Annotated in this window: 41 protein-coding genes and 1 other RNA gene; 10 read left to right on the plus strand and 32 right to left on the minus strand. The window is 54.9% G+C overall.

Going from position 1 to position 50,479, the window contains the following annotated elements; all coding sequences use genetic code 11:
* Positions 1 to 141: 141 nt before the first annotated feature.
* The 6 genes from G544_RS20825 to prfB form a co-directional block, all read right to left on the minus strand.
* Positions 142 to 429 carry a hypothetical protein gene (locus G544_RS20825; RefSeq protein WP_051155801.1) on the minus strand — a complete coding sequence of 96 codons (288 nt, stop codon included), beginning with the start codon at positions 427 to 429 and terminating at the stop codon, positions 142 to 144.
* A gap of 271 nt (positions 430 to 700) precedes the next feature.
* Complete coding sequence (locus tag G544_RS0116130; protein ID WP_027275554.1) at positions 701 to 1,357, minus strand: DUF799 domain-containing protein; 657 nt, start codon at positions 1,355 to 1,357, stop codon at positions 701 to 703.
* Positions 1,354 to 1,710 carry a DUF4810 domain-containing protein gene (locus G544_RS0116135; RefSeq protein WP_027275555.1) on the minus strand — a complete coding sequence of 119 codons (357 nt, stop codon included), beginning with the start codon at positions 1,708 to 1,710 and terminating at the stop codon, positions 1,354 to 1,356. The genes G544_RS0116130 and G544_RS0116135 overlap by 4 nt, the downstream gene beginning before the upstream one ends.
* A 36-nt stretch (positions 1,711 to 1,746) precedes the next feature.
* A complete protein-coding gene (locus G544_RS0116140; RefSeq protein WP_027275556.1) occupies positions 1,747 to 2,418 on the minus strand; it encodes a CsgG/HfaB family protein in 672 nt (223 codons plus the stop codon).
* Between the two features lie 233 nt (positions 2,419 to 2,651).
* The gene (gene lysS / locus G544_RS0116145; RefSeq protein WP_027275557.1) at positions 2,652 to 4,175 is read right to left on the minus strand and encodes a lysine--tRNA ligase; all 1,524 of its coding nucleotides are present in this window, start codon (positions 4,173 to 4,175) and stop codon (positions 2,652 to 2,654) included.
* A gap of 18 nt (positions 4,176 to 4,193) precedes the next feature.
* Positions 4,194 to 5,292, minus strand: a protein-coding gene (gene prfB, locus G544_RS0116150; RefSeq protein ID WP_134388962.1) for a peptide chain release factor 2 whose coding sequence is annotated in 2 segments (ribosomal slippage) — positions 4,194 to 5,216 and positions 5,218 to 5,292 — 1,098 coding nt in all. Because the reading frame shifts where the segments join, the coding sequence is not laid out codon by codon here.
* A gap of 570 nt (positions 5,293 to 5,862) precedes the next feature.
* On the opposite strand from prfB, the gene G544_RS0116155 reads away from it, so the two are divergent.
* Positions 5,863 to 12,396 (plus strand): autotransporter outer membrane beta-barrel domain-containing protein, encoded by a 6,534-nt coding sequence (locus tag G544_RS0116155; RefSeq protein WP_161624127.1) that lies wholly within the window; start codon positions 5,863 to 5,865, stop codon positions 12,394 to 12,396.
* Between the two features lie 40 nt (positions 12,397 to 12,436).
* Here G544_RS0116155 and recJ read toward each other — a convergent pair whose 3' ends face one another.
* From recJ to xerD, 3 genes are all read right to left on the minus strand, one after another.
* On the minus strand, positions 12,437 to 14,170 hold the full coding sequence (gene recJ / locus G544_RS0116160) for a single-stranded-DNA-specific exonuclease RecJ (protein WP_027275560.1): 1,734 nt from the start codon (positions 14,168 to 14,170) through the stop codon (positions 12,437 to 12,439).
* Between the two features lie 93 nt (positions 14,171 to 14,263).
* Positions 14,264 to 15,001, minus strand: coding sequence for a bifunctional protein-disulfide isomerase/oxidoreductase DsbC (gene dsbC / locus G544_RS0116165; RefSeq protein ID WP_027275561.1), 738 nt, complete (start codon positions 14,999 to 15,001; stop codon positions 14,264 to 14,266).
* 40 nt (positions 15,002 to 15,041) lie between these two features.
* Positions 15,042 to 15,923, minus strand: a complete 882-nt coding sequence (xerD, locus tag G544_RS0116170) for a site-specific tyrosine recombinase XerD (RefSeq protein WP_134389250.1) — start codon at positions 15,921 to 15,923, stop codon at positions 15,042 to 15,044.
* A 315-nt stretch (positions 15,924 to 16,238) separates the two neighbouring features.
* Between xerD and fldB the strand changes: the two genes are divergently transcribed.
* Entirely contained in the window at positions 16,239 to 16,757 is a 519-nt protein-coding gene (gene fldB, locus G544_RS0116175; RefSeq protein ID WP_027275563.1) for a flavodoxin FldB, read from the plus strand.
* A 70-nt stretch (positions 16,758 to 16,827) separates the two neighbouring features.
* Here fldB and creD read toward each other — a convergent pair whose 3' ends face one another.
* The 5 genes from creD to sdhE form a co-directional block, all read right to left on the minus strand.
* Positions 16,828 to 18,348, minus strand: coding sequence for a cell envelope integrity protein CreD (creD, locus tag G544_RS0116180; RefSeq protein ID WP_036024356.1), 1,521 nt, complete (start codon positions 18,346 to 18,348; stop codon positions 16,828 to 16,830).
* 98 nt (positions 18,349 to 18,446) lie between these two features.
* Positions 18,447 to 19,877 (minus strand): two-component system sensor histidine kinase CreC, encoded by a 1,431-nt coding sequence (gene creC / locus G544_RS0116185; protein WP_027275565.1) that lies wholly within the window; start codon positions 19,875 to 19,877, stop codon positions 18,447 to 18,449.
* Positions 19,874 to 20,554: a two-component system response regulator CreB gene (creB, locus tag G544_RS0116190; protein WP_036024358.1), complete on the minus strand. Its 681-nt coding sequence runs from the start codon at positions 20,552 to 20,554 to the stop codon at positions 19,874 to 19,876. The genes creC and creB overlap by 4 nt, the downstream gene beginning before the upstream one ends.
* 53 nt (positions 20,555 to 20,607) lie before the next feature.
* A complete protein-coding gene (locus G544_RS0116195; protein ID WP_027275567.1) occupies positions 20,608 to 21,039 on the minus strand; it encodes a protein YgfX in 432 nt (143 codons plus the stop codon).
* On the minus strand, positions 21,011 to 21,277 hold the full coding sequence (gene sdhE, locus G544_RS0116200; protein ID WP_027275568.1) for an FAD assembly factor SdhE: 267 nt from the start codon (positions 21,275 to 21,277) through the stop codon (positions 21,011 to 21,013). Before sdhE ends, G544_RS0116195 begins: the two co-directional genes overlap by 29 nt.
* 281 nt (positions 21,278 to 21,558) lie before the next feature.
* Between sdhE and ygfZ the strand changes: the two genes are divergently transcribed.
* Positions 21,559 to 22,554, plus strand: coding sequence for a tRNA-modifying protein YgfZ (ygfZ, locus tag G544_RS0116205; RefSeq protein WP_027275569.1), 996 nt, complete (start codon positions 21,559 to 21,561; stop codon positions 22,552 to 22,554).
* A gap of 61 nt (positions 22,555 to 22,615) precedes the next feature.
* Here the strand turns inward: ygfZ and trhA are convergent, their stop codons facing one another.
* The 9 genes from trhA to G544_RS0116250 all read right to left on the minus strand — a co-directional run bounded on the left by trhA (position 22,616) and on the right by G544_RS0116250 (position 34,519).
* Positions 22,616 to 23,263 (minus strand): PAQR family membrane homeostasis protein TrhA, encoded by a 648-nt coding sequence (trhA, locus tag G544_RS0116210; RefSeq protein WP_027275570.1) that lies wholly within the window; start codon positions 23,261 to 23,263, stop codon positions 22,616 to 22,618.
* Between the two features lie 208 nt (positions 23,264 to 23,471).
* Complete coding sequence (locus tag G544_RS0116215) at positions 23,472 to 24,890, minus strand: alanine/glycine:cation symporter family protein (RefSeq protein ID WP_027275571.1); 1,419 nt, start codon at positions 24,888 to 24,890, stop codon at positions 23,472 to 23,474.
* A 459-nt stretch (positions 24,891 to 25,349) separates the two neighbouring features.
* A complete protein-coding gene (gcvP, locus tag G544_RS0116220; protein ID WP_027275572.1) occupies positions 25,350 to 28,226 on the minus strand; it encodes an aminomethyl-transferring glycine dehydrogenase in 2,877 nt (958 codons plus the stop codon).
* A 26-nt stretch (positions 28,227 to 28,252) separates the two neighbouring features.
* The gene (gcvH, locus tag G544_RS0116225) at positions 28,253 to 28,642 is read right to left on the minus strand and encodes a glycine cleavage system protein GcvH (RefSeq protein WP_027275573.1); all 390 of its coding nucleotides are present in this window, start codon (positions 28,640 to 28,642) and stop codon (positions 28,253 to 28,255) included.
* Positions 28,643 to 28,718: 76 nt separating this feature from the next.
* Positions 28,719 to 29,813 carry a glycine cleavage system aminomethyltransferase GcvT gene (gene gcvT / locus G544_RS0116230; protein ID WP_027275574.1) on the minus strand — a complete coding sequence of 365 codons (1,095 nt, stop codon included), beginning with the start codon at positions 29,811 to 29,813 and terminating at the stop codon, positions 28,719 to 28,721.
* Positions 29,814 to 30,192: 379 nt separating this feature from the next.
* Positions 30,193 to 31,401 (minus strand): FAD-dependent 2-octaprenylphenol hydroxylase, encoded by a 1,209-nt coding sequence (ubiI, locus tag G544_RS0116235; RefSeq protein ID WP_027275575.1) that lies wholly within the window; start codon positions 31,399 to 31,401, stop codon positions 30,193 to 30,195.
* 11 nt (positions 31,402 to 31,412) lie between these two features.
* Positions 31,413 to 32,594: a 2-octaprenyl-6-methoxyphenyl hydroxylase gene (gene ubiH / locus G544_RS0116240; protein ID WP_027275576.1), complete on the minus strand. Its 1,182-nt coding sequence runs from the start codon at positions 32,592 to 32,594 to the stop codon at positions 31,413 to 31,415.
* Complete coding sequence (pepP, locus tag G544_RS0116245; protein ID WP_027275577.1) at positions 32,591 to 33,907, minus strand: Xaa-Pro aminopeptidase; 1,317 nt, start codon at positions 33,905 to 33,907, stop codon at positions 32,591 to 32,593. The genes ubiH and pepP overlap by 4 nt, the downstream gene beginning before the upstream one ends.
* 36 nt (positions 33,908 to 33,943) lie before the next feature.
* The gene (locus G544_RS0116250) at positions 33,944 to 34,519 is read right to left on the minus strand and encodes a YecA/YgfB family protein (protein WP_027275578.1); all 576 of its coding nucleotides are present in this window, start codon (positions 34,517 to 34,519) and stop codon (positions 33,944 to 33,946) included.
* A gap of 334 nt (positions 34,520 to 34,853) precedes the next feature.
* On the opposite strand from G544_RS0116250, the gene zapA reads away from it, so the two are divergent.
* The 3 genes from zapA (at position 34,854) to G544_RS0116260 (ending at position 36,088) form a co-directional block, all read left to right on the plus strand.
* On the plus strand, positions 34,854 to 35,183 hold the full coding sequence (zapA, locus tag G544_RS0116255) for a cell division protein ZapA (protein ID WP_027275579.1): 330 nt from the start codon (positions 34,854 to 34,856) through the stop codon (positions 35,181 to 35,183).
* A 92-nt stretch (positions 35,184 to 35,275) separates the two neighbouring features.
* Positions 35,276 to 35,458: non-coding RNA, 6S RNA (gene ssrS, locus G544_RS21835), on the plus strand.
* Between the two features lie 39 nt (positions 35,459 to 35,497).
* Positions 35,498 to 36,088 (plus strand): 5-formyltetrahydrofolate cyclo-ligase, encoded by a 591-nt coding sequence (locus G544_RS0116260; protein WP_027275580.1) that lies wholly within the window; start codon positions 35,498 to 35,500, stop codon positions 36,086 to 36,088.
* Here G544_RS0116260 and G544_RS0116265 read toward each other — a convergent pair.
* The 3 genes from G544_RS0116265 to rpiA all read right to left on the minus strand — a co-directional run bounded on the left by G544_RS0116265 (position 36,083) and on the right by rpiA (position 39,000).
* Positions 36,083 to 36,751 (minus strand): hypothetical protein, encoded by a 669-nt coding sequence (locus G544_RS0116265; protein WP_036024361.1) that lies wholly within the window; start codon positions 36,749 to 36,751, stop codon positions 36,083 to 36,085. The genes G544_RS0116260 and G544_RS0116265 overlap by 6 nt on opposite strands.
* Positions 36,752 to 36,811: 60 nt before the next feature.
* Entirely contained in the window at positions 36,812 to 38,044 is a 1,233-nt protein-coding gene (serA, locus tag G544_RS0116270; protein ID WP_027275582.1) for a phosphoglycerate dehydrogenase, read from the minus strand.
* 296 nt (positions 38,045 to 38,340) lie between these two features.
* Positions 38,341 to 39,000, minus strand: coding sequence for a ribose-5-phosphate isomerase RpiA (rpiA, locus tag G544_RS0116275; protein ID WP_027275583.1), 660 nt, complete (start codon positions 38,998 to 39,000; stop codon positions 38,341 to 38,343).
* Between the two features lie 295 nt (positions 39,001 to 39,295).
* On the opposite strand from rpiA, the gene G544_RS0116280 reads away from it, so the two are divergent.
* Positions 39,296 to 40,189 carry a LysR family transcriptional regulator ArgP gene (locus G544_RS0116280; protein ID WP_027275584.1) on the plus strand — a complete coding sequence of 298 codons (894 nt, stop codon included), beginning with the start codon at positions 39,296 to 39,298 and terminating at the stop codon, positions 40,187 to 40,189.
* Between the two features lie 9 nt (positions 40,190 to 40,198).
* Here the strand turns inward: G544_RS0116280 and G544_RS0116285 are convergent, their stop codons facing one another.
* The 3 genes from G544_RS0116285 to mscS all read right to left on the minus strand — a co-directional run bounded on the left by G544_RS0116285 (position 40,199) and on the right by mscS (position 42,668).
* Entirely contained in the window at positions 40,199 to 40,942 is a 744-nt protein-coding gene (locus G544_RS0116285; RefSeq protein WP_027275585.1) for an oxidative stress defense protein, read from the minus strand.
* Between the two features lie 100 nt (positions 40,943 to 41,042).
* Positions 41,043 to 41,666 carry an arginine exporter ArgO gene (gene argO, locus G544_RS0116290; RefSeq protein ID WP_027275586.1) on the minus strand — a complete coding sequence of 208 codons (624 nt, stop codon included), beginning with the start codon at positions 41,664 to 41,666 and terminating at the stop codon, positions 41,043 to 41,045.
* Between the two features lie 147 nt (positions 41,667 to 41,813).
* On the minus strand, positions 41,814 to 42,668 hold the full coding sequence (gene mscS / locus G544_RS0116295; protein ID WP_027275587.1) for a small-conductance mechanosensitive channel MscS: 855 nt from the start codon (positions 42,666 to 42,668) through the stop codon (positions 41,814 to 41,816).
* A 397-nt stretch (positions 42,669 to 43,065) separates the two neighbouring features.
* On the opposite strand from mscS, the gene G544_RS0116300 reads away from it, so the two are divergent.
* From G544_RS0116300 to G544_RS0116310, 3 genes are read left to right on the plus strand one after another with little or no spacing between them, the layout of a single operon-like run.
* A complete protein-coding gene (locus tag G544_RS0116300; protein ID WP_027275588.1) occupies positions 43,066 to 44,292 on the plus strand; it encodes a hypothetical protein in 1,227 nt (408 codons plus the stop codon).
* Positions 44,293 to 44,295: 3 nt separating this feature from the next.
* On the plus strand, positions 44,296 to 45,552 hold the full coding sequence (locus G544_RS0116305; protein WP_027275589.1) for a Zn-dependent hydrolase: 1,257 nt from the start codon (positions 44,296 to 44,298) through the stop codon (positions 45,550 to 45,552).
* Complete coding sequence (locus tag G544_RS0116310; protein WP_027275590.1) at positions 45,545 to 46,729, plus strand: M20 family metallopeptidase; 1,185 nt, start codon at positions 45,545 to 45,547, stop codon at positions 46,727 to 46,729. The genes G544_RS0116305 and G544_RS0116310 overlap by 8 nt, the downstream gene beginning before the upstream one ends.
* 76 nt (positions 46,730 to 46,805) lie before the next feature.
* On the opposite strand, the gene fbaA is transcribed toward G544_RS0116310, so the two are convergent.
* The 3 genes from fbaA to G544_RS0116325 all read right to left on the minus strand — a co-directional run.
* Complete coding sequence (fbaA, locus tag G544_RS0116315; RefSeq protein WP_027275591.1) at positions 46,806 to 47,882, minus strand: class II fructose-bisphosphate aldolase; 1,077 nt, start codon at positions 47,880 to 47,882, stop codon at positions 46,806 to 46,808.
* Positions 47,883 to 48,053: 171 nt separating this feature from the next.
* Positions 48,054 to 49,217, minus strand: coding sequence for a phosphoglycerate kinase (gene pgk / locus G544_RS0116320; RefSeq protein WP_027275592.1), 1,164 nt, complete (start codon positions 49,215 to 49,217; stop codon positions 48,054 to 48,056).
* A 491-nt stretch (positions 49,218 to 49,708) separates the two neighbouring features.
* A partial coding sequence (locus G544_RS0116325) for a transketolase-like TK C-terminal-containing protein (RefSeq protein WP_027275593.1) occupies positions 49,709 to 50,479 on the minus strand: 771 nt, incomplete at its 5' end.

The following is a 50,479-nucleotide window of genomic DNA, read 5'->3' on the forward strand; positions in this document are numbered from 1 at the left end:
TTTTAACAAATCAAAAGGGGTTTATATAACTGATTTAAAGCTGAAAGCTTTCCAGAACCCCCAGCCTAGCTGGGGGTTTTCTATATACAATAAAGGCCGCAGAAAGTGAGACATTCTACGGCCATATATGCAATCTTCTATTTAGAATAGATACATAATATCCAAAATAACGCCCTTCGCATTAATTGGCTTGTGTATCGTCATTTTAACCAGATGTACCGGTGATTCCGGGGTCACTATAGTCTGCTTACAGATGAACATATAATTCATTCCGGCGACGACCTGAGAACCGCAGAACATCAGAGGCTCATATCGAGCGCCAAGCAGGCTGCCTAAAGTCTCAGAGAAGATAGCGTCTACGTCTTTAGGCAGCTTACAGGGAGCGAGCTCGGGATTAATATTCCAACCACCTGGGATAGCCTTAGTCATACGAACTCCTTATTAATCCATTAAGGAAAAAGAAATATTGCATTAAAGAAAATACATATTTACTACGAAATTAAGTATTGTTCTGACTAAGAAAGGTCGCTGTGATGTATGTCATAGTATTATAGATAGGCCAGATTAACTGAACTAAAATACAGTTAATAATAAGAAACAAATCTCTAAAATAATATATTAGCAGCCCCGTTCTTAGGCTAATAAAAAACCCTACCAAAATCAGCAGGGTTTATATAACGTTAGACGAGAGAGAAAAATATTACTCCAGGTCTTTACCATATTTTGGCGAACGGGGGCCATATAAAATCCCACCAGGCCTTCCCGCTGAAAGCAGACGAGCATCCGCAATTCCTGCCATATCGTAGCTTTTATCCATTAGCGTATTGCCAATCTGATTGATGGCAGCGCTTATCAACATACCAAATATATTTCCGCCGCCAGAATTATTCTCATTAGTTGAAGCCGTCGCGCTTCCACTCCACAGCTGTTGACCGTTTCGAATATCAATCAGTCGGCCAGATACCGTTACTCGGGTATCGCTGGCAATCACCATATAAGATGAACCATAGTCGGTCACGTTCATGTAAAGTACGGCGTCCGCACCGAAAATCTCACGCAGCTTTTGCGGGCTGACAGCGTGCATTTCAGCAGCGTTACTCACTCCGTTTTGCTTGAACGTATTCTCCACCAGAGCAACAGGAAAAACGTAATAACCTGCTTCGGCCAGCGGCAGCGTAACCTGAGACAAAACGCCGTACCCGGCATTAACCTCGGGCGATTCATTCGTCGGCAGCAAAACCAGAATACTTTTAGGCTGGCTTTGCCGAAATGCCGTATAGTCGTACGTTTTTTTCTGCACACAGCCACTCAACAACAGTGCGGCAATCACGCCACACAGCGCGTAAAACTTTCTCATTTCGCGCCTCCTTGCATTTTCTTCAACAGAAAGTCCATAAACGGAGCGGATTCAGGAAATTGCGCCTTTTCTTCACTAAACTCAGTCCTTGCCAGCTCAGGACGCCCTGAATTGACGTACAGCATTCCTAAATGCGCGTGTAGCCCCGGAGGTACGGGTAGCCCCTTCGCTTTGGCCTTTTCGATGTCTTCCTTTAGCGCTGCGATTTGCTCTTCAACGCCGATGTCCATCTTATAATATTCGTAAACCGTCGCCTGATAGTTGTCCCAACTATAAATAGGCTTTGGGCTGTTCATACACCCGCTTAAAGCGCCAACGGCCAGCAGTATGCCAGCGTAGTGAGCTATCTTCATTTTCATATCCATGTGTATAGTAACTATCTACCGTGATTATTTCTCTGGCGTCCAGGCGCCGCTTTCAATACCTGAAACAAGATTATTCACCGCTTCACGAATGGCCAAATCCAGCACTTTCCCGTTTAGCGTCGAGTCATAGCTCGCCGTTCCGCCGAAGCCGACTACTTCGCGATTAGACAGCTCATACTCCCCTGCGCCCTGTGAAGAAAACACCACTTCGGACGTTTGAACATTGACCACGTTTAAATTCACTTTGGCATAGGCAATCTGGCTTTTTCCCCTGCCCAAAATGCCAAACAGCTGGCGATCGCCAACCTCTTTACGGCCAAACTCGGTCACGTCGCCCGTGATGACATAGTTAGCGCCTTTCAGGCTCTGCTTTTTGTTATTAATGTTGGCTTCGTTTTTAATCTCATCCATATTGGCGCGATCGAGCACGTTAAAACGCCCCGTTTGCTGCAGATGAGTAATCAAAATAGTTTTTGACTGATTGCCTAAGCGATCTACCCCATCGGAGAAAATGCCGTTCATATAGTTGGAGCGGTTATCAAACTTTCCTACTGAAACAGGGCTTTTGACTCCCTGATAGGCGGTGTTGTAAGAGGCAACTTTTGCAACTTCAACAGTTCGAGAAGACTCAGTGGCACAGCCAGTCAAAAGAATTGCACTGCTGAGCACTGTCGTTACGGCCAGTTTTTTGAACATTCCTTTGATTCCTTTACTTTATTAACTATGACAAAAACACGTTTAACCTATATTTACTATTTATAACTTAAATAGTAATAAATTGAAAATAAATAAATAATTATGAATTTAGACTGACAATCATCACTTTGATAATGAATGGGTTAAGAAAGTATAGAAATAGAGGATTAACAAGAAAAACAGGGGATAAAAAAAGAGAGCCTAAGCTCTCTTTTTTTATCAGCCGCAGAGGCTTACTTCAACGGACGCATGGCGGGGAACAGGATGACGTCGCGAATAGTATGGCTGTCGGTCAACAACATCACCAGGCGGTCGATGCCGATGCCCAAGCCCGCCGTTGGCGGCAGGCCGTGCTCCAGCGCAACGACGTAGTCCTCATCGTAGAACATCGCTTCGTCGTCGCCTGCATCTTTCTGGCTGACTTGGTCGGCAAAGCGCTGTGCCTGATCTTGTGCATCATTAAGCTCCGAGAAGCCGTTACCGATTTCACGGCCGCCGATGAAGAACTCAAAGCGGTCGGTGATAAACGGATTATCGTCATTGCGGCGAGCCAGCGGCGACACTTCAGCCGGATATTCGGTAATAAACGTCGGCTGGATAAGGTGGCTCTCGGCCACCTCTTCAAAGATCTCGCACTGTACGCGCCCCAGGCCCCAGCCCTTCTCAACCTTGATGTTCAGAGACTGTGCGATGGCCGTCGCTTTCGCCATATCGTCCAAATCGGCGACGTTGGTTTCCGGGCGATAGTGGCAAATAGCCTCTTTCATCGTCATCTTGGTAAACGGCTTGCCGAAATCAAACGTCTGGTCGCCGTATTCAACGGTCGTGGTACCCAGTACGTCCTGCGTCAGAGAGCGGAACAGGTCTTCTGTCAGCGCAATCAGGTCCTTATAGTCCGCGTAGGCCATATAGAGTTCAATCATGGTGAACTCAGGGTTGTGGCGCGGAGAAACGCCTTCGTTGCGGAAGTTGCGGTTGATTTCAAACACGCGCTCAAAGCCGCCGACCACCAGACGCTTAAGGTACAGCTCCGGCGCGATGCGCAGGTACATATCGATATCCAGCGCGTTGTGGTGGGTGATAAACGGACGCGCGGTTGCGCCGCCGGGGATCACCTGCATCATCGGCGTCTCTACTTCCATAAAGTCGCGCTGCACCATAAAGCTGCGGATCGCGGCCATTATTTTGGAGCGGATCACGAACGTACGACGAGAGTGCTCGTTGGTGATCAGATCGAGGTAGCGCTGGCGGTAACGGGTTTCCTGGTCGGCCAGTCCGTGGAACTTGTCCGGCAGCGGGCGAAGCGCTTTGGTCAGCAGACGCACTTCATGGCAATGAACGGACAGCTCGCCGGTCTTGGTTTTAAAAAGCTTGCCGCGCGCGCTGATGATGTCGCCCAAATCCCATTTTTTAAACTGCTCGTTATATACGCCCTCGGGCAAGTCATCGCGAGAAACGTAAATCTGGATCTGACCGCCAACGTCCTGCAGCGTGGCAAAAGAGGCCTTGCCCATAATGCGACGGGTCATCATACGGCCGGCGATAGCCACTTCCAGACCTAACGCTTCCAGCTCTTCATTGGTCTTTTCATCGTGCTCAGCATGCAGCTGACCGGAGATCGCGTCGCGGCGAAAATCGTTCGGGAACGGATTACCCTGTTCACGAAGCTGCGCCAGCTTCTCGCGGCGAGTTTGAAGTTCGTTATTTAACTCGGCGGCGGATTGCGCAACGTCGTGCGCTTGAGGTTGTTCAGACATTTTTAACGTTACCCTTTCTTATAGTCCAGCCTTGAGGCTGGCTTCGATAAACCGGTCCAGGTCGCCATCTAATACGGCCTGAGTATTGCGAGTTTCAACGCCGGTGCGCAGATCTTTAATGCGAGAATCGTCCAGTACGTAAGAACGAATCTGGCTGCCCCAGCCGATGTCCGACTTGTTCTCTTCCATCTGCTGCTTGTCGGCGTTCTTTTTCTGCATCTCAAACTCATACAGCTTGGCCTTTAGCTGACGCATTGCCTGATCTTTGTTCTTATGCTGAGATCGATCGTTTTGGCACTGCACCACGATATTGGTTGGCATATGGGTGATGCGCACGGCGGATTCGGTTTTGTTAACGTGCTGACCGCCGGCGCCCGAGGCGCGGTAAACGTCAATACGCAAATCCGCAGGGTTTATCTCGATGTCGATATCATCATCGACTTCCGGATAAACAAAGGCAGAGCTAAACGAGGTGTGGCGGCGGCCGCCTGAGTCAAACGGGCTCTTGCGCACCAGGCGATGGACGCCGGTTTCCGTACGCAGCCAGCCGTAGGCGTAGTCGCCCATCACTTTGATGGTCGCCGACTTGGTCCCGGCGACGTCGCCGTCGGACTCTTCAATCATTTCGGTTTTAAAGCCCTTGGCCTCGGCCCAGCGCAAATACATCCGCACCAGCATGCTGGCCCAGTCCTGCGCTTCCGTACCGCCGGATCCCGCCTGAATGTCGATATAGCAATCGGCGCTGTCGTACTCGCCGGAGAACATGCGTCGAAACTCCAACTGCCCCAGACGATTTTCTAGCTGTTCAACTTCCTGCACCGTTTCGTTAAACGTATCTTCGTCGTTTTCCTCAACGGCCAACTCCAGCAAGCCGGAAACGTCTTCCAGGCCCTGTTCGATCTGTTCGATCGTTTCGACAATGGCCTCAAGCGAGGAACGCTCTTTACCCAGCGCCTGAGCTCGCTCGGGTTCGTTCCAAACGTCAGGCTGCTCTAGCTCTGCGTTAACCTCTTCCAGGCGCTCTTTCTTGCCATCGTAGTCAAAGATACCCCCTAAGAACGGCCGTTCGTTCAGACAGGTCCTGTATCTGGTTTTTTACCGGATTAATTTCAAACATGATTTGTCGCTACCGTTAATCGCTGCGTTGACTGGATTTTCTACAAACGTGTAATTCTAGCGGATCTGGCCTGGGGAATATAGCCGTTTTCCCAGATTTTTACGGCCTTCCTTCCAAACGCCGCGCCCTTTTCGCCGGATAAACGAAAGAAAAAATACGGGCTCTGCCGCTGCCTATACAAACCGCCCCAGCGGGAAGCGGCGTATAGCGAAAGGTTAATACCTAAACGTCGAATATTATAAACAATCAGCCGGATTGATTTTAAAAATAAATAAATTAAAACTTAATTAATTAGAAATTTTAGCCTATAAGAAATAAAACAAGGGGAGAATAAAATAAATAGGAAACCATCTCACTTTCCATTTAATAATTAAACCGCTAACATCCCTTTCAATATACTTTCAATAAAACACACACGGCCTTGCCGTACGGGCCACAGCAGTTTAATTTCATAAAAAGCATACTTTCTAAATTATTAATCATCGTTATTAAATTTCATCAAAACGCCTATAAATAACACGAATCCAATATTTATAACCAAATTAACTTTATTTTAGGATGGACCCTATTATGGCGCACCTCCATTTAAAAAAAGCGTTAACCATCGCTATAGCCGGCAGTCTATTTCCGCTAAAAGCCATTGCCGAAGAGTGTATTCCCGCAATATCGTCGACAGGCGTCTGTGCAGACGCGGCACAAATACAAAATCAAATGGAGACGGCCCCTCACGCGGCGCCATACGGCAATTCGCTCTTAGACCTGTTAAAAACGGACATCAATCTTGGTTTTATCACCATTAGAAATGTTTACCTGCTCGACGCTAATGAGGAAAACAGAAGCCCGGTTTTCCATCCCGTAACCAGTATTTTTAGCCACGCAGCGGGCGGCGTCAGCCTTACCGGCAAAGCGACCGCCACGAACTATAGCAGCGCCAACCTCGACGGCCCCTTGAGCAGCGGCGCCAGTGCTATTGCCCTTTTGGGCGATGCCGTAGCCAAAAACGAGGGCAGCGTCTCCACCGGTGTACTGAATATCTTCGGCCACGGCGCCAGCGCTATCAGCATCATGGCCAACGCCAGCGCTGAAAACAGCGGCACCACCAGCCTCAACGGCCCCCTGAGCAGCGGCGCAAGCGCGATTTCCATTTTGGGCAGCGCCGAGGCTAAAAACAGCGGCAGCGTCTCCACCGGCGTCCTGAATATCTTCGGCCACGGCGCCAGCGCTATCAGCATTATGACCAACGCCAGCGCTGAAAACAGCGGTACCGCCAGCCTCAATGGCCCCCTGAGCAGCGGCGCAAGCGCGATTTCCATTCTGGGCAGCGCCGAGGCTAAAAACAGCGGCAGCGTCTCCACCGGCGTACTGAATATCTTCGGCCACGGCGCCAGCGCTATCAGCATTATGGCCAACGCCAGCGCTGAAAACAGCGGCACCGCCAGCCTCAACGGCTCCCTGAGCAGCGGCGCAAGTGCCATTTCTATTTTAGGCAGCGCTGAGGCCAAAAACAGCGGCAAGGTTTCTACCGGCATATTAAACGTTCTCGGCCACGGCGCCAGCGCGATTAGCATCATGGGAAACGCGAAAGCCGTTAATGAACAGGGTTCTGAAACGAACCTCAATGGCCCCCTTAGCCATGGAGCCAGCGCCATCAGTATTGCGGGAAACGCCACGGCAGAAAACCACGGTAACGTTAGCACGGGCGTACTCGACGTTTTAGGCCACGGGGTTAGCGCCTTCAGCGCACTGGGGCGTGCAAACGCCACGAATGGGGAGACGGGAACTATTTCCGTCAACGGCCCGCTGGGCCATGGGCTAAGCGCCGTTAGCCTGCTCGGAGAAGCAACAGCGACCAATCAGGGAACCATAACCACCGGCCTGCTTAACGTTTTAGGGCACGGCGCTTCGGCCTTTAGCCTACTGGGCAACGCCTCGGCCTCCAATGTCGAAGGCGGTAAAATTTCGGTTAACGGCCCGCTCGGCCACGGCCTGAGCGCCGTCAGCCTGACGGGTTCCGCTACCGCACAAAACGTCGGTGAGATCGCAACCGGAACGCTAAGCGTGCTGGGGCACGGCGTTTCGACCTTTAGCCTGCTGGGCAACGCCTCGGCCTCTAACGTCGAGGGCGGTAAAATTTCGGTTAACGGTCCGCTCGGCCACGGCCTGAGCGCCGTTAGCTTGATAGGTTCTGCTACTGCGCAAAACGCCGGTGAAATTTCAACCGGACCGCTAAGCGTTTTAGGGCACGGCGCCAGCGCCTTTAGCCTGACGGGGAGCGCAACGGCCACTAACGCCGCTACGGGCCGTATTTCTACCGCCAGCCTGATGGCCCACGGACTAAGCGCCATTAGCCTTATCAACAGCGCAACGGCCGCCAATCAGGGCAATATCAACACCGCCGGTACTGCCGCAATAGGGGCAAAGGCAGTATCTCTGTTTTCTTCCGCCAGCGCCTTCAATGCCAAAAGCGCCAACGTCACGACCAAGGGCCACCTCTCTCACGGTTTGCTGGCCTTCAGCCTGACGTCACAGGCCAGCGTGGCTAACGCCGGTTCTATCAAAACGGAGGGCTGGCAGGCTCACGGCGCCAGCGCGGTTAGCCTGCTGGGCGACGCCGAAGGCGTAAACACCGTGGACGGAGAAATAAATACCTCCGGCGATAAAGGGCACGGGGTCAACGCTTTTAGCATTACTTCGCGAGCGACCGCACTCAATCAGGGAAAAATCTCAACGTTAGGCAATGACGCTAGCGGTCTTAACGCGGTCAGCGCCTATGAGAAAGCCGGCGCAACAAATGATAAAGGCGCGACTATCGTAACCGGAGGAGTAAACGCTCACGGCGCATACGCTCAAAGCACGCATCAAACGGCATTTGCGAATAACCTTGGTTCAATAACAACGGCGGGAGACGATAGCGTTGGCGCCTATGCCGTCAGCAAAAACGCCGAGGCATATGCCATCAACGATACCAACGGCGCCATCAGTACGGTAGGCCGTAACGCTCACGGCCTGTTTGCCCAAAGTACGCAAAAAACCGCCGCTGCCCAGAACCTAAACCAAATAGTCACAACAGGCCACGGAGCAATGGGCGCAACGGCCCGCAGCGTCAGCGGTGAAGCTCAGGCGGAAAACGCGGGGTCAGTCACTACCGCCGGTAACAACGCCGATGGTCTTAACGCCCAAAGCCAGAGCAATAAAGCAGTCGCGATCAATAAAGGGAATATTCTTACGGGCAGCGAGCTGGCTAACGGCGCCTCTACGGCAAAAGAGGGAACACACGCTCACGGCGTCAGCGCGTCTAGCAAGGACGGCGATGCGAGCGTCTACAACGACGTCGACGGCAAAGTAGAAACGTACGGCCAGGAAGGCTACGGCCTGCATGCGCACAGCACTAATGCCAAAGCGCTGGCAACCAATGAAGGCCGTGTGGAAACCCACGGCAAGAACGCCTATGGCGTCAACGCGCTCAGCGATAAAGGCGAGGCTCAGGCGCTTAATAAAGGCATTATCCTCACGGACGGAAGCGGCGGCTACGGTCTGAATGCAGAAAGCCGGCTCGATGAAGTTAACGCCATAAATCAAAGCAGCGTGGAAACCCAAGGTGACAAAGCCTACGGCGTTAATGCCGTCACGCAAAGCGCTAATGCCTACGCTTATAACGATGACGCAGGCACTATTATCACTCATGGCGACAACAGCTATGGCCTGGTCGCCAGCTCAAACCTGGAAGCGCTTGCGAAAAACGCTAACGCCATTGAAACCAAAGGCAATAACAGCTACGGCATCCACGCCTACAGCAAAAACAACGGCGCTCGGGCGATAAACGATCGCAGCGTAATCACCCACGGCGACGGCTCTCGCGGCGTCAGCGCCCAAAGCGATAGCGGACATGCGCTAGCCTATAACAGCCAAAGCATAGAAACGTTTGGATCGGGTGGGTACGGCCTAAGCGCGGTAAACCAATACGGTGATGCAAAAGCCGTTAACGACGGTGAAATTACGACCAAAGGAAACGGCGGCGGCGGCGCATACGCATTCAGCGTTCAGGGCGACGCGCTGGCTCAAAATCAGAACGGCGTGACCACCTACGGCCACGGCGCGAACAGCCTGTCTGCCTTTAGCCAGCAGTCGAAGGCGCTGGCGATAAATTTGGATGACAAAACCGTGATTACGGAAGGCGACAGCGCCTACGGCATGCTTGCGCAAACCGACAGCGGCACGGCGACGGCGGTTAACCAAGGCCACGTAGCCACAGGCGGCGCGTCATCCGTCGGGATTGCCGCTATCGGCCTCAACGGTAAAAGCGAAGCGCTTAATCAACGCGAGATCGCCACCAAAGGCAGCGTCGGTCACGGCATCTTTGCCCAGATGGACGGAGGCGGTTTGTCTGCCATGAACGAAGGCCAGATAATGACCGAAGGCGACGGCGCTTACGGCATTGCGACGTCATCAAACCGAGGAACCAGCTGGCTTTATAACGGCGCCACGATCGCAACAGAGGGCGAATCTTCCCACGGCATGCACGCCCAAACGGCCGTGGGCGATATCAAAATGCGCAACGAAGGTACGATAGATACCCGCGGCGACGGCGCGCGCGGCATGAGCGCGCGGCTGCAGTCAACCTCAGGCGCTTCGGCAAGACGGTTATTAGTAGAAAACGTCGCCCAGATTAATTCTCAGGGGCACGGGATATTTTCTGAAAGCGACTACGCGGTTGATGACTATCTGGTTCGCAGCAGCGGCATCATTAACGCCCGGGACGGCAGCGGAATACACGCCGCGGCCGGCGCTGGAAACCTGACGGTTTCAGCCTCCAATAATATTTTCGCCGGACAAATCGCCAGCAGCGGAACGCATCACGGCATTTACGCCGCCGCGGGGGCAAACGGCAAAGCCAGCGTAACGTACGGCATGGGGACGATTACGCTTGCCCCGGTATCTTCCACCGTTGCGCCCACCGGCGTTGGCATCTGGGTTGACGACCTGACTACCGGCAATGAAAACGTCGTAGGGGAAATCAATCTCGCTAGCGGCTTTATCGATGCAGGGCAAGGGGCCGGAGGCGTTGGAATGTCGCTGTCTGGCGTCGGCAACATCTACATCAGTGAGTCGGCGACCGTTCACGGCGGCCACTCGTTCGGCATTGGGCTTGGCAGTTCACGCGACGACGAGCAAACGCGGCTCACGGTCAATAGTTACGGCCTGGTCGATGCCACCGGCGATCGCGTCGTTTATTCCACGGCAAACGCGGGACGCGTAACGGTCAACAACTATGGCCGCTTTACCGGTTCGGCGCAGTTCGGCTCCGCCGCGAATATCCTCAACAACAGCGGCGATTTCCTGCTTCGAAACTACGCCGATAGCGATCGAGATGGAGCGCGGGACAGCTGGGGCATCGCCACCGTTGATATGGGCCGCAGCGGCAACAACGCGTTTATTAATCGAGGTACGCTCACGCTGGCAAACGTCGCCAACTATGCCGTCAGGCCAAGCAGCGCAGGCGATATTTACGTCCCGGCGGATCTGTCTTCAAGCTATGCAGGCACGGAGATCCTGACGCAGGGCCAACTGCTGGGCGTTAGCCTGTTCGATAACTCAGGCGTCATTGACCTTACGGGCGGCACTAAAAACGTCGGCAGCTCGCTGGTCATTACCGGCGGAAATACGCCGGGAAAAAACGGCGGCGGCATTTTCATTGCCAACGGCGGTCGGATTATTGCCAACATGAAAATTGACGACGCCCAAAATACCGCCTTCTCCGACGTTATGGTGATAGATTCCGCCAGGCTGGGCGCCGGTGGCGCAACGACGATTGAGATCAATCATATAGGTGAAAATACCGCCATTGCCCCCAAAAATACCGTACTGGTCGTTGAAAGTCTCGGCAATTCCGACCCTAACGCTTTCCGCCTGTCCAGCGAGCGCCAGCTGTTCGGCGTATCGGACTACGCGCTGAAGTACAATCCGACAAATAACAACTGGTATTTAAATACCGACTACCGTTCGGAGATTGTGCTTGCTTCGTCGGTCTTTTCGGTTGCCAACGACTATGGTTATACCATGCTGGGCTCTCTCGATACTCGATTCGGGTCGCAGCGTGAATATGCGCCCCCGCCTCAGATAACGCAGGCAGGAGGAAAGCTGTGTCAAAAAGAGGGATTAACGCCCAAAGAAGAAGTCGACCTGCTGATTTCCGGCCAGTGTCGCCCGAAAGCCTCTGCGCCTTCTGTCATGCAGGAACGCGCCCGCTATCTCTCCGACGGCTGGGGTCGCATTCTGAGCAAAAAAACCGAGCGCGACTCAACCAACATTAATAAAAACGGCCCCGCCTATGATTCCACGCTATATGGGCTACAGCTGGGCTACGACGTTTACCATCGCGAAGGAATTGACGCATCGGTAGATCGCGTCGGCTTCTATCTGGGCTATGGCGATATCGATACGACAATTAGCCACGACAGCGGTCTGGACGCAGGCTCAACCACAACGAAGGCCTACAGCGCGGGACTATACTGGACGCACCTTGGGGAGGAGAGCTGGTATACGGATACGGTACTACAAACCACCTATTACGATATCGACGCTGATTCTAAATACGGTGAATCCTTCTCCACCAGCGGTATTGGCCTTCTGGGCTCGGTCGAAGGAGGGTACTCGTTTACTTTCAGCAATGGGCTGCTTATAGAACCTCAGGCACAAATAGCCTATCAGCACATCTCTCTTGACGATGCCAAGGACGAATACGGCAACTTTAGCTTTAAGCAGAACGATTCGCTTCGCGCCCGCACCGGCCTGCACTTCAGACGCGACTGGTCGTTTGCCGAAAGCGGCGACGAAAAGCCGCACTATCTGCGGACCTGGGCCAGAACCGACGTATGGCATGAGTTTATGGGGGATGCGGCAACCTATTCCGTCGACGGCAGTGGAAAATACTCGGCCAAGCTGACCCAACCTTCCGGCGGCACCTGGGGTGAGGCCACCGTTGGCATCACCTATCAGGCCAATGAAAACCTGGGATATTCCGCTTCCGGCAGCTACGCGCACTCCCTTGACGATCCAAAAACCACCTCGTGGGGCGGGCAGTTAGGGTTTAGCGTAAGTTGGTAAGAAAGGGGATAAAAAGGCCCGCCCTGCGGGCCGTCGGCAGCTACTTCGCCCACAGGTGCTGAATCATCAGCTGTACGCTGCGGTTGCCGCGAAATTCATTAACGTCAAGCTTGTAGGCGATGGTCGCTTCCTTCACGCTCGGGTCCGGCCACAGGGTGGTATCGACGTTGAAGGCAATGCCGTCGAGCAGCGCGCCTCCGCCGACGGGTTCAACCGTCACCTTCAGGTGGCGGTCTTTTAAAAGGCGCTGCTGTAGTATTTTAAACGAACCGTCAAACGTCGGCTCGGGGAAGGCCTGCCCCCATGGCCCAGCCTCGCGCAGCTCTTCGGCGGTTTGCAGCGTTAAAAGCTGGCTTTCCAGCTCGCCGTCGGTCCAGATAACGCCCTCCAGAGCGGAAGGCTCAAGCCAGTCGGCGATGAGTTCGGCAAAGCGTTGGCGAAACTCGTCGAAACATTTCTCCTCAACCGACAGCCCCGCCGCCATGGCGTGGCCGCCAAAGCGCAACATCAGCCCGGGATAAAGCGTATCCAGACGCTCCAGCGCATCGCGCAGATGAAGACCGGCAATGGAGCGGCCGGAGCCTTTGAGCACGCCGTCGCCAGCGGGCGCAAAAGCGATAACCGGACGATAGAAGCGCTCCTTGATGCGGGAAGCGAGAATGCCCACCACGCCCTGATGCCACTCGGGATGGTAAATAGCCAGCCCGTAGGGCAGAGATTCTTCCCGCTGCTCCAGCTCCTCGCACAGCTGCAGCGCTTCAACCTGCATCCCCTGCTCTATCTCACGCCGGGTTTGGTTTAACGCATCGAGATCGCTTGCCATCGCGCGGGCGTCGGCCATGGAGTCACACAGCAGGAGCTCCACGCCGACGGACATATTGTCCAGACGACCCGCGGCGTTTAACCTGGGGCCTAAAGAAAATCCCAAATCGTTCGCCGTCAACCTGCGCGCGTCTCTTTCGGACACCTCCAGCAGCGCCCGAATCCCCGGACGGCACTGCCCGGCGCGGATCCGATTAAGGCCTTGATGGACCAAAATTCGGTTGTTGGCGTCCAGCGCCACTACGTCGGCCACGGTGCCCAGCGCCACCAGATCCAGCAGCTCGGCCAGGTTCGGTTCTGTAATGCCCTTAAGCTCAAACCAGCCGTCTTTTCTTAGCCGGGCGCGCAGCGCCAGCATCAAATAGAACGCGACGCCGACGCCCGCCAACGACTTTGACGGAAACTCGCAGTCGTTGAGGTTGGGATTAATCAGCGCCTCCGCGGCGGGCAGCGTATCGCCGGGCAGGTGGTGGTCGGTCACCAGCACCTGGATGCCCTTTTCATGCGCACAGTCCACCCCTGCGTGGGAAGAGATGCCGTTGTCTACCGTAACGATAAGATCCACGCCAAGTTTGGCGGCCTGCTCAACCACTTCAGGGCTTAAGCCGTAACCGTCTTCAAAACGGTTGGGCACCAAATACTTAACGTGCGAGAAGCCCATGCTGCGCAAGGCCAACACGCTTAACGCGGTGCTGGTTGCGCCGTCGGCGTCGAAATCGCCGACGATCACAATCCGCTTTTGTTCGTGAAGGGCCTGGACCAACAGCTCTACGCCTCTGTCTATGCCGACGAGGCTTTGATAGCCCAGAAGGCCTTTGGCCCCCTTTTCCAACTGGCCGGCGTCGGTCACTCCGCGAGAGGCATAGAGGCGCTTAAGCAGCGGGGAGAGCGTCGACGGCAGAAAGCTGCCGTCCACCTGAGGACGACGACGAAGCTGGGTTTTATTGGTCATTGGCTACAACGATTTAATGTGGTGTTCAAAAGCATCTCGCCCGTAAGCCAAAAGGCTGACCGACGGGCGGATAAATGTAACGTACTGTCTCGATTACTGAGCCTTGCTCGCGTTCTTGTGGGCCGCATAAGCATCCAGCGTCGCCTTCAGTTCGCTGGGCGCGCTATAGCCCGGCTGCACCGTGGTGCCGTCAAGGATGATAGCCGGCGTGCCCTGAATGCCGAACAGGGAGCCCAGCATATAGTGGCGCTTAAGGTCGATATTACAGGTCGCAGGCTTAATCGCCTTGCCCGCCATGGCGCTGTCGAATGCCGCCATGCGATCCGGCGCACACCAGATGGAGGTCATGTTTTTCTCTGCTTCCGAATCTACGCCCTGGCGCGGGTAGGCCAGATAGCGCACCGTGATGCCCTGATCGTTATAGCCCTGCATTTCTTTATGCAGCTTGGCGCAGTAGCCGCAGGTGATATCGGTGAATACCGTCACGACGTATTTTTCCTGCGGCGCTTTATACACGATCATTTCGTCTTTCAGGGCATCTAAGCGCTTAGTCAGGATCGGAGCCAGCTGTTCGTTGGTGATGTTCACCGGCATTGGCCCGCTGATGTCATACATCGGCCCTTGCAAAATATGCTTACCGTCGCTGGAAACGTACAGCACGCCGCCTTCAGTCAGCACCGTTTGCAGGCCGGCAATAGGAGAAGGCAGGATATCCACTTCCGTCGCGCCAAGCTTCTGCCCCAGCGCCTGCTTGATGGCCGCGTCGTCCGCCGAAGCGGTATATGAAAACGCCGTCAGCGCCAGGGTGAGTAGTAAGAAACCTTTTTTCATTTTCTTTCCTTTAAGAAATTCGAATCCCTTCGACATCCGGCTAAGCGCGCGGATGATGTTGTTGATGTAACTGTTTCAACCGTTCGGTTGCGACATGCGTATAAATTTGGGTGGTCGACAGATCGCTGTGCCCTAATAGCATCTGTACGACACGTAAATCAGCGCCGTGGTTCAATAAGTGCGTAGCAAAAGCATGGCGCAGCACGTGCGGGGAAAGCGCCTCGCTGTCAATTCCCGCCAGTAAGGCGTAGTGCTTTATCCTGTGCCAAAAAGTTTGGCGCGTCATCTTCTGTCCGCGTCGGCTGGGAAACAGAATATCCACAGAGCCGTTATTGATCAACCAGGGGCGACCGTAAGCCAAATAGCGCTCCAGCCAATAAACCGCCTCTTCGCCAAGTGGAACCAGCCGCTCCTTATCGCCTTTCCCCGTCACTCGTACTACGCCCTGACGAAGGCTGACGTCGCCGTTTAAAAGCCCCACCAGTTCAGAGACCCGAAGGCCGGTTGCGTAGAGCACTTCCAGCATCGCCTTGTCCCGAAGCTCCAGCGGATCTTCCGTACCGGGAGTTTGCAGCAGCGTTTCGACCTGCTTTTCCGTCAGATCCTTGGGCAGGCGCTGGGGCAGTTTGGGAGACGACAGCCGCGCGGACGGATCGTCAGTGCGCACCTTTTCACGATACAGATACTGAAAAAATCGGCGCATGGCGCTAAGCATTCTGGCCGAACTGCTTGCCTTATAGCCGCCGTCCATGCGATCGGCCAGAAACCCCTGCAGATCTTCCGGCTGAGCGTTGATAAACGACAGATCGTGCGCCGCCAGCCATTCGCTGAGCGCCCGGAGGTCCAGACGATAAGACGCCAGCGTATTTTCCGCCAGGTTCCTTTCAAGCCAGAGAGCATCAAGAAACTGCTCCGTCAGCATCGCGTTATCCTGCGACACGTTTCCCCCTACTGCTACAAACGATTTTGTTCATTATACTCTAAATAATTCGAGTTACGGGAAGGCGGCAAGGGAGTGACAAATTCGTCGGGAACGAATTTGACCAGCCGAAGGCTGGCCTCCGGTGAGAGGCAGGAGCCTCTCATTAATCCCCGGGAGCTTACATAAGTAAGTGACTGGGGTGAGCGAGCGCAGCCAACGCACCTGTAACTTGAAGTATGACGAGTATATGTCCGATCATACCCTATCTGGTATACTTTCCCACCGTTCAGTCATGACAGTTAAGTGAAACCAACGATGAAAATTGGCCTTTTTTACGGCTCTAGCACCTGCTATACGGAAATGGCGGCGGAAAAAATCCGCGACGTTCTTGGCGAAGAGCTGGTTGACTTACACAACGTCAAAGACGCGCCCGTTACCCTGATGGAAGAGTATCCCATTTTGATTATGGGGATTCCCACCTGGGATTTCGGAGAGCTTCAGGAGGACTGGGCCGGCGTTTGGTCGCAAATCGAACGGCTCGATCTGAACGGAAAAATCGTGGCGCTCTACGGCATGGGCGATCAGGAGGGCTACGGCGAGTGGTTCCTGGACGCGCTGGGCATGTTGCACGACCATCTACAGCCTCTGGGCGTCAAGTTTGTCGGCTACTGGCCGACGGAAGGCTATCAGTTTACCAGCCAAAGGGCCGTCGCGCCCGACGGGCAGCGCTTCGTAGGGCTGGCGCTTGACGACGTGGTTCAGTACGAACTCAGCGAAGGGCGGATCGCCGACTGGTGCGAGCAGATTCTGGAAGAAGCGGCGGCGCTCCTGTAGTGCCGTTTGAATCCCCTCCCATTCGGGAGGGGCGCCGTTTACGCTACATGCAAATGGCGTAATCTTTCCTTTATTTCCATAACCGATACTTTCTTCTCTCAGCCAGCTCTTCGCTATGGCAGTGGGTTCCCTTCTCCCGCTCCCCCTCGGAAGCCGTCTCCTCCTGCGGTGCTGACGCTCCTCCGCCGGAAGGCGCCGGGCTCCGGTTCAATGAGGGCGATGAAGATCGCCCTGCAACCTGGTACCAGTCAAGGCGGCGGGTTAGCGCCATCACTGCGCTCAGCGTGACGAACAGCAGGAGGGCTCCCAGCAGCAGCGCGTTATCCTCCGACTGCAGCAGCAGGTACAGCACGCCGTAGAGCAGCAGCAGCCCTAGCGCAAAACCGATCCCGCGCACCGCGCCGCGAAGTACGGCGCTTAAGTAGAAGCCAATCAGGCTGCAGCAGCTAACGGCGGCAATGCAGTAAGCCCAGGCGAATCCGATGCGCTCTGACAGCGCCAACAGGATAACGTAGAAAACGGTCAGCGCCGCCGCGACCAGCAGATACTGTATTGGGTGGATAGACAGCGACTTCAGCACTTCGAACAGGAAAAAGGCGACGAACGTCAGGCCGATAAATAAAACGGCGTATTTCACCGTGCGCGTATTCAGCTGATAGTGGTTAACGGGTTCAATAAAGCTGGTACTGAATGCCGGTAAGCCCGAGCTGACAAGTGAGGTTCTGGCATATTGAGCGTCGCCGTAAGCGTCTTCGCTATACTTTCTGGCATCCATAGACTGATAGTCATAGCCGATAAAATTGTTGTTGATATTATTGGCTATCCAGCTGCTTTCCCACGTTGCCGTAAAGCCATCTTCGTTCACCACCCGCTGCTTCGGCAGGAACTGCCCGAGGAAGTTGGGATGGGGCCAGTTTCCGCTCAGGTTCAGCGTTGAGGACTCCCCTACCGGCATCACGGCCAGATGGCCGCTACCCTGAAGGGCCAGCGTAAACTCAAAGCTTATCGGCTCGCTGCCGCTTAGCATATCGCCCGACAGCGGCGCGTGGACCCCCTGCGAGAAGCGGGAAGAGTTTGTTCCGGCCTCAAAGGCGACCGCCTTTTTGGCAAACTGAATTTCAGGCACGCGCGTAATGCCCCGAGAGTCCGACAGCGCAACGATGACGTACGGCGCCCCGTAGCTGACGGACTTATTGCTGGTCAGATCAAGCGGCGTAAACGCGCCTTTAAAAACCAATTCGCTTTGGTATACCTGCGCCTGATAAATACCGACCTTACGCGGCTCAACGTTGACGTTACCGTCTACGGTAAGAAGGGAAGGAAGATAGTAGCGAACGCCTTCTACGGCCACCGTTTTACTCACGCCCTTATCGTCCAGCCCTTTTTGATATCGGGTATAGGGAACCGCGATAACCGGCCCCACGACGGTCTGTTCCGCGCTGGTGCCGTCCTGAATGCGGTTGATGACGCTCTGTTGATAGTCGTTACGGCTGTCAATAAGGCTGAGGATCATGCCGATAGGGATCAGCATCATCAGAGTAAAAATAAACAGTGCAAATAGTTTTAAAAATAGCGCGGTATGGTTGGACATCCCCAGTCACTCCGTTTTCCAAGTATGGCGCGCAGAGTAAAAGCTCAAAGTGAAAGGAAGATGTCGTTGTGTGAAGGCGGCGTGAAGCGCGCCTTTAGCTATTTCTCTTTAATCGGCAGAACAAATACCGCTCTGGCGCCGCCGCTCTCGTCGTTTTCCAGACAGATAGTTCCCTGATGCAGCGTAGCCACTTCACGAACGAAGCTTAGCCCAAGCCCGGTACTTTTCCCCTTGTCCGGCCGGGGCAGCGAATAGAAGCGATCGAACACCTTATCCAGCGCGTATTCAGGGATCCCCGGACCGCTGTCGACAATGGCCACCCGATAGCGTTTATCAATAACCTCGCCAAGCACCGAGATCGCGCCGCCTTCCGGCGTGAAGTCCAACGCGTTATCCAACAGGTTGCTGAAAGCCTGCTCCAAAAGAAGCTTATCGCCGCGCACGCTGACCGGAGAGGCGATATCTACTTTTAGCGTCACGTGGCGATGGGTAAACTGCGCTTCTTTGGCGGCTATCACGCCGTTAAGCACCTGCGCTAAATCCACCAGCGACAGCTCCTGACGGATGCGATTTTCCACCTGGGCCTGCTGAAGCATGCGGTCAACCAAAAGCTGCAGGCGATCGTTTTGCTGGGAGATATTGTTGACGAAGCGCTGGGCCACCGCTTGCGGAGGCGACTCCTTCAGGATTTCCGCCGCGCCGCGGATCGCCGCCAGCGGGCTCTTCAGCTCATGAGTCAGCGTATGGACATACTTCTCGATATAGTCCTTGCCCTCAAGCTTGACGCGCATGCTCTCCAACGCCAGCGCCAGGCTGTTGAGTTCGGTGCTGCCCACGCGGGGAAGCGTCGGCGCGCCGCCGTCCGCTACCTCTTTGGCGTAGCGCACCAGCCGGGAAATGGAGCGGTTAATCCACCAGACGAAAATAGCGCCTATCGTCAACGCTATGCCCAGCAGCATCACGCCGGCGATTTCAATGCGCCGCTCGCTGCGGCGGATAACCGGCTGCATTGATTCATTGGGCTTAGCGACGGTCAGCGAACCAATAATTTTGCCGCTTTCGGAGCGGATCGGCGCCGCCACGTACATAACGGTGCTGCTTTCATCGTTGGGGTTCAGACGAGTGCTTCGCGCGCCGTATTTTCCTCTTAGCGTCAAATAGACGTCGTTCCAACGCGAGTAATCCTGCCCCAGCGCCTCACCGGTGGAGTCAAAAATAACAATGCCTTTCTCATCGGTGATGTAAACCCGATACTCCATGCGGTTTTTTACGACGTTGTCTATCTTCGCGCCAATAGGCGTACTGTTGATATCGCGAAAGGCCTGGATCAGATAGCCCTGGCTCAGGCTGTGGTGTCGGATATCCTGCTCGGCTATCTGGGCCAGCAGGTTGGCGGTGTCTACCAGCATGCCTTCCGTCGTGCGGCGCACGCCCGGCTTAACTTCCTGCACGAAGATGTTCATGATGAAATAGCCGGCGACGGCGACAATCATGAAAAAGCCCAGCAGCAGGCGAAAGCCAATCCTCATTCGTTGTGGCTCAGGCTGTATCCCAACCCGCGGTGGGTTTGAATAGGATTCGCGTTCTCGTTGACCGCCCGAAGCTTGGCCCGCAGGGTTTTGATATGAGTGTCCACCGTGCGATCCAGGCTCTCTTCCGCATCCTGCCAAACGAGGTCCATCAGCTGCTGGCGGGAAAACACGCGGCGAGGCGCCTTTAAAAGCGTTCTGAGCAGCAGAAACTCATAGCGCGTCAGCGAAAGCGGCTGACTGTGGAAGGTGATGGTCGCCCCTTCTTCGTCCAGCTCAAACGCGCCGTAGCTGGGCAAAAGCCGCTTTTGTTTTTCAAGACGGCGCAAAATAGTGCGCACTCGAGCGCTCACTTCACGGGGAGAGAAGGGTTTGGGAATATAGTCGTCCGCGCCGATTTCAAGCCCGACGATGCGGTCAAGCTCCTCGCTGCGCGCGGTCAGAAAAATCAGCGGAAGGTCCGCCACCTGCCCCAGCATTCTGCGGCACAGGTCGAAGCCGTTGATATCGGGAAGGCCGACGTCCAAAATGGCCAGCGCCGGTCGCCCTTGATTAAGCGCCGCCAGCGCGGGTTCGCCCCGCTCAAACCAGCGAACCTCAAAACCGTCGGTTTCCAGCGTATAGATAAGCGTGTCGGCGATGCTTACTTCATCTTCTACGAGCCAAATTACGGACATAAACGCGATCCTTCATTACGGGCATAAGGCAGTGAGTCTCCCAACCCGATGTTTTACCGTTTATCGTGCTGCCGTTCAAGCTGCTGCAGGTGAAAACGCAGGCTGCGCCACGACTCTTGATCCATGCTGTCCACCGCCAGCCAAAGCCGACGCCTGTTTCGCCTCCCTGCGGTGGCCTGAATCGTGAGGAAAACGCCCCACTTTAGCATCATCGGACGCCCCTTGATGCGCCATTCTTCGCGATGCCATTGAAAAACGCCGTTTTTAAGCAGCGCCATTTCCCCCTGCATCCGCTGGATGTGCCTCTGGCTGCGCAGGCAGTCAAAGATGACCAGCGTCACTAAAGAGAGCCAGACGGGCCAATAGCCGTCGTTCCATGGATATAAAAGCACCAGCAGTATCAGCGCCCCGTGAATTAACAGCGAAACGCATTGGCTTTTCCAAGATATTCGAATATCACTCTTCCAAAGAACGGCGTTCTGCATTTTTTACCTGGATCATTTTGATCATTCGCGCAAAGTCTACGTCTTCGGGAACGGTCTGATTCATCAGCCAACGAAAAAGCTGAGGGTCTTCACAGTCCAGAAGCCTGACGAACGTCTCCTTATCGGACTCAGACAGCGCGTCGTAGTCATGTTCAAAGAAGGGCATAATGGCGACATCCAGTTCGCGCATACCGCGACGGCAGGCCCAGTGGATACGGGTTTTGTTATTAATGTCCATAAATGCATACTCTTATAGGGTTATCGCTCGAAGGCGTAGCTTAACAATTTGCTTAGAATTAGTGAAAGAGTACACACAAAACTTAGCCTATATTTGCGGATTTGCTCGAAATAGCAGCGCTTTTACCTAAAAACGGCAAAGGGCCGTCGCCACGACGCTGGCGTCGGCGACCGTTTTGGCTTATCTTGAAAGCATTCTGAAACGTCCGAACCAACGCCCTGATTCAACAGCGTTCTCAAAGGTTCGGCCCGTATCCCAGACCTGTTTATGCCGGAGTTCTCATGATCTATAAATCCCCGCTTCCGTCACAGTTCGCATCTTCTTCATCCGACCTGCCGTTGACCCTAATATCGCTGGAAGACTGGGCGCTGGTTGCCGTCGCGGGAGAAGACGACCGTAAATATCTTCAGGGGCAGATTACCGCCGACGTATTTGCGCTGGAGCCTCAAAAGCACGAACTCAGCGCCCACTGCGACGCCAAGGGAAAAACCTGGAGCGCGCTGCGCCTGTTCCACTATGGTGAAACCCTCGCTTACATCCAACGCGCCAGCGTATGTGAACAGCAAATGGCCGAACTGAAGAAGTACGCCGTTTTCTCAAAGGTCAGCATTGAACGGCGCAATGACCTTTTACTGCTGGGGATTGCGGGCAGAGGCGCGCGAGAAGCGCTAAGCGCGCTTTATCCAACCCTGCCGGACGCGCAGTCATCGTCGATATCCGTTGGTAACGCAACGCTGCTCTATATCCCCACGCCGTCAGAGCGCTTCCTTATCGTCGCTCCTCAGCAGGAAGCCGATCGCCTGTACTCAGCCCTTTTGGGCAAAGCGGCGCTGAACGACAGCCGCCAGTGGCTGGCGCTGGACATCGAAGCCGGCCTGCCCGCTATCGACGCGGCCACCAGCGGCGAATTTTTACCCCAGGCCGTCAACCTGCAGGCGCTCGACGCCATCAGCTTTACCAAAGGCTGCTATGCCGGTCAGGAAATGGTGGCGCGAGCCAAGTACCGCGGCGCTAACAAGCGCGCTATGTACTGGCTGGAAGGGAAAGCGCTTTCTCAGCCCGAGGTTGGAGACGAACTGGAGCTTCAACTGGGGGAAAACTGGCGGCGCACCGGTACGATACTGGCGTCAGTAAAGCTGGCCGACGGTTCGCTGCGGGTTCAGGCGGTGTTGAATAACGATCTGCAAGCCGATTCAGTGCTTCGCGTGAGGGAAGACGCCACCAGCAGCCTGGCTATTCGCGCCCTTCCCTATTCGCTGGAAGAAGAGAAAAAGTAGCGCCTTGCGCCGAGATTTTTGGCCGGTTAAAAATCGCGGCGCTTCCTTTACTTTTGCATTGCTAGGCAATATAGAGATAAATCGCCAAAAAGTGGCACACGCTGCCCCCCAGCACAAAACCGTGCCAAATCGCGTGATTGAAGGGAATGCGCTTGTTGACATAGAAAATTACGCCCAGCGTATAAACGATCCCACCCACGGCCAGCAGGCTAACCGCCCCCGCCGATAGCGTCGTCACCATCTGATAAATCACGACCAGCGACAGCCATCCCATACCCAAATAGGTAACAAGCGATACCACCTTAAAGCGATGGGTAAACGCCAGCTTAAAAATCACGCCAATCAGCGCCAGGCTCCAGATAACGGCCATCAGGCCTCGCGACAGCGAAGAATTCAACCCTACCAACAGGAAAGGCGTGTAGGTTCCTGCAATCAAAAGGTAAATCGCACAGTGGTCAAAAACTTTAAGCCGACGCTTGGCGGCCTGATTGGAAACGGCGTGATAGAGCGTAGAGGCGAGAAAAAGCAGAATAATGCTGCCGCCGTAAAGGCTGTAGCTAGTGATAGCAAGCGACCCTGCCTCATTGGCAACGGCCTGGGTCAATAACAGCACCAGCCCGACGATGCCTAAAATAAGACCAACGCCGTGGCTTATGCTGTTGGCAATCTCTTCGGCAACCGAATACCCCTGTTTAACTGTTGAAGACATAGAGATGCCCCTCAAGCCGGAAGAAAAACGACGGTCGCAACAGCGGCCGACGCGCAGGAAACGAATGCCAGCTTATATGAGAATTATTTCAGTGTACACATGTAAGCTGAAATTTTTATGTAAAAATGGGAAAAGGATTGCACAACAAGAAGAAAGCAAAAGCCTCGGATCCCGAGGCTTTTGAAAATGCGGCTAAAATAACGTTCGACTACCGACCAGACTCCAATTCCGCATCCGGCACTCTGGAGCCAAACCCTGCCGCTTTTCCTACCCGGATAACGACAGGAGACAGCAGCAGCAGCGCCGCCAGGTTGGGAAGCACCATCAGGCCGTTGAACATATCCGCCATTTTCCATACCAGCTCGACCTTAAACAGCGACGCGATGAAGATAAAGCAGACCACCATCAGCTGATAGACGCGTACGGCAGACGTAGACTGGAACAGATAGCGCACGTTGTTTTCCGCGTAGTAGTACCAGCCAATAATGGTGGTAAACGCGAAGAAGAACAGCGAAGCGGAGATAAACAGGCTGCCAAAGTGGCCGAAGATGTAGACATATGCCTGCTGGGTCACCGTGATGCCCTGGCCGTGGAAAATGCTCAGGAAGGAGTCGCCAATGCGGCCACCAGCATCCCATTCCTTCATGCCAGAGGTAATAATCACCAGCGCCGTCAGCGTAACGATAAGGCACACGACGAAGACCCCCATCATGGCGATAAAACCCTGCTGCTCAGGCCTGGCTACGCGGGCTACGGCGTGCGCATGGGGCGTCGACCCCATGCCGGCCTCGTTAGCAAACAGGCCGCGGGCAATACCAAAACGCATCGCCTGCTGGATACCGATACCCACGCCGCCGCCGACCACGGCCTGAGGATTAAACGCGGCGACAAAGATAGATTTAAACGCCGGCAGCACGTACTCATAGTTAATCGCCAGAATGGCGAACGCGCCAATCAGGTACAGGCAGGCCATAACCGGCACCACCTTCTCGCTGAATGAAGCAATGCTGCGAATGCCCCCAATCACCACTACGCCGGCAATGACCGCCATCACGACGCCCATTACCCAGGAGGGCACGCCCAGCGAGCTGTTAAACGCAGAAGCGATCGCGTTTGACTGCACCATATTGCCGATAAAGCCCAGAGCAAAGATAATAAGCACCGCAAACACGCAGGCCAGCCACTTGCACTTGAGCCCCTGCTCTATGTAGTAAGCCGGGCCGCCGACGACCTGACCGTTTTTATCTTTAGTTTTAAACTTCTGAGCCAGAATGGCTTCTGCATAGATGGTGGACATCCCCAGAAAAGAGGAAACCCACATCCAGAAAATCGCGCCCGGACCGCCGGCGAGAATGGCGGTCGCCGGCCCGGCCAGGTTACCGGTACCTACTTGGCCAGCAATGGCCGTCGCCACCGCCTGAAAGGAACTCATCCCGCTTTTATCCGCCTTTTTCCCCTGCAGGGACATACCGCCGAACAGCTCTTTAAGACCGCTGCCGAAGTGGCGAACCTGAATAAAGCCCAGGCGGACGGTAAAGTAGATCCCGGTTCCACATAGTAAGAAAATTAATACGTGATCCCAGAGCAGGCTATTAACAAAATCGACCAGCTGTTCCAGTAGTTCCATACCTTAAGTTCTCTATAGTTATTCGCGTTTGCTTTTCACAACCGCATTATTTTTATTTGCGGATAAATTATTAATTATTGAATAACGGTTCGACGCGCAGCCACTTATTCATTCGCCTCTCATTCGGCAAAGGGAAACGACCTCAACGAGCCAAAGGCGCACAGAGTCATAGTAATAAATGAATATATAAGAGGGCGATGTCGTACCGAGATCGGGAATATAGCATCAACAAAATGCCCTTGGATACGGCGTTTAGACGAATTACGGGATACTGTACATATACCCATAAATTTTTCTCATGCGTAAACGGAGGGCTTTATCGGGGCGCTTTCTCTATAGCGCTCGGCCGGGCTGTCGTTTGTCATAAAGCGCGGGTTGGAGGCGGTTAAATTTTACCAACAGAAAAAATATGATGGCGATCCCATTACGGATCGCCATTTTATGATTAAACGCTGAGGTTTATTGGTATTCAGATATCGGCACGCAGGAGCAAAATAAATTCCTGTCGCCGTAGACGTCATCCAGCCGCTTAACCGTCGGCCAGTACTTGTTGTCCAGCGCGGCCAGAGACGGAAAAACCGCCTGCTCTCGACTATAGGGATGCGGCCACTCGCAAACCAGCTCTTCCTGTACGTGCGGCGCGTTGACCAGCGGGTTGTCATCCAGCGGCCATTCGCCGTCCTGAACGCGACGAATTTCCTCACGGATGGCCAGCATCGCCTCAATAAAGCGGTCAAGCTCGACCTTACTCTCCGACTCCGTCGGTTCCACCATCAGCGTACCGGCGACGGGGAAAGACATGGTTGGCGCATGGAATCCGTAGTCAATCAGCCGCTTGGCGATATCCATTTCCGTAATGCCGCTTTCCTCTTTCAGCGGGCGAATGTCCAGAATGCACTCGTGAGCCACCAGCCCGTCGTTGCCTGAATAGAGCACCGGATAGGCGTCCTTCAGGCGTCTGGCTACGTAGTTGGCGTTTAAAATCGCCACCTGGCTGGCCGCTTTCAGCCCTTCTGCGCCCATCATGTGAATGTACATCCAGCTGATGGGAAGAATAGAAGCGCTGCCAAAGGGAGCCGCCGATACGGCGCCTAACCGGGAGACGCCCTCTGGTTGCACCACGCTGTGGCCGGGGAGATAGGGGGCAAGATGCTTCTTCACGCCAATGGGCCCCATGCCCGGGCCGCCGCCGCCGTGAGGGATGCTGAACGTTTTATGCAAGTTGAGGTGAGATACGTCCGCACCGATATAGCCGGGCGTAGTGATCCCCACCTGCGCGTTCATGTTGGCGCCATCGAGATATACCTGACCGCCGAACTCATGGACAATCCGGCACACTTCTCGGATCGTCTCTTCATAAACGCCGTGAGTCGAGGGATAGGTCACCATGATGCAGGACAGCGCTTTACCGTGCTGAGACGCCTTTTCCCGCAGGTCCGCCAAATCAATGTTGCCCTGCTTATCGCAGGCTACGACTACCACCGTCATCCCCGCCATCTGCGCCGAGGCAGGGTTAGTGCCGTGCGCGGAACTTGGAATGAGGCAAACGTGACGATGCCCTTCACCGCGGGCGGCATGGTAGCGGCGAATGGTCAGAAGCCCCGCATACTCGCCCTGCGCGCCGGAGTTTGGCTGCATGCACACGGCGTCATAGCCGGTAATAAGCGCCAACCACTGGGAAAGCTGGTTCAGCATGATGTGATACCCCTGCGCCTGCTCCGGCGGGCAGAACGGGTGCAGCTCGGCGAACTCAGGCCAGGTAATCGGGATCATTTCCGCCGCCGCATTCAGCTTCATAGTGCAAGAACCCAGCGGGATCATGGCCTGATCCAGCGCCAAATCCTTACGCGCCAGGCGGTGCAGGTAGCGCATCATCTCCGTTTCGCTGTGATAGCGATTGAAAACCGGATGGGTCAGAATGGGGTTCTGACGCAGCGCTGACGCCGGCATCGAACGGCTTTGCGCCATGCACCGTGCGTCAAGCGCGTCGATATCCAGCGCACGGCTGTCGCCGATCAGCACGTCAAACAGCGTATTGACGTCGTCCAGCGTTGTGGTTTCGTCCAGCGTAATGCCCACCGCGCCGTGCAGATCGGCGCGCAGGTTAACGCCGAAGCTTAGCGCGCGCGTAAGCAGCGCCTCTTTGTCCTCGACCTCTACGCACAGCGTGTCAAACCAGGTGTCGTAGCGAAGCTTCAGTCCCTTTTGCTTGAGGCCTTCGGCCAGGATGTCCGCCAGGCGGTGAATGCGTAAAGCGATACGCTTAAGCCCCTCAGGGCCGTGATATACGGCGTAGAATCCCGCCATATTGGCCAGCAGCACCTGAGACGTACAGATATTTGAGTTAGCCTTCTCCCGGCGAATGTGCTGCTCTCGGGTTTGCATCGCCATGCGCAGCGCCGTTTTGCCTGCCGCATCGCGGGATACGCCGATGATCCGTCCCGGCATTGAGCGTTTGAATTCATCCCGGCAGGCGAAAAACGCGGCGTGAGGGCCGCCGTACCCCATAGGAACGCCAAAGCGCTGCGACGAGCCGAACGCGACGTCCACTCCGATGCTGCCGGGAGATTCCAACAGCACCAGCGACATAATGTCCGCCGCTATGCAGGTAATTACCCCGTCGGCCTTCAGTCGGCTAAAAATGCCTCGACAGTCGTTGATTTGCCCTTCGGTACCGGTCAGTTGAAACAGCGCGCCGAACAGGTCGTCCTGCTTTACCGCTTCCGCCATCGGCGCGACAACGACGTTAAAGCCGAAGGTTTCCGCGCGCGTTTTTACGACGTCAACGGTCTGCGGATGCACGTCGTCAGCGACAAAGAAGGTATTCGCCCCTTTGCGCTTGGCTGCCCTCTTGGCCATCGCCATCGCCTCTGCCGCGGCGGTCGCTTCATCCAGCAGCGACGCCGAAGCCAGATCCAGCCCGGTTAAATCCTGAGTCATCTGCTGAAAGTTTAGCAGCGCCTCCAACCGGCCCTGCGAGACTTCCGGCTGGTAAGGCGTATAGGCGGTATACCAACCCGGATTTTCCAGCACGTTGCGCAAAATAACCGGAGGCGTGAACGTCGGGCAGTAGCCCATGCCGATGTAGGACTTATAGCGCTGATTTTGGGCGGCGATAGCCTTTAGCTCCGCCAGCGCCTGGTGTTCGGTCATGGCGTCGCCGGTTGCGGGCGGATGAGGAAGCTGAATGTCTGCCGGCACAATTTTGCCGATAAGTTCATCAAGGCTGCCCGCGCCGACGGCTTCCAGCATTTGTCGACGTTCTTTTGAAGAGGGCCCAATGTGGCGTTCAATGAATGACTCACCGTAATCAAGCTGTCTAATTGTTTGATTCATTGCATAACCTTCCAGAGTAAGGGGCCCTATTCGTCTTCAAGCGTGGACTGATAGCCCTGCGCGTCCAGCAGCTCGTTGATTTCGCTTACGTTGCTGGCCTTAATGCGAAACAGCCAGCCGCCCTCATAGGGTTCGCTGTTCACTAACTCTGGCGATAACTCCAGTTCGCCGTTCACTTCAACTATTTCGCCGCTTATAGGCGCATAAATATCGGACGCGGCCTTCACTGATTCAGCGACCGCGCACTCTTCGCCGACGGAAACTTCCCTGCCCACCTCCGGCAGTTCAACAAACACCATGTCCCCCAGAAGGTGCTGCGCATGGTCGGTAATTCCCACGCAATAAACGCCATCCTGTTCTTCACGAATCCACTCGTGAGACGTCGCATACTTCAGCTCAGCAGGTACATTACTCATGTCGTTCTCCGTTATTTAAGGTCCACTATTTAAAGTTCAACGCTCCACGCGTTCATGGGTGATTCAGGGTTAATAATTACAATATAGATTTGCCGTGGCGGACAAAGCCCGGTTTCACGACCCGCACCGGCATCTCACGGCTGCGGATGGGAACAATCGCCGACTCTCCGATGGACGAGGGCACGCGCGCCAAAGCGATGCTGTAGCCTAGCGTCGGCGAAAACGTACCGCTGGTGATCACGCCTTCCTGAACGTTTCCCTGACCGTCGCCAAACGTCACCGGCAGGCCGGCGCGCAGAACGCCCTTTTCGGTCATTACCAGCCCAACCAGCTTCTCATGCTGACGCTCGCGTTGGGCCTCAAGGCTCGCTCGCCCGATAAAGTCGCGGGAGGCAGGCTCCCAGGCGATGGTCCATCCCATGTTCGCCGCCAGCGGAGAAACGCTTTCATCCATATCCTGCCCGTAAAGGTTCATGCCCGCTTCAAGACGCAGCGTATCGCGTGCGCCGAGGCCGCAGGGCGCAACGCCCTCTGCCATCAGCGCCTGCCAGCAGCCATCCAGCGCCTCAGTCGGCATCATCAGCTCATAGCCGTCTTCGCCGGTATAGCCGGTGGTCGCCACAAACAGGCTGCCGGCCTGAAGGCCAAAAAACGGCTTCATTCCGGCAACGGCGCTGCGCTGCTCCTCGGTCATGATTCGGGCGGCCTTTTCTTTAGCCTCAGGCCCCTGTACTGCGATCATGCCAAGATCGTCTCTTACCTGAACCTCCACGCCGTACGGGCGAGCGTGTTCGGTTATCCAGTCCAGGTCTTTTTCACGCGTGGCCGAATTGACGATAACGCGGAAATAGTCCTCCGCCAGAAAATAGACAATCAGATCGTCAATAACGCCGCCGGAGGCGTTCAACATCCCGCTGTAGAGCGCTTTCCCCGGCTGAGTCAGCCGAGCGACGTCGTTTGCCAACAGGTAACGTAAAAACTCACGCGTACGGGCGCCGTGCAGGTCGACTATCGTCATATGTGAAACGTCGAACATACCGGCATGCTTTCTAACCGCGTGGTGTTCATCAATTTGGGAACCGTAGTTGAGGGGCATCATCCAGCCGTGGAAATCGACCATGCGGGCGCCGCACGCCAGATGTCGTTGATACAGAGGGGTTTGCTTCGTCATGATATCCTCTTTTACCGTTTTAAACGCGCCAGCGGCCGTCGGAACCGCTGCGATGCGTGTAATGATATTTTGAAGAATTTGTTAATTATTATCGCAACATGTAAACAATTGCTATCATGCAGTACTTTTGCTGACCATACTGCGTTTTTCTGCACAGAAATCGCCATTGCCTTCGACAGGTAAAAATAGAAACGGCTATCCCATCGTGGTTAATCTATTGATAAAAAAGTTTTTAACCGCGATTTCGGATTAGAAAAAATAATGAATAAAGTTTGTAGGGATTAGAATTTTTCATCGCTGAACGCAGACTGGTTCGAACGGGGAGAGAAATGCCGCCCCGTTACGACGGGGCGGAGAAGTTTACACATGAGATATTGGGCTATTCTCCATTACGAAGCCACTCGGGTAGGTCATTAAGCCCCATTGCCTGATGAACCAAATGAGGCTTCACGCCCGGCAGGGTATCGGCCAGCTTCAGGCCGACGTCTCTAAGCAATTTCTTCGCCGGGTTATCGCCGTCAAACAGCGTTTTGAACCCCTGCATCGCGGCCAGCATAGCCGCCGCGCTGCGCTTACGGCTGCGCTCATAGCGCCGCAGGTAGAAGTAGTTGCCGAGATCTTTTCCTTCCTTCTGTAAGCGCTTTACTTCCGCTATCAGGCAGGCGGCGTCCATAAAGCCAAGATTGGCCCCTTGCCCCGCCAGCGGATGAACGGTGTGGGCGGCGTCGCCCACCAGCGCAAGCCGCTGAGCGGCAAAGCTCCTGGCATAGCGGGCCACGAGCGGGAACACTCTGCGCTCGCTGACGACGCGACAGCGGCCAAGCCGGTTGTCAAACGCAATGCCGAGCTGATGGTTGAACTGCTCGTCATCCAGCTCCTGCATCCGACGCGCCTTTTCCGGCGGCAGAGACCAGACGATGGAACAGAGGTTGCTTTTCCATAGCGGAAGAAACGCCAAAATACCGTCGGAATGAAACGCCTGACGCGCGCATCCGCCGTGCTCTTCGTCGGTTGAAACGGTAGCAACCAGGGCATGGTGACCGTAGTCGCGAAAGGTCAGTGGAATGTCCGCCTGTTTGCGCAACCAGGAGTCCGCGCCGTCGGCGCCGACCACCAGCCGCCCGCTCAGCATACGTCCGTCCTCAAGCGTAATAAACGCTTCATTTTCCCCCCAGGCGACCTGCTTAAGCCGGGCAGGAGCAAGAAGGCTCACGTCCGCCGCCGCCTTGGCCTTTTGCCACAGCGCGCCGTGGATCGCCGCATTCTCAATAATGTGCCCCAGATGGCTGTGACCTGAGTCTTCGGCGCGAAACGTAATGCGCCCAAAGCTGTCGCGATCCCAGACTTCCATGGTCGCATAAGGGCTAACGCGCCTGGCGACAACGTCTTGCCATACGCCGAGGCGAGAGAGATATCGCTCGCTGGCGGCGTTGATCGCTGAAACCCGAAGCGTCGGATCGGCCGGCAGTTCATCGTTCGGCACCTGATGTTCAATAACCGCGATCCTAAGCCCGCTGCCGCTCAGGCCGCAGGCTAGTGAAAGCCCCACCATGCCGCCGCCGGCAATAATAATGTCATAAGCATGCATAAACCGTTGCCCTATCGTTTAACCCAACCAAGGGTTCTGTATGCAAGGGGCAGCCTAAGCAGTTTGCAGCTGTCCATTGCGATTAAGCCCAGATTTCTCGCGACCGCTAAAGGCGCGTGGCGGTTGGCGAACAGGTGGACTAAACCATCCGTCAGCCCGATCGTCGCCTTTCTGTCCGACTCGCGGCGCAGGCGGTAGCGGCGCAGCGTACGATAGCCGCCAACGTCCTCTCCCTGTTTTGACGCTTCCACCAGCGTTTCAGCCAAAGAAATCACGTCGCGCAGCCCCAGATTAAAGCCCTGACCGGCGATGGGGTGCAGCGTTTGGGCGGCGTTGCCAACCAGCGCAAGCCGATGGCTCACTTCCTGACGCGCCGTTCTCAGTCGCAGCGGATAGCCGTGCCGCTCCCCGACCGACAAAATTTCGCCTAACCGCCAGCCAAACGCCGACTGTAGTTCACCAATAAAACGCCGCTCACTCCAAGCCATAGCCTCCTGGCGCCTTGATTCATCAATACACCAGACCAGAGACATTCGCCCCTTTGACATCGGCAGCAGCGCCAGCGGGCCCTGTGCGGTAAAGCGCTCAAACGCGCGGCCCTGATGAGGTTCTGCGGTGGTCACGTTGGCAATCAGCGCCGTCTGCCCGTAGTTTTCTTCATCCCACTCCACGCCCAGAGACGCCGCGACGGCGGAAAACGAGCCGTCTGCCGCAACCAGCAGCGAAGAGGCAATACGCTCGCCGTCGTTAAGCTCAACGGTGACCGAATTGCCATCGTGTTCGCTGGCAACCACCTTTGCCGGGCAGCGAAGCGTAACGTTAGGCGCATGTTCCAACAGGGAAAACAGCCGTCGGCCCGCTTCGTGCAGTTCAACCACCTGCCCCAGCGCAGACAGGCCGTAGTCGCTGGCGTTCAGGGTCGCCATCCCCCCGTGACCGCGATCGCTAACCTGCACCGTCTTTATCGGCGTCGCTTCGCGCGACAGCAAAGACCAGCACCCGATGCGTTCAAGCTGTTGACACGTACCCTGCGCCAGCGCGATAGCGCGGGCGTCAAAGCCGGGATGGGCCAGTTCATCGGGGCGCTGCGCTTCGATAAGCGTAACGGCGATACGGCCCTCGCCAAGCCGGGATAATGCCAGCGCCAACGTTGCGCCCGCCATTCCCCCACCGACGATCGTTACCGCATTCATCGACGGGCTCCGGCCATAAGAGCTTCGATATCGTCCGGCTCTTTCACTACGCCGGAGGTCAAAATTTCACTTCCCTGCTCGGTAATCAGCACGTTGTCCTCGATGCGCACGCCGATGCCGCGAAATTCAACGGGCACGTCAGCATCGGGCACAATATACAGGCCCGGTTCAACCGTCAGTACCATGCCCGGCTCCAGCAGGCGACCGCGATTAGAAGTGCCGTAGTCGCCCACGTCGTGAACGTCCAGGCCTAGCCAGTGGCTCAGGCCGTGCATGTAAAAACGCTGATGGGCCTTGTCCACTATCAGTTGTTCCACGTCCCCGGTCAGTACGCCGGCTTCAACCAGCCCGGTAAGCATGACCCGAATAACCTCTTCGTTCGCCTGACGGATGCTGTTTCCGGCCGTTAACAGCGACAGCGCTTTATATTGGGAAGCCAGCACGATGTCGTAAATCGTACGCTGGGCGGGCGTAAATTTGCCGCTGACGGGAAAGGTGCGCGTAATGTCGCCGGCGTAGCCCTGATACTCGCACCCGGCGTCAATCAGCACTAAATCCCCTTCTTTCAGCAGCGACTCGTTTTCCGTGTAGTGCAGAATGCAGGCGTTTTCTCCCGAGCCGACGATAGTGTTATAGGCCGGGTAGCGGGCGCCGTGGCGAGTAAACTCGTGGTGGATTTCGGCTTCAAGATGGTATTCATACATGCCCGGCCGACAGCGCTCCATGGCGCGGGTATGGGCCTTGGCGGTAATTTCCCCCGCCTTTCGCATAACGGCTATCTCTTCTTGAGACTTAAACAGGCGCATTTCATGCAGCCAAGGCCGCCAGTCCGTGACGGTCGCCGGCGCTTTCAGATTTTGACGAGCGCCCTTGCGCAGCTTTTCCAATGCGCTAAACACCGCCCGATCGGCAAAGTCGTACAGCCCTTGGGCGTGATAAACCACGTCCAATCCGTTTAGCAGCAGATGCAGCTGCTGAGGCATATCGTCCCACGGCAGCGCGCGATTGACGCCGAGCTTATCTAACGCCGCCTCTTGCCCCAGGCGGCGGCCGAACCAAACCTCGGCCGTCAGATCGCGAACGCGATTAAACAGAACGCTGTGGCTGTGAGACTCATCGCTTTTTATCAGCACCAGTGCCGCTTCCGGTTCGTTAAAGCCCGTCAGATACCAAAAGTCGCTATCTTGGCGAAACGGATATTCGGTGTCAGCGCTTCTGGTGCGCTCCGGCGCGGCAAAAACGATCGCCGCGCTGCCTGCCGCCATTTTAGCTAATAGCTTTTCACGGCGGCGCTGAAACTCAGGTAATGAAATAGTCACGTGTTTGCCCTTTCAACGTTCAATGTTTTTTCAATGCAGCGTCGGCTTGCCGTTTTGGGCCCCGGAGGCGGAAAGCTTGGCGAAATCGGTATGGCACAGCATCGCGGCCATTCGAACGTATTCCCGAATTTCCTCAAAGGAGAGTTCGAGCTCTTCGGCGTCGTCGTCCTCTTCGTAGCCGAGCTGCGCAATGTTACGCAAATCGGCAATCGCCTCACCGACTTCGCCCTTCGCCTGGCCAAGCTTCGGCTGCATCATGCCCAGCCCTAGCAGAAAGTGGTTTACCCAGCCGCCCAGCGCGTCGATGCGCTCGTAGATAGAGGCGTCGTCATCGGGGATAAGCATTTCAAAGCTAAAACCGTCCTCTTCCAACTCTTCCTTCGTCTCTTCGTAAAGCCCTTTCACCAAGTCGCCCAAAGGATAACCAAAGGCCAGACCGTCATTGGTCAGGTCGTGCACCATAACGACCCAACTGCCGTCGTTGCAGCCTCCGCACAGAAGGCCGCTCAGCAGGCCGTGCATCTCGGCGGCGGTCAACGCGACGTTTTGCTGCGCCAGTGCGGCATTGATAGACTGATAAGAGGGAAGTGAGTTTTCGGACGCCATTGCGTTTACCACCGTCAAAAAAGAATGAGTTACCGCTATGCTACCACCAACGTCATAATCGGGAAACTTGAGCCGTAGCGGGCGAGTGTTTGGTATAATCGCTATTGTTTGTTAAATTATAGCCGTCCGAGCGCATTGGCATTCGGGCTTATACTCTATGAATTTCAAGTTGCAGGAAGAGGGCAAGAGAGTGAATCCCAATGAGCTTACTCTAGTAAGTGATTCGGGTGAACGAACTCAGCCAACGCGCCTGCAGCTTGAAAAACGACGAGTATAGGCGTTTTTTCATTGGTTAGGCGCAGCGGGCGTTCCCCGCTCCCGGCAGGAAGGTAACATGTCAGCACAACCTGTAGATATACAGATTTTAGGTAAGTCTCTGCGGATCAACTGCCCGCAGGAACAGCGTGAAGCTCTCAGCCGGGCGGCGGCCGACCTTAACCAGCGCCTGTTGGACTTAAAAGAAAGAACCCGCGTCACGAACAGCGAACAGCTTATCCTCACCGCCGCGCTGAATATCAGCTATGAGCTGACTCAGGAAAAAGACAAAACGGATGAATACGCCAAGAGCATGGAAATGCGCATCCGCATGCTGCAGGATACAATTGAGCAAGCATTAGTCGAACAGAGTCAAATCTCTCAGCGCCGGAGTGCAAACTTCGAATAAATTCCCTATAATCATTTTAAGCCATTGCCAAGCGTTGAGAGGTTATGGCTAACTAAGGATTATAGAAAACGTGTTGTACGGGTTCTAAACAGAATTCTCTGAGGTGTGCGTTATCGGGCCAGTCCCCTGAGCCGATATTTCAAACCAAAAGAATGCGGGTCCTACCTTTTGTGAGCATGCCCGGTCCGTCCGGGAAGCCTGATAACGGTATATTCGCGTTCACCTTGAACCAAGGGTTCAAGGGTTACAGCCTGAGACGGCACCTCGGAGTTCCCCCTTCATCAGCGGTCTAACATCCCTGACGCTTATTATTCATGACGACGCCCTTTCCCCAACGCCAAACCTTGCGTAAAGAGATACGCCAGCGGCGCAATGCGCTTTCGCCAAGAGAGCAGCAGCTTGCGGCTCGCCGAGTTCATGAACGACTGTTTGAACATCCTCGCGTACGCGCCGCTAAACGCATTTCACTCTTTCTCTCTTTTGACGGTGAAATCAATACGCGGCCATTGATAGATACGCTCTGGCAGCAGGAAAAAGAGGTATACCTCCCCGTTCTTCATCCTTTCAGCAAAGGCCATCTGCTCTTTTTGCGCTATGAAAAAGACAGCGTCATGACTCATCATCCGTTCGGCATTCTGGAGCCCAGGCTCGACGTGCGCCGCGTGCTTCCCGTAAGCCAGCTGGACGTTATCGTCACGCCGATGGTCGCCTTTGACGCGCAGGGGAATCGGCTGGGCATGGGCGGCGGCTATTACGACCGCACGCTCAGAAACTGGCGCCAAGACGGCTCATATCCCATCGGCATCGCTCACGACTGCCAGCAGGTGGAGGAATTAACCCATGAGAGCTGGGACGTGCCGCTGCCGGAGATTTTGACGCCGTCCAGGCACTGGCGTTGGCTATAGCCTTATTTTCTGTAACCACTGACAGAAGGCGTCCTCGCTCGATTCATCATCCATACTTGAGGGATGTTTGATAATTTCCAGCGCGGTTTCCGGGATTGTAGTGTTAAAGGTATCCTGTACCCACAGCTGAAAGGCAAGATTGGGATGTATATACTCATAGGAGTCGGCCCGTTCATCATTGGGCGGCCAGGCAAAACACTCATCCCAGCAGATTTCATCATAGCCGATAGCAATCAAGCGTAGAAAATCGACCATATTGTCAGCCAACACGCAGCTTAAAAGCGAGCCGGAACCCGATCCCATATGGACAATTTTCAGTTCACCACTGTCGTCCAACCAAAGCGCAGCTTCTGAACCATCGCCTCCGGTACGAGCAAACACGCATAACCGATCAACGATCTCAGGATCGCGCTCACTTCTGCCAAACCATTGCTCTATCCCTTGATTCCTTGCACCTGTGAAAAGGACAATCGTTCCTCCTTCGCGCTCATCGTCGACACTCTCGAGCTCATCTACAGGGTATAAAAACCCTGACCGAAAGCCGCTTTCGTTATCAATAAACGTGCCTCGCTGCTCAATCCAGTCATAAAGCATCGCCAGCTCATCAGGGATCCAGAGCTTTTTCGGCAATATTTCTTTTAGCTGATCGTACAGTTTTCCCACTGTTCATCCTCCTTGAAAAAAATAAAGGCGACCATAGGTCGCCTTATCTGACTAATACGCTTAGAACAACAGCCTTGCCCTGACGGTGCCCTGAATTGACTTCATGTGCTCCAGCGCTTCGTCGGCGCGGTCGGTTTCCACGTCGATAACCACATAGCCAATTTCGTTGTTGGTTTGCAGGAACTGCGCGGCAATGTTGATGCCTTCCTCAGCGAAGATCTGGTTAATCTGGTTTAACACGCCCGGGCGGTTTTCGTGGATGTGCAGCAGGCGGCTGACGTGCTCCTGCGGCGCAGGCAGCGACACTTCGGGGAAGTTAACCGCCGAGAGCGTAGAACCATTGTCGGAGTATTTGGTCAGCTTACCGGCCACTTCCATACCGATGTTGGCCTGGGCTTCCTGCGTTGAACCGCCGATGTGCGGCGTCAACAGAACGTTGTCGAACGCACACAGCGGCGATTCAAACGGATCCGTATTGGTCGCAGGTTCCACCGGGAAGACGTCCAGCGCTGCGCCGGCCAGGTGCTTGCTCTCCAGCACGTCGCACAGGGCGGGAATATCCACTACCGTACCGCGCGAGGCGTTGATTAATATTGAGCCTGGCTTCATCATCGCCAGCTCCTTGGTGCCCATCATGTTCTTGGTGCTGGCCGTTTCCGGCACGTGCAGAGACACAACGTCGCTTCTGTTCAGCAGGTCGGACAGGTGGTGAACCTGCTGTGCGTTCCCCAGCGGCAGCTTGTTTTCGATGTCGTAGAACATCACGTTCATACCGATAGACTCGGCCAAAATGCCCAGCTGAGTGCCGATGTGGCCGTAGCCGATAATTCCCAGGTTCTTACCGCGCGCTTCAAAGCAACCGACCGCCAGCTTGCACCACTCGTTGCGATGCGCTTTCGCGTTCGCTTCCGGAATGCGGCGCAGCAGCAGCAGGATCTCGCCCAGCACCATTTCGGCAACGGAGCGCGTGTTGGAGAACGGCGCGTTGAATACCGGAACGCCGCGCTTGGCCGCTGCGGCCAGATCGACCTGGTTGGTGCCGATGCAGAAACAGCCGATAGCGACCAGCTTTTCCGCTGCGGACAGAATGTCCTCCGACAGGTGAGTACGTGAACGAATACCGACAAAGTGTGCGTCGCGAATGGCTTCTTTCAGCTCGTCATCGCTCAACGCGCCCTTATGATATTCGATATTGTGATAGCCCGCTGCGCGCAGGCTGTCTACGGCGCTCTGGTGTACGCCTTCGACCAGGAGAAACTTAATTCTCTCTTTTTCTAATGATACTTTGACCATTTCCTGAACTTTGCCCCATGATTTATTTTTTTATATAACTACTCTCGTCAACATATCAAAAATAGACGTTACGGCAACAGGAGCAAACGATTAACCATTCAGGATAAGAGGCGGAATAACCGGGGAGTTTAGACATATTTCACTAATAGACGCTGGAATATCTGAAAGAAACAACACAAATGAAACAACCGTGACGGATATCACCAAATTTAATTTTTTTTAGTTATATGAAATATATTTTACCTTACGCCCCGAGCACGGTCTGGCGCCGACTGCCCGGAACGTAAAATAAAGGTTTATTTTTCAATAACCTTAACGCCACCAGGCGTTCCGATAAGCGCGATATCCGCACCGCGATTAGCAAACAGCCCTACCGTCACTACGCCGGCAATGCCGTTGATACGATTTTCCAACTCAATCGGATCGACGATGCTCAGTCCGTGTACGTCTAGAATCACGTTGCCGTTATCGGTCACAATGCCCTGGCGATATACGGGGCGGCCGCCCAGCTTAACCAGCGCTCTGGCGACGTAAGAACGCGCCATCGGAATAACTTCCACCGGAAGCGGAAACGCGCCCAGCACGTCGACTTCCTTGGAGGCGTCAGCGATGCAGATAAAGCGATGAGCAATAGCAGCCACCACTTTTTCACGCGTCAGCGCCGCGCCCCCGCCTTTGATCATTTGCATATGGCCGTTAATCTCATCGGCGCCGTCGACGTAAATGTCCAATTCGTCGACCTCATTGCAGTCAAAAACCTCAATGCCCAACGCTTTCAGCTTCTCGGTGGAGGCGACTGAGCTGGACACCGCGCCCTTGATGTCGTATTTCATGGTGCCGAGCGCGTCAATAAAGTGCGCCGCCGTCGAGCCGGTACCGACGCCCACAATGGTTCCCGGGCGCACGTATTTAAGCGCCGCCCAGCCGACGGCCTTTTTCAATTCATCTTGCGTCATGGTGAAATCTACCTGCCTTGCCAAAAATGCAATTATTATATACAAAAAATCATTCAAGTTGCATCAAGGCGGCAAGCGAGGGAATCCCTAGGAGCTTACATAAGTAAGTGACTAGGGTGAGCGAGCGTAGCCAACGAAGAGGCAGCTTGAAGGATGACTTGTATAAAGTAACGGCGGCGCCAATACAGCCTAACCCTCAAGAAATGTACGGCGATAATAAAAGTATGGCATAGTGTCGGGTAGTAACTTTAAGCCGATTAGGCTGTGGCTTGGCTAAACGGAGAATACACTGGAAATGAAACGCCCAGACTATCGAGTGCTTCAGGCATTGGACGCGGTCATTCGCGAACGCGGCTTCGAGCGCGCGGCGCAAAAGCTATGCATTACGCAATCGGCCGTATCCCAGCGCATCAAGCAGTTGGAATACCTTTACGGCCAGCCGCTGCTAATCCGCACCGTCCCTCCCAAGCCGACCGAACAGGGGCAAAAGCTGCTGGCGCTGCTGCATCAGGTAGAGCTTTTAGAAGACGAGTGGCTTAACGACGAAGGCAGCGCAGATTCCCCGCTTCAGCTCGCGCTGGCGGTTAATGCCGACAGCCTGGCTACCTGGCTTTTACCCGCGCTTAAGCCGGTGCTTTCCGATTCTCCCATACGCCTTAATCTACAGGTTGAGGACGAAACCCGCACGCAGGAACGCCTGCGGCTAGGAGAAGTCGTCGGCGCCGTCAGTATTCAGCCACAGGCGCTGCCGCGCTGCCTAGTCGATCAATTAGGCGCGCTGGACTACATTTTCGTCGCCTCGCCGGAGTTTGCCGACCGCTATTTCCCCAACGGCGTCACTCGCAGCGCGCTGCAAAAGGCGCCTGCGGTAGCGTTCGATCACCTGGACGACATGCATCAGGCCTTTTTACAGCAAAACTTCGACCTGCCGCCGGGCAGCGTACCTTGCCATATCGTCAGCTCGTCAGAGGCGTTCGTTCAGCTCGCCAAGCAGGGAACCACCTGCTGTATGATCCCGCACCTGCAAATCGAAAGGGAGCTGGCTAACGGAGAACTAATGGACCTGACGCCCGGCCTGTGCCAGCGGCGCATGCTTTACTGGCATCGCTTTTCGCCGGAAAGCAAGATTATGAGGGAAGTGACTGACGCCCTTTTGGGATACGGGCGTCAGGTATTAAGGCAGGTTTAAGGTATTCGCCTAGTTGGCTTTCTGTTCGCGCTGGATGTCGAACACGACGTCTACGCTATCGCTAAAGCTGATGCTCTGCGGCTCGTAGCTCTCATCCGCGCTGGAAGAATAGGCCATCGTCTTAGCGCGATACTGCATGGCCGGGATCGCGCCGCTGCCGCTTACGCCACTAGTGTTATAGCGAACGCTGTACACTGGCCCCAGCTTCACGCCAAACTCTTTCGCCAGCGCATTGCCCTTCGCTATCGCATCCTCTACCGCCTTCTGGCGCGCTTCGGTGCGATAAGCGTCATCTTTTGAAACGCCCAGCTGAACGTCGTTGATTTCATTCAGCTCGTTGGCTAACGCCCCGTCCAACAGCGAGTTAAGCTTATCCAACTGGCGTACGGTGACTTTAACCTGACGGGTCGCGATATAGCCCTTAATCGTTCTTTTCGCGCTGCTGACGTAGCTGCCGTCGCCATATTCAATGCGGGTTTGAATATTGGCCGAGTCGATGTCAGCTTTAGCGATACCGCTCTTTTCCAAAAAGTCGATGTATTTCATTACGCGCTCATCGCTTTTTTTCTTGGCTTCCGCCGCGGACTTGTTCGATACGTTAACCTCAATAAACAGCGTCGCCATATCGGGTTTAGCCTTAACGATACTGTTGCCCGACGTCGCGATATGAGGACCATTTGGCAATTCCGCCGCCTGCATGGTCAAAGGCATGGCAGCAAAGGCCGCGGCAATGGCTAACGTTTTCAACTTCATGGTGTCTCCTTAAGCCCGTGTGTTCCGTTGAAGAGTGCATAACGACCGTATCATAGGATACCGAAACTGAATCACAACAAAATTTACACCATATTGACGTTTATGCCATAAGTCCTAATGCATGCCTGGCGAGCTGAAAGGCAATCACCCACATAACGATGCCAATACCGAAATTGATGACGCGCTGAGCCGAAGACTTCTGTAGCCACGGCGACATCCAGGCCGCCAGCAGCGCCAGAGAAAAGAACCAAACGACGGACGACGTTACCGCCCCCATAGCGAACCACAGGCGCAGTGAACCAAACTGCTCTCCCAGGCTGCCGAGCACCACCACCGTATCAATATAGACGTGGGGATTGAGCCAGGTCACGGCCAGCACCGTAGCAATAATGCGATAGCGGCTGCGAACCCCGTTTTCCTGAGTGCTAAAGGCTTCGCCGCCTGCGCGAAGCCCGTCTTTAAACGCGCCCCAGCCGTACCATATAAGAAACAGCACGCCGGCCCAGGTCACCAGTTGAAGCACCAGCGGCGACTGCGCCAACAGCGCACCGCCGCCAAAAACGCCGAGGGAAATCAATGCCGCATCGCTTAGCGCGCACATCCCCGCAACCATCACCGGATACTGCCTACGCATACCCTGTGACAATACAAACGCATTCTGGGGCCCTATGGGCAAGATCATCGCCATGCCCAACACGATGCCCTGAAAATAGGTCAACAGCACTTTACGCCTCGCTTATGAACCGTTTAATGACGCGATAGACTAACCGGCTGATTCAGCGCAGGGAAATGGATAATTCTAATTGCCCATTAGCGTAGCTTATAGGATGCGTTAATCGGGGACGTTCCCCGATTAACGGAGGATAGAAAGTTACTGACCGGCAGCGGGCGTACGAACGTGAACGTCCATCTGCGGGTAGGGAATGGAGATCTGATTGGCGTCCAGAGCGCGCTTGAAGCCTTCCATCAGGTCAAAGTAGACGTTGGCGAAGTCGCCATTTTTTACCCAAACCCGAACGACGAAGTTGAGAGAAGAAGCGGCCATTTCGTTGAGTCGGATAGTCACTCCCAGCGAGGTTAAAATACGGGAGTCTTTCTCCACCACCTCACCAAGCACCCGTTTTACGGCGTCGATATCCGCTTCATAGCCCACGCCGACGGTGATGTCTACGCGGCGGTTCGGATCGCGAGAAAAGTTGATAATCTCACTGGCGATCACTTTACTGTTCGGCACTACGACCATTTTACCGTCCACGGTATCCAGCGTAGTTGAGAATATATGGATGCTGGTTACCGTTCCGCTCACGGAGCCAAACGTAACAAACTCACCAGCGCGAAACGGCCGGAAGGTCACTAAAATAACGCCGGCGGCAAAGTTGGACAGCGATCCTTGCAGCGCTAAACCAACGGCTAAACCTGCCGCACCGAGAACTGCGATGACCGACGCGGTCTGCACGCCAACGTGGCTTAGGGCGGCTATTATGGTAAAGACGATAATAGCGTAGCGCGCCAAAGAAGCGACAAATTGGCTCACCGTCTTATCTACCGAACGCGCGTTCAAAACCCTCATGACCAGTCGATGCACGATCCGAGCAATGAAAAAGCCAATAAGGAGAATGATGAACGCAATAACAAGATTGATTGAATAGTCTATGAGCAGATTCTTATTGGCGGACAGCCAGACTTCAAACTGAGACAGCTGGCTGCTGACGTCAATATTTTCCATAGCGAGTTGCTCCTCTTAACAGAGTGAAACGGAACAAAAATAGTAAACGAAGTTTGCCGTTCGGATCGAATAATTATTCGAATAAATTCCTCCGTGAAAGCATTTCACTCTGAAAATAACGCAATACATTGTTTAATAATAAAAATAATATAATAAATTTCTACACCTCGTTATTATCCCTGCGTTCTGAAATGCTCAATTCTTCCTCAACCGTCCATTTTTATTGCCATATCCGTCACTCAAGCTTGACAGTCATATTAAGTTAGAAGTAGCTTTATACTCTGCTTTTCGCGCATGCGTCGGGCAATGATTGGAGTTATAAACCAAAATAAAACCAATTAATGAAATTAAATACTAAATAATACGATAATCTAAAACATATAAATGGAACTTCTCTATGTCGCAGATGTTAGCGCTTTTAATCATTGTTTTTATTCTTTACGTCGGTGACGCCGTCTCCGTCAGAACCAAGGCTTGGATCCCGTCCGTTTTTGTCTGCGCCGTACTGTTTCTCATCGGCTATTGGACCTTCTTTCCCAAAGACATTATCAGCGTCGCCGGCATCACTACGCCGGTCGCCGTAATGATGATGTATCTTTTGATCACCAACATGGGCACCCTGCTCTCAATGAAAGAGCTTGGGCGCCAGTGGAAAACGATCGTGATCTCGTTGGCCGGCATCGCGGGCATCATTGCCGCCGTGTTTGCCGTATGTATGGTTCTGTTCGATATGAACACGGCGATAGTCACTATCCCGCCGCTGGTTGGCGGCATCGTATCGTCGCTTATCATGTCTAAAGGCGCCGCCAATGCTGGGCTGGTCGATCTATCGGTATTCGCCATTCTTATCTACGTCATGCAGGGTTTTGCGGGCTATCCGCTCACTGCCATCATGCTTCAGCGCGAAGGCAAGCGGGTGTTGGCTAAATACCGAGCGGGAGAGTGGGAAGACGCCTCCCCGGCAGATGCCGCAGCCGACAAGCACGAAACGTCGACCGTTGCCGCTGAAGATAAAATGCCTCGCCTGTTTAGCCGCATTCCTTCACACTACAACACCAGCTACTTCAAGTTTCTGCGCCTGGCGGCAGTCTCACTGCTTGCCTATTTGGCCTCTACCGCCGTTGCGCCGATAGTCAGCATCAGCCCGTTCGTGCTGTGCCTGCTGTTTGGCGTTATCGCCTCTTCCCTGGGCTTCCTCGAAAGGCACCCGCTGCAAAAGGCTAACGGCTTTGGTTTCGCCGTGATGGTGCTGATGCTGTTTATCTTCGATACGCTCAACAAGGCGACGCCGGAGATGCTGATGCGCCTGCTGTTTCCGATGGTTGTGCTTATCGCTACCGCCGTCATCGGCATGTTTATCGTATCCTGGATCGTGGGCAAGATTTTAGGCATCAGCATGGAAATGGCGTTTGCCATTTCTTTGACGGCGCTGTACGGTTTCCCCGCGGACTACATTATTACCAACGAAGCCATCACCTCTTTAACCAGAGATGAGAAAGAACGTCAGGTACTAACTAACCACATGCTTGGCCCGATGCTGGTCGGCGGCTTTATTTCCGTCACCATGGTTTCCGTCGTGCTGGCAGGCATTATGGTTGGCTACATCACGCCTATCTCAGGATAAAACATGATTCACGCAGCTATTTACGCAAAAACGGACAGAATCCAGCGCCGCATCGAGGCGCTGGCCGAATTTACCGCAACGCCCGGTGCGGGCACTACCCGCATGAGCTACAGCCCGCAGGGGCAACAGGCGCGCGCCTATATTAAAGAACAGATGAAGGAAGCCGGGCTCACCGTTCGCGAAGACGCCATCGGCAATATATTTGGCCGCCTGTCTGGCGACGACGACGCGCGTCCCGCCGTCATGATTGGCTCGCACTTCGACTCCGTTCCCCACGGCGGCGCCTTCGACGGCCCTGCTGGCGTAGTGATGGGGCTGGAAATCGCTTCGCTGTTTCACGAAAACCGGCTGACGCCCCGCTATCCGCTGGAGGTCGTCGCGCTGGTTGAAGAAGAGGGAGGCAGCTTTGGCCGCGGGCTGATGGCTTCAAGCGCCATAGTGGGAAAAGTCAACGCGGAAGAACTCCATCGTCTTTGCGATGCGCAGGGCGTCAGCGCCGCGGCTCGTATGGCGGAAGTCGGTTTTAACGCCGACGACGTCGAAAGCGTCGTCATTCCGCCATCTTCCCTGAAGGCGTTTATCGAGCTCCACATTGAGCAGGGCCCCGTATTGGAACAAACCGGTACCGACGTCGGGCTGGTCGACGTTATCGTCGGCATTACTCAGATGAACGTCGTTCTGACGGGGAAAGCGGGCCACGCGGGCACAACGCCAATGGACCGCCGCCAGGATGCGCTGGTCGCCGCCAGCCACATGGTCAGCCGAATCGGCGACTTTGCCCGCCAAGCGGGCGAGGCCACCGTTGCGACCGTTGGGAAGCTTCAGGTATACCCGAACGGCGCGAACGTTATTCCCCACCGAGTCAGCTTTACGGTAGACATTCGTTCGAAAAGCGAAGAAAAGCTTCGCCAAACGATCGCCGCTACCCGCGCCTGCATTGAAGAATTTGCCCGCGACGGCGTGACGGCAGAAATAGAGCAGCCGCTTTACGTGTCGCCTACGCCGCTTAACGCCGCCATTCTTGAATCACTGCAAAAAAGCAGCGAAAAGCTGGGGCTAAGCTACCGTACGATGGTCAGCGGCGCTGGTCACGACGCCATGATTTTTGCCGGCGTTACCGACGTTGGGCTGGTTTTCGTCCCCAGCCGCGACGGATTAAGCCATCACCCGGATGAGTGGACCGACTATGAACAGCTGAAAAAGGGCGTAGACGTTATTTTCCAAACTGTACTAGAAATGACAGAGGCAACACATGAGTAATACAGACATCGCGGCATCCGTTAAGAAGCATCAGGACGAGATGATTGCGTTTCGCCGCGACCTGCACGCCCACCCGGAGCTACCGTGGGAAGAGTTCCGCACCACTGAGAAAGTCGCCCAGGCGCTCGCCGAGATAGGTATTCCTTATCGCCTCACCAAGCCTACCGGCGTTATCGCGGACATCAAGGGCGGCAAGCCGGGAAAAACCGTCGCGCTGCGCGCCGACATGGACGCCCTGCCGGTTCAAGAGCTCAACGACCAGCTAAGCTATAAATCACAGACGCCCGGTAAGATGCACGCCTGTGGGCACGATTCCCACACCGCCATGCTGTTAACCGCAGCCAAAGCGCTGCATGAGCATCGGGACCAGCTGCGCGGCAACGTGCGCCTGATTTTCCAACCGGCGGAAGAAATAGCTCAGGGCGCCATCGAAATGATCAAGCAGGGCGCGATCGAAGGCGTCGACAACGTATTCGGTATGCACATTTGGTCTATCGCCCCTTCCGGCAAGATCTCCTGTAACGTCGGCCGTTCGTTCGCATCCGCAGACCTGCTGAAAGTAACGTTTAAAGGCCGGGGCGGCCATGGTTCGATGCCGGAAGCCTGCGTCGACGCCGCCGTCGTCGCCTCGTCTTTCGTGATGAACCTACAGGCTATCGTCGCCAGAGAAACCTCGCCGCTTGAATCAGCCGTGGTCTCTATCGGCAGAATGGATGTCGGCACCCGTTTTAACGTCATCGCTGAAAACGCCGTGCTGGACGGCACGGTTCGCTGCTTCGATATAGAAAGCCGCGAACGCATCAAGGCCGCCATCGAACGCTATGCGGAGCACACTGCTGCGATTTACGGCGCCAGCGCACAGGTCGACTACACGTACGGCACGCTGCCGGTTATCAACGAAGAGCGCAGCGCGCTGCTGGCTCAGTCCACTATCCGTCAGGCGTTTGGCGACGGGGCGCTTATCACGGGCAAACCGACCACCGGCGGAGAAGACTTCAGCTTCTATATGGAGAACATTCCGGGCTGCTTTGCGCTGGTCGGCACCGGCAACCCTGAAAAAGGAAGCGACTGGGCGCATCACCACGGCTGCTTTAACATCGATGAGGATACGATGGTGGCGGGCGCTGAGCTGTATGCGCAGTATGCCTATAACTATCTGATGCAGGACGAGTTTTAATCACTTCCTGCACCTCTTATCAGGTAAAAAAATACCGGCCCCTGGGCCGGTATTTTTATCACGCCAGTTTGGCGACTCAGAGAACGTCTACGCAGTTAAGCTCTTTGAACGCCTGCTCCAGGCGCGCAATCATCGTAGACTGAGCTGCGCGAAGCCACGCGCGCGGATCGTAGTACTTCTTGTTCGGCTTATCTTCGCCTTCCGGGTTACCCAGCTGGCCCTGCAGATAGCCTTCGTTTTTCTTGTAGTAGTTCAACACGCCTTCCCAAGTTGCCCACTGGGTGTCGGTGTCGATGTTCATTTTGACCACGCCGTAACTGACCGCTTCTTTAATCTCAGCGGCAGTGGAGCCGGAACCGCCGTGGAACACGAAGTTCAGGCTGTTGTGCGGTAGGCCGTGCTTCTTAGACACATACTCCTGAGAGTTGTGCAGAATTTTCGGCGTCAGCTTAACGTTGCCTGGCTTGTATACGCCGTGAACGTTGCCGAAAGAGGCCGCGATAGTAAAGCGGGGGCTGATGGCGTTAAGCTTCTGGTAAGCGTAGTCAACGTCTTCCGGCTGAGTGTACAGCGCGGAGTTATCCAGATGGCTGTTGTCAACGCCGTCCTCTTCGCCGCCGGTGCAGCCAAGCTCGATTTCAAGCGTCATGCCGATCTTCGCCATGCGGGTCAGATACTTGCTGCAAATCTCAATGTTTTCTTCCAAAGACTCTTCGGACAGGTCGATCATATGGGAAGAGAACAGCGGCTTGCCGGTCTTGGCGAAGTGCTTCTCACCGACGTCTAACAGGCCGTCCAGCCACGGCAGCAGCTTTTTAGCGCAGTGGTCGGTGTGAAGAATAACCGGCACGCCGTAGTATTCAGCCACCTGATGAACGTGATGAGCGCCGGAAATTGCGCCGATGATGGCAGCGCCCTGACCTTCCAGCTTCATACCCTTACCGGCGATAAACTGTGCGCCGCCGTTGGAGAACTGAATGATAACCGGGGCGCGAACCTTTGCGGCCGCTTCAATAACGGCGTTAATGGAGTCTGTACCCACGCAGTTCACTGCGGGCAGCGCGAAGTTATTTTCTTTAGCAACACTGAAGATTTTCTGAACATCATCACCAGTCACAACGCCTGGTTTTACGAAATCAAAAATTTTAGACATGCTACTCGCCCTATTTTTCATTTAGCTAGTGATGGATAAAAACGCTTACCCGTTAATCATATACTCTGTACGCATCGAGTGACAGGAAGACATATAAGTCTTTTAAAACATTATCGATTCAGCGCAAGAACATAAAAAACACGGGAGGCTAAGCTCCCGTGTTCTACTGCATTACTCTTTTGCTCGCTCTTCTAACATCACGACCGCAGGAAGCGCTTTGCCCTCAACGAACTCAAGGAACGCGCCGCCGCCGGTAGAGATATAAGAAATCTTGTCGGCAATGCCAAACAGATCGATAGCCGCCAGAGTATCGCCGCCGCCGGCGATAGAGAATGCGTCGCTTTCGGCGATAGCCTGAGCAACGATTTCAGTGCCTTTGCGGAAGTTGGGGAACTCAAACACGCCAACCGGGCCGTTCCACAGAATGGTTTTGGCGTTCTTCAGAATATCGGCCAGCTCTTGGGCTGAAGCGTCGCCCAGATCCAGCACCTGCTCGTCGTCTTTGATATCAGAAACGGACTTCATCACCGCCGGCGCGGTTTCAGAGAACTCGGTCGCGACCCGCACGTCGGTTGGAACCGGAATGTGGCAGCTCTCCATCAGCTTCTTCGCTTCTGGGATCAGATCCGCTTCGTGCAGAGATTTACCCACGTTGTGGCCCTGCGCGGCGATGAAGGTATTGGCGATGCCGCCGCCGACGACCAGCTGGTCGGCAATCTTGGACAGAGAGTCCAGAACGGTCAGCTTGGTTGAAACCTTAGAGCCGCCGACGATAGCCACCATCGGGCGCGCGGGCTTGTCCAACGCTTTACCCAGCGCTTCCAGCTCGGCAGACAGCAGAGGGCCGGCGCAGGCTACCGGCGCGAACTTCGCTACGCCGTGGGTTGACGCCTGGGCGCGGTGGGCGGTGCCGAAAGCGTCCATGACGAACACGTCGCACAGCGCGGCATACTTCTTGGACAAAGACTCTTCGTCTTTCTTCTCGCCCTTGTTGAAGCGTACGTTTTCCAATACGACCAGCTCGCCTTGCGCAACGTCTACGCCGTCAAGGTAGTCTTTAGCCAGACGAACCGGTGACTTCAGCGTATTTTTCAGATAATTCACGACCGGCAGCAAAGAGAACTCTTCGTTGTATTCGCCTTCAGTCGGGCGGCCAAGGTGAGACGTCACCATGACGCGAGCGCCCTGCTTAAGCGCCAGCTCAATAGTCGGTAAAGAAGCGCGGATGCGGGCGTCAGAGGTCACTTTACCCTCTTTGACAGGAACGTTGAGGTCGGCGCGGATCAGAACGCGTTTACCGGCCAGATCCAGATCGGTCATCTTAATTACAGTCATTGTGAATCCTCTTGTTCATTCTTTTTCAATATGAGCATAGCCTGGCGCAACGCTTGTCGTCAGACCGTGGCTGATTCCAATTAAACGGTTTTTCACTCAGCGCGGTAAATCAGGGGGAAATCCCTGAGCGCAACTAACACAGAATCAAAAAACCGTTAACATGCCGGATAAAACAATGCGATGAATGATAACACGAAAAGTATAGTTGAGATTAGCCTTCAGTTTTAACCCCAACGGCCCACTTCATGTATGACTGGGCTACCGCTTCGCTCACCCGCTCATTCCGGCCTGTATATATCTCACTGATCCCTTGCCCATTGCGCAAACTGAAACGCTTCAGCAGGAGATAAGAAGATTACGAAAATCTCTGCAAAATTACTACCGGTTCTTTTGCTTATCGCATAAAAAAACGCTCCTCCGGCGGAAAACCGTGGGAGCGTTATAAGACAGCGTTCACATCGGCGCAACGTGTGCGCGCCGTTAAAACGCCATTACTTCAGCAGTTCGCGCGCCTGAGTCAGCACGTTATCCACCGTAAAGCCGAACTCGGCAAACAGCTGCTCCGCCGGGGCGGATTCGCCGAACGAGCGCATGCCGACGATGCGGCCATTGAGGCCCACGTACTTGTACCAGAAGTCCGCAATGCCCGCTTCGATGGCTACGCGCGCCGTCACCGCCGACGGCAGCACCGATTCGCGGTACGCGGCGTCCTGAGCGTCAAACGCTTCGGTACACGGCATTGATACCACCTGCACGCGATGGCCTTCCGCCGTTAGCTTCTCGGCCGCGTCCACCGCCAGGCTCACTTCTGAACCGGTAGCAATCAGCAGCAGCTCCGGCGCGCCTTCACAGCCCTTCAGCACGTAGCCGCCGCGGGCCGCGTCTTCCAACTGCTTGGCCGTACGCGGCTGCTGCGCCAGGTTCTGGCGGGAGAATATCAGCGCGCTCGGGCCGTCCTTACGCTCCAGCGCCGCCTTCCACGCAATGGCCGATTCCACCTGGTCGCAAGGGCGCCAGGTGCGCATGTTCGGCGTCAGGCGCAGGCTGGCCATTTGCTCTACCGGCTGGTGGGTCGGGCCGTCTTCGCCCAGGCCAATCGAGTCGTGGGTGTAAACAAACAGGCTGCGGATTTTCATCAGCGCCGCCATGCGCACCGCGTTGCGCGCATATTCCATAAACATCAGGAAGGTCGCGCCGTAGGGGATAAAACCGCCGTGCAGCGCAATGCCGTTCATGATGGCCGACATGCCGAACTCACGCAC

The sequence above is a fragment of the Leminorella grimontii ATCC 33999 = DSM 5078 genome, from assembly GCF_000439085.1.
GTDB lineage: Bacteria > Pseudomonadota > Gammaproteobacteria > Enterobacterales > Enterobacteriaceae > Leminorella > Leminorella grimontii.

Excerpts from the sequence above, each read along its gene's own strand:
- G544_RS20825 (WP_051155801.1), bottom strand. The coding sequence starts at position 429 with ATGACTAAGGCTATCCCAGGTGGTTGGAATATTAATCCCGAGCTCGCT.
- G544_RS0116130 (WP_027275554.1), bottom strand. The coding sequence starts at position 1,357 with ATGAGAAAGTTTTACGCGCTGTGTGGCGTGATTGCCGCACTGTTGTTG.
- G544_RS0116135 (WP_027275555.1), bottom strand. The coding sequence starts at position 1,710 with ATGAAGATAGCTCACTACGCTGGCATACTGCTGGCCGTTGGCGCTTTA.
- G544_RS0116140 (WP_027275556.1), bottom strand. The coding sequence starts at position 2,418 with ATGTTCAAAAAACTGGCCGTAACGACAGTGCTCAGCAGTGCAATTCTT.
- lysS (WP_027275557.1), bottom strand. The coding sequence starts at position 4,175 with ATGTCTGAACAACCTCAAGCGCACGACGTTGCGCAATCCGCCGCCGAG.
- G544_RS0116155 (WP_161624127.1), top strand. The coding sequence starts at position 5,863 with ATGGCGCACCTCCATTTAAAAAAAGCGTTAACCATCGCTATAGCCGGC.
- recJ (WP_027275560.1), bottom strand. The coding sequence starts at position 14,170 with ATGACCAATAAAACCCAGCTTCGTCGTCGTCCTCAGGTGGACGGCAGC.
- dsbC (WP_027275561.1), bottom strand. The coding sequence starts at position 15,001 with ATGAAAAAAGGTTTCTTACTACTCACCCTGGCGCTGACGGCGTTTTCA.
- xerD (WP_134389250.1), bottom strand. The coding sequence starts at position 15,923 with ATGCTGACGGAGCAGTTTCTTGATGCTCTCTGGCTTGAAAGGAACCTG.
- fldB (WP_027275563.1), top strand. The coding sequence starts at position 16,239 with ATGAAAATTGGCCTTTTTTACGGCTCTAGCACCTGCTATACGGAAATG.
- creD (WP_036024356.1), bottom strand. The coding sequence starts at position 18,348 with ATGTCCAACCATACCGCGCTATTTTTAAAACTATTTGCACTGTTTATT.
- creC (WP_027275565.1), bottom strand. The coding sequence starts at position 19,877 with ATGAGGATTGGCTTTCGCCTGCTGCTGGGCTTTTTCATGATTGTCGCC.
- creB (WP_036024358.1), bottom strand. The coding sequence starts at position 20,554 with ATGTCCGTAATTTGGCTCGTAGAAGATGAAGTAAGCATCGCCGACACG.
- G544_RS0116195 (WP_027275567.1), bottom strand. The coding sequence starts at position 21,039 with ATGCAGAACGCCGTTCTTTGGAAGAGTGATATTCGAATATCTTGGAAA.
- sdhE (WP_027275568.1), bottom strand. The coding sequence starts at position 21,277 with ATGGACATTAATAACAAAACCCGTATCCACTGGGCCTGCCGTCGCGGT.
- ygfZ (WP_027275569.1), top strand. The coding sequence starts at position 21,559 with ATGATCTATAAATCCCCGCTTCCGTCACAGTTCGCATCTTCTTCATCC.
- trhA (WP_027275570.1), bottom strand. The coding sequence starts at position 23,263 with ATGTCTTCAACAGTTAAACAGGGGTATTCGGTTGCCGAAGAGATTGCC.
- G544_RS0116215 (WP_027275571.1), bottom strand. The coding sequence starts at position 24,890 with ATGGAACTACTGGAACAGCTGGTCGATTTTGTTAATAGCCTGCTCTGG.
- gcvP (WP_027275572.1), bottom strand. The coding sequence starts at position 28,226 with ATGAATCAAACAATTAGACAGCTTGATTACGGTGAGTCATTCATTGAA.
- gcvH (WP_027275573.1), bottom strand. The coding sequence starts at position 28,642 with ATGAGTAATGTACCTGCTGAGCTGAAGTATGCGACGTCTCACGAGTGG.
- gcvT (WP_027275574.1), bottom strand. The coding sequence starts at position 29,813 with ATGACGAAGCAAACCCCTCTGTATCAACGACATCTGGCGTGCGGCGCC.
- ubiI (WP_027275575.1), bottom strand. The coding sequence starts at position 31,401 with ATGCATGCTTATGACATTATTATTGCCGGCGGCGGCATGGTGGGGCTT.
- ubiH (WP_027275576.1), bottom strand. The coding sequence starts at position 32,594 with ATGAATGCGGTAACGATCGTCGGTGGGGGAATGGCGGGCGCAACGTTG.
- G544_RS0116250 (WP_027275578.1), bottom strand. The coding sequence starts at position 34,519 with ATGGCGTCCGAAAACTCACTTCCCTCTTATCAGTCTATCAATGCCGCA.
- zapA (WP_027275579.1), top strand. The coding sequence starts at position 34,854 with ATGTCAGCACAACCTGTAGATATACAGATTTTAGGTAAGTCTCTGCGG.
- G544_RS0116260 (WP_027275580.1), top strand. The coding sequence starts at position 35,498 with ATGACGACGCCCTTTCCCCAACGCCAAACCTTGCGTAAAGAGATACGC.
- serA (WP_027275582.1), bottom strand. The coding sequence starts at position 38,044 with ATGGTCAAAGTATCATTAGAAAAAGAGAGAATTAAGTTTCTCCTGGTC.
- rpiA (WP_027275583.1), bottom strand. The coding sequence starts at position 39,000 with ATGACGCAAGATGAATTGAAAAAGGCCGTCGGCTGGGCGGCGCTTAAA.
- G544_RS0116280 (WP_027275584.1), top strand. The coding sequence starts at position 39,296 with ATGAAACGCCCAGACTATCGAGTGCTTCAGGCATTGGACGCGGTCATT.
- G544_RS0116285 (WP_027275585.1), bottom strand. The coding sequence starts at position 40,942 with ATGAAGTTGAAAACGTTAGCCATTGCCGCGGCCTTTGCTGCCATGCCT.
- mscS (WP_027275587.1), bottom strand. The coding sequence starts at position 42,668 with ATGGAAAATATTGACGTCAGCAGCCAGCTGTCTCAGTTTGAAGTCTGG.
- G544_RS0116300 (WP_027275588.1), top strand. The coding sequence starts at position 43,066 with ATGTCGCAGATGTTAGCGCTTTTAATCATTGTTTTTATTCTTTACGTC.
- G544_RS0116305 (WP_027275589.1), top strand. The coding sequence starts at position 44,296 with ATGATTCACGCAGCTATTTACGCAAAAACGGACAGAATCCAGCGCCGC.
- G544_RS0116310 (WP_027275590.1), top strand. The coding sequence starts at position 45,545 with ATGAGTAATACAGACATCGCGGCATCCGTTAAGAAGCATCAGGACGAG.
- fbaA (WP_027275591.1), bottom strand. The coding sequence starts at position 47,882 with ATGTCTAAAATTTTTGATTTCGTAAAACCAGGCGTTGTGACTGGTGAT.
- pgk (WP_027275592.1), bottom strand. The coding sequence starts at position 49,217 with ATGACTGTAATTAAGATGACCGATCTGGATCTGGCCGGTAAACGCGTT.